Below are 56,408 nucleotides of genomic sequence, written 5' to 3'. Positions count from 1 at the left end.
AGGGGAACGTGCATTTCAAAACCTCCACGCACCAGGCCCCGCGTGAATTCGTTCCCGGCACCCCCGGCGAAGAAGGCGAATTTCACTTTGAGATGCGCTCCATCGCTGATGCCGGATTCGTCGGCGCGCCGAATGCAGGCAAATCCACGCTGCTCTCCAAACTCAGCGCTGCGAAGCCCAAGATCGCCAATTATCCTTTCACCACGCTGCAGCCGATGGTCGGCGTCATCGAGTTCGGTCCCAATCGCCGCGGCACTTTGGCGGACATTCCCGGCCTCATCGAAGGCGCGCACGAAAACATCGGCCTGGGCCATGATTTCCTGCGCCACATCATGCGCTGCCGTGTGCTGCTCTTCGTCGTCGATACCGCAGGCACCGAAGGCCGTGATCCTGTCTCGGATCTCGAAATCGTGCGCAAAGAGGTCTCACTCTACTCGGAAGAACTGGCCAAGCGCCCTTGGTGCATCATCGCCAACAAGATTGATTTGCCTGAAAGCCAGGAAAACCTTGTTCACTTCAAGGAGCGCTTCAAACGCATCAAAGTCCACCCCGTCTCCGCCGAAACCGGCGAAGGCCTCGACAAGCTCCGCAAGTGGCTCGACGAGAAAATCGGGCTGGACGTGGATTGGTGATCTGTCATGCGCCTGAACCGTTCCAATCTCTGCTGGCTGGTTCTGGCGTTGATCACGGCGGTTTATTTGGTCTTCTGGGCGCTGCTGCTCGGAGCCACAGCGATGTACAGCACGACAGACTCCTGGCTGCAGGTGCTGCGGTCGCCGGAGATCCGGCATGCGACTTTCTTGAGCTTGGTGACCTGCTCGCTCGCGGCGGGCTTTGCGCTGCTGCTGGCGGTGCCGGTGGGGTATTTGATGACACGGCTGGAGTTTCGCGGCAAGTCGTGGCTGGATGCTGCGCTGGATATTCCCATCATCCTGCCACCCCTGGTGGTCGGACTGTGCCTGCTGATCTTTTTCCAGACGAAGATCGGCAAGGTGATCGAGATGGCGATTCCCTTCACCTATCAAGTCAGTGGCGTGGTGCTCGCGCAATTCGTCGTGGCCGCGGCTTTCGCCATCCGCACCATGCGCGGCACATTTCAGCATCTTTCGGCGCGTCCTGAAGACGTGGCTCTGACCCTGGGCTGCACACGATTCCAGGCACTGTGGCATGTGGCGCTGCCGGCGGCACGGCGGGGCATGGTGGCGGCGTTTTGCATCGCCTGGGCTCGCAGTCTGGGGGAATTCGGGCCGATCCTCGTCTTTGCTGGTGCCACACGCATGAAGACGGAGGTGCTGCCGACGACGGTCTGGCTGGAACTCAGCGTGGGAAATCTCGAAGCCGCCGTGGCGGTAAGTTTGTTCATGGTGCTGCTGGCCGTGCTGGTGCTGGTGGCGGTGCGTGCCACGGGGGAAAAAGTATGATCCAGCTCGAACAACTCACTTGGAAAGTTTCTGGCCGCACCATCTTGGAGAACGTGACCGTGGCAATTCCCGCCAACACCTATGCGGTGCTGATGGGATCGACCGGCTGCGGCAAAACCACTCTGCTGGAAATCCTCTGCGGCCTGCGCAAGCCGACCTCCGGGCGCGTGCTGCTGGATGGCGTGGACGTGACCGATCTGGAACCGCGTGAGCGCGGCGTCGGCTACGTGCCTCAGGATCTGGCGCTGTTCCCGGGATTGCGAGTGCGGGAGCAGATCGGTTTCGCCCCAAAACTGCGCGGAATGGCCCCTGAGGAACTTAAGCTACGCGTGAACCGTCTCGCCGAGCAGTTTGGCATCGCCCCGTTGCTGGATCGCCTGCCAGACATGCTTTCCGGCGGCGAAAAGCAGCGCGTGGCCCTCGCTCGTGCTCTGGCGGCGCAGCCCAAGCTGCTCTTGCTCGACGAACCCCTCTCCGCGCTGGATGAAAGCATGCGGGCTGAGGCTGTTTCCTTGCTTCAGCGCTTGCAGTCTGAGCATGCGCTGACCGTTTTGCACGTCACCCACTCCAGCAGCGAGGCCGCCGCGCTCGGAACCCTGCACCTGCGCATGGTGGCAGGTCGGCTGGAGATGGAATCGCAGGGATGATTTTAACTGTGGGATTGGAATCCGGCCGAAGCTGCGCTTAGTGTGCCAAAAATCACCCCCCGAATGGATTGGAATGACTGGCAGCGCGTGCTGAAATGGCGCGCACTCGAAGAAGGCGACACCGATGGCGTTCTCGTCAATGCGGAGCGTCGTCGCGAAGCCACAGCCCACACGCGGGCCGGGCTGACCTCTGAGGAGATCACCGGGGATCTGCTGGAGGAGCGTTCGGAGTCGTTTCTGGACAAACGCGCCGAGTGGCTGGAACGCGAGGCCGTGGGCTGGCGTGGCGAATTGATCCGCGTGCTGGACCTGCTGTGTGTGCCGCAGGGGCGCTGGTCCTGGGCACTGGTCGGCTGGGCCTTGGCGCTGCTCACAGGCTACTGGTTTACAGACCTGGGGCAGGCGGGCGAATTCAATCTGCTGGCACTGCCGCTGGTGGGGTTGCTGGCATGGAATGCGGTGGTGATCGTCTTGGGCGTGCTCTACGAGCTGATCCCGACCTCCGCCGTGGCGGGACGCGGCGGCTGGGTGGCTGAGTTTCTCGCGCATGGCATCTCACGAATGGGCAAAGCCTCCAAAGAGGTCGGCAGCGGTGTGGCTGAAACAGTGCGGACGCGGTTTGAAGAACTTGCGTGGCCTCTGGCCTGGAGGCGCTTGCAGATGCGACTGCGGATGTGGCTGCATGTAGCGGCGGCATTGCTGGCCATCGGCGGCGCGGCGGCCCTGTACGCCCGTGGCTGGTCTCATGAGTACCGTGCGGTGTGGGAAAGTACGCTGCTGGGCGAGAGCGAGGCCAAGGCGTTTTTTGAGACCTTGTTCAAACCGGCCTCAAAGGTTCTGCGCGTGCCCGTGCCGCTGGACCAGATCGCGGGCATGCATCGGACTTCGGGCAAGGTGGAGAAACCGGCTCCTGCACTGCCATGGATTCATTTGTACGCAGGCACGCTGCTGGTCTTGATCGTGCTGCCGCGCCTCTTGCTGGCGGGACTGGGCGCGGCGCGCTGCTGCCGCGTCATCTCACAACCGGCCCGTGCGTTGCAGTGGGGCGGCTACCTGCGCACCCTGCTGCGTGCAGTGGAAGGCGGCAGCGAGCGCATCCAGGTGCTCGTGCATGCCATCGAGCCCACGGCCACGCATCGCGAGGTGTGGGATCGTGGCCTGAGGGAGCGTTTCGGCGGCATGGCGCGTGCGGAGTATCTGCGCATTCCGGCCGGGGAGGAGGACGAGTTTGCCGCCGGCTGGCAGCCCGTGTGCGCGAATCTGGTGATGCTCTTCAACATGGCCACCACCCCCGAGGCCGAGGTGCAGCGGCGCTTGGTGTCCGATGTACGCCAGCGTCTGCTCACGAAGCATGCCGAGCCGGAACTCATTGTGCTGCTGGACGGCACGAGTCTTGCGGGACGTTGGTCTCCGGAAAAAATCGCCGGCCGCGAGCAATTGTGGTCGCAGATGGTCGAAGGACTGGCCTCTGACGTGATTGTGGCCGTGCGCAAAGAATCCACACGCGTAAAGCCTCCTGTATCGTAATGTTCATGAAGTTTTCGTTTCTCGTGCCCGCTCTTTTCTCCAGAACCAAAACCGCCAGCCCGCCTGACAAACAGGCGGCGGAGCTGAACGTGCGCGATGCGTCAGACATCGTCACGCTGAGCCTCATTTCGCACACGAATGCGGGCAAGACGACGCTGGCCCGCACGCTGCTGCGCCGTGATGTAGGCGAGGTGCGGGATGCACCGCACGTCACGCTGTTCAATGAATCACACACCCTGCTGGAAACAGGAGGCTTCATGCTGCGGCTGTGGGATACCCCGGGCTTCGGCGACAGTGCGCGGCTGATGAAGCGCCTGCAGCGTGAGAGCAGTCCTGTGCTTTGGTTTCTCTCACAGACCTGGGACCGCATCACCGACCGCCCCTTGTGGTGCAGCCAGCAGGCGCTGAAAAATGTGCGCGATGAAGCGGACGTGGTGCTGTATCTCGTCAATGCCGCCGAACCGCCAGAGGCCGCCGCCTACATCCGACCTGAGATGGAAATCCTCGGCTGGGTGGAAAAACCCGTGGTCGTGCTGCTGAATCAAACCGGTCTGTCGGGCAGTCCAGCCATGGAGGCTGTGGAACTGGAAACCTGGCGGGCGCATCTACAGCAGTTTGAGATCGTTCGCGAAGTGCTGACGCTGGACGCCTTTGCCCGCTGCTGGGTGCAGGAGGACATCCTCATGGACTCGCTGGCCCCCCTGATGCAGGGCTCCAAGATCCCGACCTTCCAGCAGATCAAGCGTGCCTGGGCACAGCGCAATGTGGACGTGTTTCAATCCTCCGTGCGTCTGATCTCAGAACAGCTAACGGCAGCGCTGTTTGACGGCGTGGATGTGCGCTCGGAAACGCTGCTTGAGCGTGTTGGATGGCAGCGCGATGACCTGAACCGCGAGTACAACGAGGCGCGGCAAAAACTGGCCACCCAACTCGCGGACCGCACCGAACAGACAACCAACAACCTGATTGAAGCCCATGGCCTGAGAGGTCAGGCTGGTAACGAAATGAACGCGATAGCGCGCGAGCATTTTCATCTGCCACAGGCCGTCTCTGAAAACATCTGGGGCGTGCTTGGCAGCTTCGCCGGTGGTGCGATGGGTGGCCTCATCGCCGATCTCAAACTGGGCGGCATGACCTTCGGCGGCGGGGCGCTGCTCGGCGGCCTGGCCTCCGGCATTGGGGCCTATGCTTTGATCCGCAGCTACAACCTTGTGCGCGGCAGCGACCAACGCCTGCGCTGGTCACGCGAGCATTTCCGGGAGCAGGTCAAACTGGCATTTCTCACCTACCTGGCCATATGCCATTTTGGCCGTGGTCGTGGTGAGTGGAAGGAAAGCACGCAGCCGCAGCACTGGCAGGAGGTCGTGGATGAGGTGACTGATCTGTACTCGGATGCTCTGGATCATCTGTGGAAATCCGGCGTGCAAAAAGACACCCAGCCCGCAACGCTTTCCCGTCAGTCCCGTCAGCTTACCGGCGATTGCATGGTCGCGTTGCTGGAGCGGTTGTACCCGGGTGTTGAGCCAGACTCATGGCGGGCTTGAGATTTGTCTTCGTGCAGACGGTGTTCAAGCCGTGACTGGAAGCTCTGCCAGCAGCGCAGGGCGCGGGCGCGGAAGTCGGTGGGTGTGATGTTCAGACTGCGCAGGCAGTCGCGATGATCCCACGCTACGACGCAGGCGGTGGCGAAATGAATGGCCTGGAACTGCCAGCGCCAGAGACGTTGCACGGCAGGCGTGAACGTATTGAGGCGCTCAAACAGGAAATCGCGCTGGAAAGAGAGATGGCCCATTTCATCACGCAGGAGTTTTTTGGCGACGGTCTGGACGACGGGATCGCTGCAACGCAGTGAGAGAAGGCCGAAATAGACTTCGGCGATGAGTTCCGCAGTGAGGAGCACCTGGATGTTGAATTCGAGGTTCACTAGATCGCGCATCCAGCGGAAGATGGAGTTCGTCCATTGCTTCTGAAGCAGGGTGCCGCGCAGATGAGTGACCGCGCGTGCCAGCAGCGCGGCGTGGCTCTGCTCCTCGGCAACGAAGAGATCGACGGCACGCTGATAGCCTTTCAGGTTTTCCAATGAGGCGATGCTGCGCGTGTAGCGTCGCAAGCGCGTGCCACCACCACTTTCGCCAAGCTGGAAGATGGCGATGGAGCGGGCAAGCGCGGTGCGAACGTGTTCGGGCAAATCGCATGCGGTGTCCGGCAGTTGCAGCTCATGATTGAGGCGGGTGTTGGCTTCGAAGTGGCTGATCCAATGTTGAGTGTTCATAAGGGGGCTTGGTTAGTGGGTTAGGCGGCGTGGAGCATGGAGCGGAGGAATTCGTGGACAGGGTTGCTGCGCAGTTCGGCGGCGATCTGGCGGAGGCGTTGCATGACGGCATCCACCGTTTCATCCAGCGTGGAGGTGCCAGCGGTGACGCCGACGTTACGGGCCTTGCCAAACCAGGCGGGATCGAGTTCGTCGGCGTGTTCGATCTGGATCGTGGGCAGGCCGTGAGCGCTGGCTTTTTGTACGAGCTGTCGCGTGTTGTTGCTGTTGCGCCCCCCGATGACGATGATGTGATCACAATCGCGCAGCAGATCATCCATCGCTGTCTGGCGTTGTTTGGTGGGATGGCAGATCGTGTCGATGAACCGGACTTCAGAGCTGCGATGGCGGCGTTTGATGGCATCCACCAGACGGAGGGCGATTTCGACCGGCTGCGTGGTTTGTGAGACGATGCCGAGTCGCGGATGAGAGGGCACTCGGTCGAGGTCGGCCTCCTCAAGCACGACGACAGCCGAGGGGAAATCGCCAATGAGTCCGCGCACTTCGACGTGCTGATTCTGGCCGATGACAACCGGCTGGTAGCCTTCGTTCACCAACATGGCGAGAGCATGATGCGCCTTTTTAACAAGCGGGCAGGTGGTGTCGATGACCGTGTGGCCGGCGCTTTGCCAAGCTTGGCGATGGCGATCAGAGGCACCGTGGGCAGTGATGGCGACTTGCTGCGTGGTGGCGCTGTTTAAATCATCGAGGTCACCGCGCAATGCACCGAGGGTGGCGAGGTGACGGTCCACGAGTGGGTTGTGAACGAGTTGGCCGAGGATGGTGAGCGGGGCGCGTTGTGCGGCCGTATGAGTGGTGCGCAGGGCGTCGCGGACGCCGAAGCACATGCCGTGATGTTGAGCGAGGATGATGTTCATGGTGTTGTTAGCTTTGCGTGACAAAGTGAATGGATAAAAAACTGCCGCTTAGGTCTGCTGCGCGGCTTTGACGATCTCGCCGAGTACCTCGACGTAGTCTTTAAAAGCTTTGCGTCCTTCTGGCGTGAGTTCGTAGCTGGTGCGTGGGCGGGTGCCGGATTCATCGCGGGTTTCTTTGATGTAACCGGCGGTGCCGAGGGTGCGGAGATGGGAGATGAGGTTGCCGTCGCTCATGCTGAGTTCTGCCTTGAGATCCTGGAAGGCCCATTCGCCCCGGGTGGAGAGCAGCGTCATGATGGAGAGGCGGCCCTTTTCGTGAATGAGCTTGTCGATTTGATCGAAGTCGATCATTACGGCTGCACCTCCGCAGGTTGGGCACTGAAGAACACGGCCAGGGCATAAACCACATGCAGCAGGCCGAAGGTGAGGCCCATGACGAGAGACGCTGGGGCGAGGTCACTGGAGAGCAGGCGCACATCGCTGCAAGCAGCCCAGCCAAAGAAGGCCAGCAAACCGGTGATAACGAAGGCCCAGCCAAGACGGACCAGCGAGCGAGGGGAAAAGCTGGCGGTGCTGAGCAGGGCCAGACCGTAACACAGTGCCCAGATGAGCGCTGCCAGGGTGAGATTGTGCAGGAACACGATCAAACCAATGCCGACACAGCCGCCGACGAGAAGGGGAGGAAGAAAAGCTCGCAACGCCATGCGCATGCCGGCGGAGACGAAAGGCTGGTTGCGACGTTTGGCCTCTTTGGCAAGCAGGAAGACATTCAAGGCCGAGGCGATGCCGAGAATGATGAGCCAGATTTCCAGGAAGCATATATCACCCATCACGGCGTCACCTTGCATTTTCACGGCATACCACACTGGGCATACGGCGGCGATGAGCGCCAGCACACCGCCTGTGAGCGCCGCAGGAGCAGAAACGGCGCGGTAGATGTGCGCCTTCTCCATCAAAGAACGAATGATGCGGAGATTCTCCAAGGCGGCGTCGGTCGTGCTCATGTGATTCACTTTGTGCGCCAAAGTGAATGATGCAAGTAAAACTTTGTGGCGCAAAGTGACGATTCTCGATGGCTGTGGATGAATCAGGCTTGGCAGATGGATATAAATACCATAATTTAACAGAGGTGAATCATTCCGTGTCAGTTCTACGCAAAACGACCCAACGCCCTTGGCGAAGCTGGTGCGCAGGCGTGATGGGTGCTGCCACGCTCCTGTCTGGCATTGCAACTGCCGCAGATCCGACCATCGAGCAGCAGTACATGCTGGAACTGACCAACCGCTTCCGCAGTGATCCTCAGGGTGAACTGGCCGAACTGGTCAATTTTTCCTCTCCAGGGGTGTGGGCGGGAACCAAGTCGAACGATGCCAGCATTGCCTTTGCACTGAACTTTTTTGGCACCAGTGCTTCTGATCTCGCCACGCAATTTTCCAGTCTCACAGCAGCACCTCCTTTGGCATGGAACAGTGCATTGAATATCTCTGCCACCAACTACTCCAACCTGATGGTGACTTCCGACCAGCAGGCGCACTCCTTGGACGGCTTGAGCCTCAACCTGCGCCTGATTAATGGCGGCTACTCGGCCAACTGGTTGAACCTCGGTGAAAACCTATTTGCCTCGGCGCAGTCGCCCATTCATAACCATGCCGCCTTCGTGATCGACTGGGGGGATGGCAATGGTGCGACGGCAGGTTATGGCAATGGCATTCAGAATCCGGCCGGACATCGTGATCTCCTGATGAGTGCGGCCATGAAGGAAATCGGCATTGGCTTTCAAAGCATCGCTATTCCGGGCAGCAACGTCACCGCCATCGGGCCGTACATTGTCACCGAACATCTGGCCTCGCAGTTTCGGTATGATGGCATCAATTACATTTCAGATGCCATACTCACGGGATCCGTGTTTCAGGACACGATCTTGGCGGATGCCTTTTACACACCCGGAGAAGGGCTGGCTGGACAGGTGATCAATGTGTACAATGATACTAGCGGCATCCTCGTGGCCAGCGGATTCAGCAACAGCGCCGGGGGGTACAATATCACGCTCACGGGTCTCACGGACGACACGGTTTATCGTGTGGAAGCACTCGATAGCGGTCTTGCTGCCAGGACCTTCACTCTCACCGAACATACAGATTTCTACGGAGTTCCGGTGCTGGTTTATGACAATGTCTATGAGTCATTTTCGGTGGTTCCAGAGCCGGGAAGCCTGCTGCTGTGCCTGATCGCCGGTCTGCCGTTGCTGGGATTCCGCACCCGTCGTACTCTTTGCTGATTCACCATGAGATCCATCGTCCTCCTGCTGCTGTCCATCGTCTCCATCCTGGCCCAGACTCCCTCCTCCCCACTCAACACGGAGATCCGCACAATCATTGATGAATACGAAAACTCGGTGCGTGCCAACACCCAGAAGCTCATCGCAGCGGCCACCGAGGAGGAGAAAAACAAGTTTCGCGCCAGCATCCCCAGCGCCGGGCCTTATGCCAAAGTGATGATGGAGGTGCTGCAGGCGAACCTGGATCAGCCGGATGTGGTGAAAGGCGTGAACTGGCTGGTGATGGGCGCTGCGAGTTTTCCCGAAGGCCAGGAAGCGCTGAAGATGCTTGGCACCACCTTTGCAGATCGCCCGGGTATCGCCGAAGCGGTGAAGCAGCTCGAATACCACGGCCTGCCCGCCGAGCCGGTGCTCAAGGCCGTGATCGAGAAGAACTCCCACCGTGACGAAAAAGCGGCGGCTCTCTATGCCCTCGGTGCCATCCATTTCAAAAACTTCGACGCCTCTGCCGACCGCGTCTCCGCCGCTGCTTCGAAGGACAAGGCGCTCGAATGCTTTCAGCAGCTCAACGCCGACTACGCCGACGTCACCATCCAAGGCTTCAAGCTGTCTGACATCACCGCCAAAATGCTGTTTGAAATGACCAATCTTCAGGTCGGGTGTGAAGCACCGGAGATCGAGGGCAAGGATGCCGGCGGCGTGAACTTCAAGCTCAGCGACTACCGCGGTAAATACGTCATCGTCATCTTTTGGGGCGGCTGGTGCCATGCCTGCCACGGCACGCTGCCGCTGATGAACCAAGCCGCTGAACAGCTCAAAGACAAAAACGCCGTCGTGCTCGGGGTGAACACCGACATCGAGACCGAGGCCAAAAAAGCCCTCGCCGATTACCAGGTCAGCTTCCGCAACGTGCTCGACAACACCAGCAGCGGCCCCAACACCACGCTCTACAACTTGCGCAACTTCCCCACCCTCTATCTCATCGATCCCAAGGGAGTGATCGCGATCAAAAACGGGTCCTTAGATGCCATGGTGGCGCAAATCAGCGCCGCAAAATAGGCGTCGGGAGGGCCTAAAGGCAGTCAGGGGAAAACCGTGTCCAAGACCAGAGAGCTGAACTTTTCGGCTCTCCAAATGGTTCAGATGTATTAAAAACTTGCCATTTCTATGAAAAACCATAAATATAAGGTATTATAAGGCTGGATTTAGACAGTCAGTTCCCATGCTTCCACTCATCGATCAGATCCTCAAAGACTCGGGTTGTGCCGATCTTCCTGCCGTACGGCAGGCGGTGGAGGAAGCATGCTTCAATCAGACGTCATTCGTGGACGCGGTACTGGATTGCGAGGGCGTGCGCGAGCGCGATTTCCTGGCCGCCTTGGCCAAGACTCTCAACCTGCCGTGGTGGGAGCCGAAGGATGAAGATCAACCGACAGAGCAGGGTATGCGCCGTATGCTGCCGGCGGAGATCGCTCTGCGTCATCGCTTGCTGCCTGTTTTTACCGAAGAAACGAAAAACGAAGACGGCTCGGAGACAGAGCGCACGCTGCACATCGCCACCTTTGATCCGCTCAGTCTCATAGCCCACCAGCGTGTGGCAGCGAGTCTGACGATGCCGGTCGTCTGGCATGTCGGGCAGCGCACCCGCATTGTCGAAGGACTGCAAAAGCTCTACGGTCTGGGTGCGGACACGTTTGAAAAAATCCTGCGCGGTCGTGCCGACTGGGGCGCGGAAGATTTGCGTGATGAAGTCACCGTGCTCGATGAGCCCGAGGACGAAGAGGCCTCCGTGGTGCGCTTCGTGAATCAAATCATCCGCCGTGGTCTGGAGCAACGCGCCACGGACATCCACGTCGAGCCACAGCAGGATCGCCTGCGCATCCGCTACCGCATCGACGGTCGCCTCGAAGAACTGGCAGTGCCTGAAAACATCAAGTCGCTGCAAGCCTCCGTGATCGCCCGCCTCAAGATCATGGCGCGCCTCGACATCGCCGAAAAACGTCTGCCGCAGGATGGCCGCATCAATCTCGAGCTCGACGGCCTCGGCATCGACGTGCGCGTGGCCACCATTCCATCGGTCGAAGGCGAAAGCATCAGCTTGCGTCTTCTGGCCCAGCAGCAAGTCACGGTGAACCGTCTTGGCCTCACGGACAACATTCGCCCCATCGTCGATGAACTGCTGAAACTGCCCAACGGCATCATCCTCATTACCGGCCCCACCGGCAGCGGCAAATCGACCACGCTTTACGCTTTCCTCACGGATCTCAATCAGACGCATCGCCGCATCGTCACCATTGAAGACCCCGTGGAGTACAAGATGCCGGGCATCGTGCAAATCGCGGTGAAGCCCGAGATCGGCCTCACCTTCGGTACGGGACTGCGCAGCATTCTGCGCGGTGATCCCAACGTCGTGATGATCGGGGAAATGCGCGACCTCGAAACCACCGAAATCGCCGTGCGTGCTGCGCTCACAGGTCACCTCGTCTTCAGCACACTCCACACGAATGACGCCCTCGGCGGCATCACCCGTCTCATCGACATGGGCGTGGAGCCCTTCCTCGTCTCCAGTGCCGTCCGCGCCTTCTTCGCCCAGCGTCTCGTTCGCAAACTCTGCCCTGTGTGCAAAACACCCACAGAGGTGGAGGAGAGCTATCTCAAGTCCATCGGCTTCCCGTCCCACCTCTCCGGCAAGATCATGCGCTCAGTGGGCTGTGAAGCCTGCCGCGGCAGCGGCTTCCAAGGCCGTCTCTCCATCTACGAGGTCTGTCTCGTCACCCATGCGCTGCAGCATCTCATCAACAGCCGCGCCCATCCCGCCGAGTTTCACAAGCAGGCCATCAAGGACGGTTACATCCCCATGCGCGGCTACGGCTTCCAAAAAGTGCTCAGCGGCGAAACCACCATCGAGGAGGTCCTCAGCGTCACCGCCGCCAGTGATCGCGATCACGCTCCGCAGACGACCACCATGCCCCCCTCTCGGTTAGCCGCCTAATTCTATGCCAACCTTCGTTTACAGCGCCCAAGGTCCTTCCGGTCTCATCACCGGGGAGTTGGCTGCGTCGGATCGCAGCGAAGCGTTTGCACTGCTCGGGAAAAAGAAAATTCAGCCCATCAAACTGGAAGTTGCAGGTGATTTTAAAACGCCAGTCACCAAGGCCAGGCAGAGTGTGAAGACCACCGAAACGACCCCCGGTGGCGTCATCAAACTCAAGCTCCCGCAGGTCGTGCTCTTCATTGAAGAACTCTCCGACCTCGTCGGTGCGGGCATCCAGCTTGAGCCTGCACTCGCCACTATGGAGCGCCGCCGTGAACTCTCCGGCATCAAAACTCTCGCCACCGTGCTGCGTGGAAAAGTGCGTGATGGCATGGCCTTCTCCAAAGCCATCGCTGCCACCAGCCCCAGCTTCGGCAAACTCTTCTGCGCGCTTGTCTCAGCGGGTGAAGCCAGCGGTTCGCTGAGCACCATCTTGAAGCGTCAAGCGCAGTACATGCGTTCCTTGCAAGCGCTGAAATCCAAGGTGCTCTCCGCGCTGCTTTATCCCGCGTTCCTCATCGTCGCAGCAGTTGCTGTTACGTTGCTGTTCGTGGTCTATCTCATCCCGAAACTCACGGAGATGCTCGATTCCACCGGTGGCTCGTTGCCATTGGCCGCGCAGATCATCCTGAAAATCAGCGACACCTTCAAGGCCACCTGGTGGATGCTCATTCTCGGCGGCATCGTTGCCTACATTCTCGGCAAGGCGTGGATCTCGCGCCCTGAGTCGGCCATCCCTTGGGCGCGGTTCAAGCTGCGCATCCCGCTCTTCGGCGGCATCTTCCGCGCACGGTTCTACGTCCAGTTTTTGGAAACGATGGCCAACCTTCTCGGCAACGGCCTCACCATGGTGCAGGCCATGCAGCTCACGCATCAGGCCACGGACAATCCCTACCTGCAGCAGGAATTTGAAAGCGTCATGCGCAACGTAGGCGAAGGCGTTGCGCTTTCCCGCGCACTCGACCGTAGCGCTCAGTTCCCGCCGCTGCTCATCGACATGGTGAACGTGGGCGAGCAAACCGGCGACATGCCAGCCGCACTCGCACGCGCCGCCGAACGCTTCGACCGTGAGCTCAGCAAGAAGATCGACACGCTCGCCGCGCTCATCCAGCCCCTCATCGTCTGCCTCATGGCCGGCATGGTCGGCCTCATGGCCTACCTCATGATGACCACCATCTTCCAGACCATTTCCAGCATCAATAAATAGCCGCCCGGTCCCATTCACACACACATGAAACACACCCAAACCCAACCACGCCTCCCGACGTCCGGCTTCACCCTCGTCGAGATGATCCTCGTGCTCGCCATCGTGGCGCTCCTTGTGGGCGCGGCCATCGTCAATTTCGGCGGTGTGCTTGAAGGTGGAAAAAAAACCACCACCAAAGGCAACATCAGCAGCATCGGTTCAGCGCTGCGCGCCTACGAAGTGGACAACATGTTCCTGCCCACCACCGAACAGGGCCTTTCCGCTCTGGTTGAAAAACCCACGAGCCGCCCCGCTCCGCAAAGCTGGAGTCCGAAGCTCAAGAAACTGCCCATCGATCCATGGGGCAACCCCTATCACTACCGCCGTCCCGGTGTCAAAGACAAGACCGGCTTCGATCTCTATTCCTCCGGCCCTGACGGCGTGGCTGAGAATGCTGACGACATCGGAAGCTGGGATCAATAATGACGAAACCGGAATGACGAACTGCAAGTCCATTACAAAGACCATGCAAACCATGCTGAAAGCTCAGCATGGCTTTAGTCATTGTCGTTCAGCGGGCTTCACCCTGCTGGAGATCATCGTCGCGATGTCGCTCACCTTGCTGATCATAGGCATCGCCTCCGTCAGCATCTCCGGCGTGCGTGCAGAAGATAAACTTCGGCGTGCCGCAGCCATGATCGAAACCACGGCCCGGCAAAACATGCTGCAGGCACTCAACCGCCAGCAGACGGTGCGCATGGAACTTACCGCTGGCGCCTTTGGCACGAGTGATGAGTTCAGCGGCATGCTGCAGGTGCGCCGCGTGGGGGAGAAAGTTTTCCGCAAGCCGAGTCGCGGTGAAGCCTGGGAGTTCAGCCCCAGCGGTATCTGTGAGCCCATCGAGGTTCGCATCAGCGGTCCGGCTGGACTGATCGAGATCGGTTTCGATCCGCTCACCGCCTGTGCAAAACGTAAATCCATTCAGGTTAAAGGATGAAACACACACGCACATCCTCCTCCGCCTCGGGTTTCGCCTTGCTCGAAATCATCCTTGCCCTCGCGTTGTTTTCATTCGTGGCCGTCAGCATGACGCAGGCCATCGAGCAGATCGCAAAAGCCTCCACTTCCTCACGTCAGGAGGCGCAGGTGCTGCGTGTTCTGGAGTCCGTGCTCGCCGAAGTGGCGCACCAGCCCGAGTTCAAAGCCGCCAGCATCTCTTTCAATCCCACCGCTGATCACATTGATGCCAGCGCCACGATCGAGAAGGTCAAACTCATCAACAAAGACAAGGTCGAACTCGACCACATGTTTCGCATCCGCGCCGAAGCATGGATCAAAGACGGGCGCACGCGGCGCATGAAACGCAGCATGGAAACCTATGTGTATTCGCCCCACAGTCCGATCTAAGGCCGCATTCACACTGCTTGAAGTCATCATGGCCATGGCGCTCATCGGCTTCATCCTGAGCGCCGTTTATGGCGTTGCGAATGGTGCTCTGCAGTTGGGCAAATCCATGAGCACCGCACGTGTGGCAGAGACCCGCATCAGCAATTTTGTCATGCAGTGGCGTGATTACATGGAAACCATGGATCCGGGCATTCAGCTCAGTGCCGGACTCGAAAAGGTGGCGCGTGGTGCCTCGGGCAATCTGTTTATCGCAGGAGGCCACATGCCTTTCGCTTGGAAGCGTCAGTTGAAGCTCGCCGACGCCGTCGAGTTCGGCGTCGTGCGCAACCGGGAGACCAAAGACCTGGGCCTCGTGGTGCGTCACTTCAAACTCAATCCCAAGTCGCGTTCACAGGATGAATTCAATCTCATCGCCGAACTGCCAATCCTCGATGGACTCAAGGAGATGCAGTGGCAGTTCTATGAGCCCGTGGAAAAGAAATGGTTCACCAGTTGGGATCCGAAGAAGAACCCACAGCCGCCACTTTTCATGAAGCTCAAGTTCGCCTTCACCGCCGATCCCCGTGCGCACGAATACACCTTTTGGATCGCGAACGATCTGGCTCAGGTCAGTGTGCCGCAGGCACCTCCTCCGCAATGACGAATGAAATTCCAGTAACCGAAGCAATGGCGAGCCGATCAAGAAGATCCGGCGGTTTCGTCATTCCCTCGTCATTGGCCCTTCGTCATTCGTCATTGCAGCGCGGCTCGGCGCTCATCGTGGTCTTCTGGATGATCGCGATTCTGGGCATGGTCATTTTTGCGGGAACGAAGGCGCTGCAGGCAGACTCCCAATACACACGCATGATGCGCGGCCGCATTTTTGCCAAACGTTATGCGGAAATGGGCATCGAAGTGGCACGTCATCCGGTCATGCGGGAGGACGATCCGCTGCTGCACTTCAACGCGAACGACGGCGGCGGCTACAACGTCAAGCTGGTGGCCGAGGAGGCCCGGCTGAACGCCAATCATCTCATCCAGACCGGCGACAAAGTGCTGCTGCGCCGCTTGTTCACAAGTTGGGGTTTCAAGCCGGAGTTTGTCTCCGCTTTGTGCGATGCTATCAAGGACTGGGTCGATGCGGACGGCAATGTCAGCCTCAGCGGTGCCGAGAAACGCGACTACGAAAAGATGGGTTTCGAAGGCATGCCCTTCAACCGCCCGTTCAAAGAAGTCGAGGAGATGCTGCTGGTGCGCGGCATGGACATCGTCAATGTCGAGCGGCCCGACTGGCGCGAGTGGTTCACCGTTTTTGGCGATGGCCGTGTGGATATCAATGACGCACGTCCGGAACTCATCGCACTGCTGGTAGATTTGCCAATGGAGCGCGTGCAGCCGCTGCTCACGCTGCGTGCCGGTCGCGATGGCGCACTGCACACGCAGGATGACGTTCGACTCAGCAGCGTGCCGCAGGTGGCGCAGCTCCTGGGCGTGTTTCAGCCGCAGATCGTCGCGCAACTTCAGCAATGGATTCAATTTGCCGGTCCCATCCGCCGCATCGAGAGCATCGGCTCTCTAGGCCCTCTGCAACGCAAACTCATCCTCATCACGCAGGACGGCAAGGCCGTCTGGCGTGGTGAAATCCCCGCCCATGGCAAAGACACGTAAATCACCCTGCGAACTGCTGCTCCCCGGCGCACTAGTCTGGCAAAGCTGGATCGGTGCGGAGGGCGCTGCCTGCGTGCTCAATTCCGACCAAAGCGCCGCAGGCGCCAGATTTGGCAAAGTCGCCTATCGGCGGGTGCTCGCACTGCCTGCCGTTCATTTCTGGGCGCTGCCCGCCTGGCTCAAAGGGCAGCCCGAACATTTGCGCAGCATGGGTCTGCTGCATCTTGAACGCATGGGCATCAAGGCTGAGGACGACGAGGCTGGCGTGCAGGTGTGCAACATGCAGGGGAAGGAAGGTGCCTATCTCACGCGCATCCTCGCGCTCAAAGACTTGCCGACGCCTCTTACGGACACCGCACGCCTGCCGGATGAAGTCACGCTGCATGCACTGTGCTATCCGATGGTGCAAAACAGCCTCACGATTTTTCGTGAATTGGGCCGTCTCGTCGTCGCCATCACCAGCGGGGCGCAGTTGATTTACTGCACCCCATTGTCTGCGAACAAGCTGGACAACAACGCACTCGCGGAGCTCAACAACATCTGCCTCCAGCTCGGTTTTCAGGGCGTGCTTGGACGCCTCGAAAGCATCGTGTTGTGGATTGAGGAAGGCGACATCACGCAAATTCAGCGCGTCACCGGCTTGACCGCCTACCGCTGCGACATGCCAGCACCGACGATGCCTGAGCGGGGCTCCAGCCTGCTCATGCCGCAGGATGTCATCTCTGAGCGTCAAAGCCAGACCCGCAGGTCAAAGACACGCTTCATGGCGCTGGCGGCCGGAACGGTGATCGCTGCGGCCATTGCTCTCGTCGCCACGCTCACCTCACTGGCCTTGCAAGAGCGCAACTTGCTGCGTGAAAAAGTCGCCGTTCTCACGCCGCGTGCGTCACGGGTCATGGATCACAAAAAGGCGTGGCAGGAGGTCGCGCCTGCCTTGGATCCCGCCACCTGGCCGCAGCAGATTTTGCTGCACCTCATGGAGCCTGAATCATCCAAGGAAGTTTCCATCACGCATTGGGAATGGACGCCTGAGCGCATGAACCTGCGTGGTCGCATGCCCAACGCAACCCTGGCGTTCGAGTACACCCAGGCGCTCAAGTCCATCGAAGCGCTCACTCCTTTCGCATTGAACGGACCGCCGCCAGCCTTTGCCAGTGACGGCAGCGCCAGCTTTGAGATGAAGGGAGGGCCGGGCGAATGAAGAAGAGCGAGAAATTGCTGCTCGGCGTCTTTGCCTTCCTGTTCCTCGCCATCATCGGCGGCGGCGGACTCATGTATGCCTTCAACAACTACATGGCCATCCGTGAAGAGAACGACAGCCTGCGTGACCGCCTTGGTGAAATGAACCTCGCCGTCTCGCAGGGCTCGAACTGGGCGGACCGGTATGGGTGGATCGAGGAGCACTGCCCGAACTTCAACAGCCGGCAGGAGGCTTCGTCCAAGCTGTTGGAAATCATCACCGCCCAGGCGGAAAAAAGCGGACTCAGTATCGGCGGCAAGGAATTCATCGAAGCCGCACGCGTCCTAGGGCCGGATGGTCTGCCGCTGGAGGAAAATCTCGGCTACTTTGACCAAGCCACCGTGAAGATAACGCTCGCGGGTGTTCCTGAGCAGGCACTCTTCGGCTGGCTGCATGCGTTGCAGCAGCCTCACAGCTTCATCGGCATCACCCGCATGCAGATCAATCCCAGCGGAACGAACAAGACCATCAATGCCGAGGTCGAGTTTACCCAGTTCTATCGTGAGAAATCGGCCCCCAAGGTCAGCAAAGCAAACTAGCCATGAAACTTTCCACGTTATCATTCTCTCTGCTTGGGCTGGCGATAATCGTCACGCATGCATCTGCCCAGGAACCGAAGAAGCAGGACGAGACCCCTGTGCCCTTTCCGAAGCTGGAGCGCTTCGCCCCTTTGTGGCAGCGTTCCATCTTCACCACGAAGGATCTGCCTTCTCCCGATGCACCGACAGGGCCGAATTTTGCCGACAACCTCAGCCTCTCCGGCATCTACGAGATCGACGGCGCCCTCGTCGCCGTGCTGGTGGACCGCATCACTTCGCAGGTCATGGAGGCGCGCATTGGTTCGGAAAATGAGATGGGCATCAAGATTCGCGCGGTCAAACCGGGCGAGAGCGTGGACAAGACCCGCATTCAGTTGCAGAAGGGAGATCAGGCTGGCTGGATCAGCTTTGCCGATCTCTCCGCCGCTCCGCCAGTCGAGGTCAGAAGTGCCATTCCCTCGCAGCAGTCTGCAGCGCCGAATCAAGGCCGAGGCATGCCGCAGCGTCAAAATATGAACGCCCCGCCTGTCCAAATGGGGCTGCCGCCGAATCCGATTCTTCCCCCTCCTTCCACTCCGATCCCTGGAGGTGCAGCCAGCCCCGCAGCGCCACGGATCAATGATGTGCCGCTTCCTCCGCCGTGAGGAGTTCAAGAGTCCTTTGGTAGCAGGCATGTCATGGCTTACCAAACGGTTCTTCCATGGAGCAAAGTAGCTTTATGCCCTACGTCCCAGGTCTTCGCAGTTGTTACGCCAAGGTCGGCCGCTTCATCTATTTCGGCCGCATGCTCGACAAGATCCGTCTGCATGCTGCGGCCAAACTGCCCGATGATTATTTGGCGCAGTTGGGAGACACGCAGTTTTACACGCTGGACGGTCGTTGCTGCCGTTTTCTCGGCGTGCCGTATGCCGCGCTCCAAACGCGCGTCCTTGAAGGAGGCACCGATGAAGAAATCCTCACTTGGGTGCATGCCTGTGGCACGGCACGCACGGATGAGGAGTGCCACATGTGGAACCGCTTCATTGCCAAACTCGGCTGGCGCGACGAACGCTCTGCCGTGCTCCCCCAGCGCATTCAGGACAGCGGCCTCAGCGGAAAGCCCATCGAGACTCTAATCGACCACATCGAGTATGATGAAGGCCGCGATCCCGTGGACGAACGTGCCTGGGAATGGGTTTGACGAAGGCTATGCTGGGAGTCATGCACGAAAGATGCCGTGCTTTCCGCTGCTACATTGCTCGCTCAATTCCAGACACCAGACAAAGAAGACCTGAACATAGCGGGTCCGAAAAACCTCCTCGTCGGTGCGGTGATTGGAGGCCGGCCTTATGTCTATTTGCATGATGACAAAGGCAAGATGACCGGCCGTCTCCATCTGTCCGAGTTCTTGAAGAAGAATCGCAAGATTAAGCTTCCCATCAATACCCCCCAGTGGCTGCTCCTGGCGCTGAAGGAGCCGAATCGCCAGTAAAGGGGGGCACTAGGAAAGGCTGGGGGCGTGGTTTCACTCCCGCGTGATCGTCTCGTCCAGATTCAGCATCACGCGGGCAACGGCTTGCCAAGCTTGTGGTTCGGTGCCGTTTGATTGGCGTTCAGCAGCAAGCAGGTGAATGAGAGCTTGGCGTTCACGGTCAAGCGGCGGGCGGGAGAGACATAGCTGGTAGGCGTGGGTGATGCGGGCCTCGTCGGATTTGGCTTCCTTGATCAGGCGTGCAGCCAAAGCCTTTGCGAACTCGACATAAGCGCTGTCGTTGAGAAGGGTGAGTGCCTGCAGCGGGGTGTTGCTGCGGACGCGGCGGGTGCAGGTGCTGAAACCGTCGGGAGCATCGAAGACGCTGAGTGCCGGCGGTGGCGTGGCGCGGAAGATGAATGTGTAGATGCCGCGCCGGTAACGGTCGCTGCCTTTGCTGATGGGCCAGCCGCGCTTGACCTGCCCCAAAGACATGATGCCCTCGGGAATCGGCGGATACACCGGCGCCCCACCCATCTTGGAAGAGAGCAGGCCGCTGGTGGCAAGGCAGACATCGCGCACGATTTCGGCATCCAGACGAAGGCGGGTTTGCCGCCAGAGGAGGTAGTTGTTTGGATCAATTGATGCAGCATCTGGTCGAATGACGGAAGATTGCTGATACGTCGCGCTGGTGACGATGAGCTTGTGCAGATGCTTGAGGCTCCAGCCATGCTCCATGAAATCGACGGCAAGCCAGTCGAGCAGTTCCGGGTGGCTCGGCAGCCGACCCATGGTGCCGAAGTCGTTTTCAGTTTCGACGAGGCCCCGTCCGAAGTACTGCTGCCAGACGCGATTTACAATGACGCGGGCTGTTAGCGGGTTGGCTGGATCGATGAGCCAGCGTGCGAGTGCGAGGCGATCAGCCTTGGCACCTTCGGGCAGTGGCGGCAGCACGGCGAGTACACCGGGCTGCACTACATCTGCCGGACGGGTGAAATCGCCCTTGATAAAAAGCGTGGTTTTGCGCGGTTGCGGCAGCTCCTTCATCACGAGGGTGGTGGTGCCGGTCTTGAAAATGTTGTCGAGTTCGAGATGCCGGTCGTAAAGCGGATTGAAGACGCTGTCAGACGTGCCGGTCATGGCTTTGAAGAGAATGCGCTGATCGGCGGCACCCCGTTTGGCAGCGGACTTGGCCAGGGACTTGAGCGCTTCGGCATCGACCAATTTCTTGGACTGGTCCCCAAGGGTCTTTTCCCATTCCTGCAGCACGGCAAGGCGTTCCTTGATGCGAGCATCGATCTGCTTGAGCACCTGCCCGTGCTCAGCCTTCAGCTTGTCGAGATCTTGGCCGGGATCTGGAACGGGAAGAGTGGGTTCGTCCTGGTTGTTGAGGAAGGCAAAGAACTGATAGTACTCGTGATGGCTGATGGGATCAAACTTGTGATCGTGGCACTGCGCACAGCCGATGGTGAGTCCGAGCCACACGGTGCCAGTGGTGGCGACGCGATCAAAAATGCTCTCGGTGCGGAACTGTTCTTTGTCGATGCCGCCCTCCTGATTGATCTGCGTGTTGCGATGAAAACCGGTGGCGATGAGTTGATCGCGCGAAGGCTTGGGCAGCATGTCACCCGCGAGTTGTTCAAGGCTGAACCGATCAAAGGGCATGTCCTTGTTCAATGCATTGACGACGTAATCGCGATACGGCCAAATGCTGCGCGGGGCGTCGATGCTGTAGCCATTGCTGTCGCCGTAGCGTGCCTGATCAAGCCACCAGCGGCCCCAGCGTTCGCCATAGTGTTTGGAGGCGAGCAGTCTTGTAACGAGAGCCTCGATGCTAGAGGCTGGATTTTTGAGAAATGCAGCAACTTCAGCGGGCGTCGGCGGCAGTCCGGTGAGATCAAGATGAAGACGGCGTATGAACGTAGCTGGTGCAGCAGAGGGTGAAGGAGTGAGTTCCGCTTTGGCAAGACTGGTGCGAATGAATGCATCAATCGGATGCGTGCTGCCATTCTTCGGTAGCGGCGCTTTGACCGGCGCGATGAAGGCCCAGTGACGGTCATCGCTAGGAATTTCCTCGGCAGGAGAGTGAGCACCTTCAGCGACCCACTGCTTGAAGAGTGCGATCTGCGCAGAGTCCAGCGGGCCGCGCTTGTAGGGCATCTGCGGGACTTCAGCGTGGGAACCGGAGATGACCTGCACAAGGAGATCGGGCAGGGCAGCGCCGCGCTTGCCGCCGGCGCGTACGGCGGCGGCGGTATCGACCTTGAGCTGTGACTTCTGCGTGGTGGCACCGTGGCATTTCACACAATGCTGCTGCAACAGCGGCTTGATCTGCGTGGTGTAATCAACCGCCGCCTGACTGGTGGCGGCGAAGAGCAGGAGTGTGATAGAGGTGCTGCGGAGCATTCGGAAAAGAGAAGAGGGGCGGACAGTAGGTACGTTGGAGAGAAGGGGGCTTCTTCCGTGTTCTGGCCAATGCACTCACAAAAAAGCCGCACTCGCGCAAGGCGGGTGCGGCCAGGATGACTTGTAGGAAGTCAAAGAGTCAGAGGGCTCAGGCGTCCTTCTTTTTCTTCGGGGTCATTTCTTCCTTGGTGAGGAAGCCGTCGCTGTCCTTGTCCATCTTGCCGAAGCGTTCGGTGGCCTTGGCTTCGTCTTTCTTGGCGTTTGGAGAAGCCAGGAATTCCGCCTTGGACACTTTGCCATCTTTGTCGGTGTCGAGCTTCTCGATCATTTTTTCCGGGCTCATCTTTGGTTTGTCGCCAGCAGGCTTCTTGGGGGCATCACCTTCAGCGGCGAAGGACGTGACTGCGGACAGAGCCAGGATGGCGAGGAGAGAGGTGATAACTTTCATGTGGGTCAATGTTTGGTTGTTGATGTAGCGCGCGGAGTTCTGGAGGTTCCAGTCCGGCGCGTGCCGTGTTAAACGAGAAGCCGCCCATTTCGTTTCGATAAATGATCATGTTTTTTTGCGAAGAGCATCAGGGGGCCGCCTGATTCAGACATCATAACGCCGCACTCGCGCGAGGCGGGTGCGGCGTGGCAGACTTGCTGAAGGCTAAGAAACAGGGGGCTTAGGCGGCCTTCTTTTTCTTTGGAGCAGCGGTGAATTCTTCCTTGGAAAGAGATCCGTCCTTGTCCTTGTCCTTCGTGGTGAAGGAGGCTTCGGCCTTCGTTGCGTCCTTGGCACCCTTGAGGAACTCTTCTTTGCTGACTTTGCCGTCTTTGTCGGCGTCTTTCTTGGTGAACATTTCTTCCGGGCTCATCTTGGGCTTCTTGGGAGCATCAGCTCCGAAGGAGGTGACAGCGGAGACAGCCAGAATAGCGAGGAACGAGGTGATAACTTTCATGTGTGTCGAGTTTGGGTTGTGGATATTGCGCGCGGGATTTTGGGATGCCCAACCCCGCGTAGCGTCTTAAACGACGCGACACTCATTCCATTTCAAAAATAATCAGAGGAATTTTTTAAGCGCGATTTTCTGCAACGAATAGAGGTTACAGCAACCGTGCGGCCGCCTCCGCCAGCGGACTGCGTTCACCTTTGACCAAGGGAACGTGCGCAGCGAAAGTCTGGCCGCGCATGCGCTGGCGCGTGTACACAAGCCCGTTGCTGCGGCTGTCCACGTAGGGATTGTCGATCTGCGCCGGGTCACCGACGAGGACGAGCTTGGAGCCGCGAGACATGCGGGTGACGATGGTCTTGGCCTCCAGCGGCGTGAGCTGCTGTGCTTCATCCAGGATGAAAAAGCGATCAGGGATGCTGCGACCACGGATGTAGCATAGCGCTTCGATTTCGATGACGCCCTGCTGAATGAGCGTGTCATACGGCGCGGCTGGCGCGGCCATCTGCTGCTGCGGCTCGGGCATGAAGCGGTTCTTCTTCCGCGCCGGGCCCTGTTGCACGCCCTCCATGGGCCGCATCAGGAGATCAAGGGCGTCATACACCGGCTGCAGCCAAGGGCGCATTTTTTCCTGCAAGGATCCCGGCAGGAAGCCGACAGTCTGCCCCATCGCAACGATGGGGCGGCTCACGGTGACACCGTGGTAGGTACGGTTAAACACCTGCTGCAAAGCGGCTGCGACGGCGAGCAGGGTCTTGCCCGTTCCCGCCTGGCCGTAGCAGGTGACGAGGCTGATCTCGGGATCGAGCAGTGCATCCAGAAAGCAGGCCTGCCCGAGATTCATCGGCTTGATGGCGCGGCCCTGACCAACCTTGATCGACTCCGGCGTATGGTGCAGACGCACAAACTCGCCGTTTGCACTGAGCTTCGCGGGCATGGTGGCTTTGTCCCCGGCAGAGAGCAGGGCGTAGTCATTGACGACCATGCCAATGGTGCGGCTTTCCGGCATAGGGAGGAGGCCGCTGCTGGCAAAGCGCTGCAACTCATGCGGGCTCACCTCGACGCGGGCGATGTCAAAATTCGCGACCTCCCGCGGCTCCACTTTGTCATGGAGGTAATCTTCGCACTCAATGCCCACGGCACGCGCCTTGAGCTGCATGTTGAGGTCTTTGCTGACGAGGATGACCGGCGGCGAAACCTGCTCGCTCAGCCAGAGTGTGCAGGCCAGGATGCGGTGGTCGGCTTTGTCCAGATCGTGAAAAATACGCTCAAATCCCTGCACGCTGGGGTGCTTGCGGGCTTCTGCAGGATCATAGACTGCGACGCGGATGCTGCCGCCGCCGTCGGTCGGGACACCCGTGGTGACCGAGGCACCTTTGTTGGAGAAAATCTTCATCAGCGCCCGATGCACTTCGCGGGCATTGGCACCGCGCTCTGTCATCTCATTCTTAAAGCGGTCCAGTTCGCTCAGCACATCGACCGGAATGCAGATGTGATTTTCAGCAAAGCGGTGGATACAGGCTGGGTCGTGCAGCAGGACGTTGGTGTCGAGAACGAAGGTCTTGGTGGCAGTGACGGGACCCGTTTTGCGGCGGCGGGAGGGGGTGGCGGATGGAGATACAGGACCAAGGTCGGAAGCGCGGGTGGTGCTAACGGAGGAGATTACCGATGCTGAGTGGTCGTCACGGTCCATGGTAGTTTAGTGGGTGTAGTGGTTGCCTGCGTTGAAAAAGGCAGGGACAGTTTTTCGTTGGCGCCGGGGAGAGCCAAACGTACCGATCCCGAAATGTGATTAATAGAATGAATCACGGTAATTGCCGGAGAGTGTCAGAACGCGGAGTTAGTGGCAAGAAGTTATTCACAAAAGCGAAGCTTATTCACATTTCACCCCGATCAACTTGCAACGCACAGCTCAGGCCAAACGGACAGGTAATTGATGAATACCCTCAAAAAGGCACTTCAAAATACTCCAAGGCCCACTCACGCATGTAGCGCACCCGATTGGGAAGGAAGCGGTAGATGATCAACTCCGGATTGTCGATGCTGCCGAGGTAGGCGCGCAGCAAGGGATTCGAGTTCCAGATTTCTTCCAAGAGAGCGCGCTCGGTAACGATCTCGGCAGTGGCCGTGATGCGCACCTGATTATCCTGGTCGTCCTTGTAGCAAAGCTCGGCCTTGGGATTGACCTCCAGTTCGTGCGTCTTGCCATACCGGCGCAGATTGGCGACATAAACCGTGAAGCCATCCGTGCGCACCGGGGAGACTGGGCGCAACCGCGGCTGATCGCCATCCACCGTTGCCAGCATGGGAAACTTCGCAGCACGCATGGTGGCCTGCGCGAGTTGTGGGAGTTCGGCGGGATCAACAGGCTGGGGCAGAGGGCGGGACATGGTGGAAGACGATACCTCTTGAGTCCGGGCTGTCCAATTTGCGGGCATCTTTGCAGTACCCAAACTACGGCGACTGGCTAGGCTGCGCACCATTCTCCCGATGAAGAACTTTCCCACCGCCTTTCAGCGCAGTGCGTTATGGACTGCCATAACTGCCGTATCCATCACCGTCGTTGGCGCGCTGGCCATCGGGCTGATCTATCTGGCGACGCAGGTGATGGCCTTTCTGCAGCCCATTCTGGTGCCCTTTGCCGTGGCAGGTGTGCTGGCCTACCTGCTGGAGCCCGGGGTGCACTGGCTGGAGCGGCGAGGCCTGAACCGGCAGCGTTCCGTGCTGCTGGCGTTTGGGGTGTTTATAATGGCCATCAGTGGTCTGGGCTGGTGGATTGTGGTGAAGCTGGATGACCCTGCGCACCATCTGGCAGACCGCGTGCCGGTCTATTTTACGAAGGCGCAAAAGGCGGTGATCGGTTTCTCAGCAAAGATCGAAAAGGACTACGGCATCAAGCTGCCGCTCCAAGCAGAGCCACAGGCGGCTTCTGCGCCTTCATCTGAAACGCCGTCGCCAGCCCCAGTGGCAATCAAAGAGGTCGGCGAAGGACCCGACGCGGACTTTCAGGCCCTGCTCAGTGGTGAGTGGGTGAAGACGACGCTGCCCAAGGTTCCGGGCATCGTCTGGACGTTCCTCCGAACCAGTGTGGGCGGTTTCCTCGGTATCTTTGGTTTTTTGCTCTCCTTCATCATCGTGCCTTTGTACCTCTATTATTTCCTGATCGAGAGCTCCAATATTCAGGAGCGGTGGTCAGATTACCTGCCTCTGCGCGCCTCGGCCTTCAAAGACGAGTTGGTAAGCTGCCTGAACGAGATCAATAGCTACCTCGTGGCCTTCTTCCGTGGCCAGCTTTTTGTCAGTTTGATCAATGGCATCGCCACCGGCATCGGGCTGATGATCGTGGGGCTGGACTTTGGCCTGCTCATTGGTCTGGCGCTTTGCCTGGCGGGCATCATTCCGTATTTGGGCATCGTCCTGTGCTGGATTCCGGCAGTGATCATCGCCTCGGTGCAGGGGGGCAGTGCGTGGATTTCGGCGGATCCTTGGTGGGTCATGCCGCTGGTCGTCACCGGTGTCTTCGCCTTGGTGCAGCAGGTTGACGCCTTGTTTATTACCCCGCGCATCGTGGGTGAAGCCGTAGGGCTGCACCCAATGACGGTGATCGCCTCGGTCCTCGTCTGGGGGCTGCTGCTGGGCGGCCTGCTCGGTGCCATCTTGGCGGTGCCGCTCACAGCCTCGGTCAAAGTTTTGTTCCAGCGCTACGTGTGGCGTGCGCGCATCGCGCCGCAGACGATCGGTGGCTCCAGACGTGAGGAGGTGACGGCGTGATCACAAATTGCAATCCCGTATGAAAAATCTCCTGCTGGTCTTTCTAGGTGGGGGCTTCGGTTCGGTGATGCGGTATGGCACCGTACTCGGCATGGCGCGTCTGCTGCCGAAAGCCGTCTTTCCGTGGGGCGTGCTCGTCGCAAATATCCTCGGCAGTTTTATTCTGGGCTTCCTTTTTGCCTTGCCTGCCATGAAGGAAAAAAGCTCAGGGCCATGGCTGTTTGCCGCCACGGGTGTGCTGGGTGGCTACACGACTTTTTCCACGCTGGCGAATGACTCATGGCTGCTGCTTTTAAATCAGCATTCCTGGCTTGCTCTGTTCAATGCCATTGGCAGCATCCTGCTGGGTATCACCGCCGCAGCCATCGGCTGGTGGGCTGGCAGCAGAGTGGCGTGAGATTAGCTCACGCTTCATCTTGCGGCACCGCTGTGGCGGCTTCCGCATCCTCTTCTTGTGAGGACCCCACTTTGAGGGAAATTTTGATCCCGTGCTTTGCAGCCGCTGTGTTGAGCAGGGAGCGGATCGCGCTGATGGTCATGCCATTTTTGCCAATGACATGACGCACATCTTCCGGCGCTAGCTGTACACGATAAGCGACGGCACCATTGATATTGGTGCCGATCGCAATGGTCGCCTGCTGCGGGTGGTCGATCAGATTCGCCACCACGTAGGATAGGAACTCGCGGAGGGCTTCCGGCGCGTCCATGGCAGCTTATTATGCCGGAACGGCTGCTGCGGCGTGCTTGATGAGGCTCTTCACAGTGTCAGAGGGCTTGGCTCCTTGGGAGATCCAAGCATTGACGCGATCGAGTTTCACGGTTGCACCTTTGACGCCCTTTTGAGGATCATAGGTACCGAGGATTTCGAGGAAACGGCCTTCTTTTGGAAAGCGTTGGTCAGCCGCAACGATACGGAAGACTGGACGGCCTTTTTGGCCTTCTTGACGGAGACGGATGACAACTGCCATGATACGGGTACGGGAATGGGGTCAGGTTTTGGGGAGGCGCACGGTGGAGACTTTGAGAAGGAAATCAAACTCTTTTTCCCCCTCATTCTCAAGCGGGGTCACGACAGCACGTCTTTGAGCACGTGCCCGTGGACGTCCGTTAGCCTCCGTTCGATGCCGTTATTATAGTAGCTCAGACGCTCGTGGTCGATTCCCAGCAGGTGCAAAATCGTGGCATGCAGGTCATAAATGGTGCTCACTTGCTCAGCCGCTTTGTAGCCAAATTCGTCCGTCGCCCCGTAGCTGAAAGCCTTTTTCACCCCGGCCCCCGCCAGCCACACCGTGAAGCCCTTCGGATTGTGGTCACGGCCATTCGCCCCCTTCTGGAAGGTCGGCATGCGCCCAAACTCCGTCACAAAGGCCACCAGCGTGTCCTGCAGCAGTCCCCGGGCTTTCAGATCCTTCAGCATTCCCGCCACCGGCTGGTCGAGAATCGGAGCATGCACCGAATACTGCTTCTCAATCGTTTTGTGCCCGTCCCAGTTCCCCACGCCCTCGCCCATGGCGTAGGAGCCGTTGAAAAGCTGCACAAACCGCACCCCGCGCTCGATCAGCCGCCGCGCCAGCAGGCAGTTCTTCGCGAAGCCAGCCTTCGTCTCGTTGCTGTCATTCACGCCATAGAGATCCAGTGTTGCCTTGCTCTCGTCAGCCATGTTGCCGACCTCCGACGCCGCGATCTGCATCCGCGCCGCGAGTTCATAGGACGAAATCCGCGCCGCCAGATCGCTGTCCGCCGGATGCTCCTGTGCCTGCCTCTGATTGAGCAAATTCACAAAAGCACGCGTGTCACGGTCTGCCGCCTCACTCACACTGGCAGGGCGGATCAGATTGGGGATCGGCTTGCTCGCATTAAAGGCCGTGCCTTGAAAGGCCGCTGGCAAAAACGCCGAGTTCCAGTGTCGTGGGCCGATCTGCGGCACACCGCGCGGATCGGGAATCGCAACAAAGGCCGGCATGTCATCGCACTCCGAGCCCAGCGCATAAGTCACCCAGGAACCGATGCCGGGGAAGCCGTCTAGAATGAACCCCGTGCTCATCTGGTTCTCCGCCGGGCCGTGCGTGTTCGACTTGGCCGTCATCGAATGGATGAAGCACATGTCATCCGCCAGCTCGGCGATGTTTGGCAGCAGATCGCTGATCATCTTGCCGCTTTGTCCGCGTGGCTTGAACTCCCACAGCGGCTTCACCAGATTCCCCTGCGCCCCCTGGAAGGTGATCAAATCCGCCGCGCCCGGCAGCGGCATGCCATGCCGCTTCACCAGCTCCGGCTTGTAATCAAACGTATCCACATGGCTCATGGCCCCGGAGCAGAAAACCACGATCACATTCTTCGCACGCGGCTCAAAATGCGGCGCGCGTGGCGCGTACGGATGCGCAGGATCAATCAGCGGACGAATGGGGTCATTCGCCAGCAGGCCCTTCTGCGCCAGCAGCGAGCTCAAAGCAATGCTGCCCAGTCCGCTGACGCCTTGATTGAGAAAATTCCGACGGGAAAGAAGATGGTTTTGCATAACAGAATCAATACAGGGTCATGAACTCGCTCGTGTTGAACAGCGCGCGGCAGAACATCGCCAGCCCGTGCTGTGAAATGAGCTGCGTGGAAGCAGCCATTTCGTCCGCATTCGGATCGCGCTGGTAGGCCAGTTGAAACGCGCGTTTCACCTGTGCCGCAGCAGTCTTGCCTGCCTCCTTTTCAAGCCGTGCGGCCAGCAGCTCGCTCTGCTGCATCGCAAACGTGCTGTTCAGAAAATTAAGCGCCTGCAACGGCGTCGTGCTCGAGGTGCGGCGTGGGGCGATCTGCCCCGCATCCGGCACATCGAACGCCCCAAACGTGTCATCAAGCTGCACGCGTGGCTTGCTTTGGTAAACCATGCGTCGGAAAGTGTCAGGCCCAAATTCCTGCTTCGATTGATACACCTTCACGTAGTTGTCATTTGCTACAAACAGATCGAATCCCGGTCCGCCCATCGTCAGATCCAACACGCCGCTCACAGCGAGGATCGTGTCCCGCAATGGCTCCGCTTCGAGCCGCCGCGTGGGGAAGCGCCACAGAAACCGCGCCCCCGAATCCGCCAGCATGCCGGTGTCATTGGCCGTGCTCGACTGCCTGTAAGCCGCTGAGTTCATGATGAGCCGGTGCATCTCCTTCATGCTCCACCCGTGCTGCATGAACTGCGCAGCCAGCCAGTCGAGCAGTTCAGGGTGCGACGGCTTGCCACCATTGAAGCCAAGATCGCTCGGCGTATCGACGATGCCCGTGCCGAAATGATAATGCCAGAGGCGGTTCACCATCACCCGTGCCGTGAGCGGATTCTGCGGATCGGCCAGCCACTTCGCCAAAGCCATGCGCCGTTCGGCTTCCGGAGTGTCTTTGGGCAGGTCCAGTTTCACACCGAACTGAGCCAGCGCCCCCGGAGTGATTTCCTCCTGCGGCGTCAGCGGGTCACCGCGTTGCAGTCGGAAGGTCGGCCCCGGCTGCTCAAACCTGCCGAGATAGGCCATTGGGAAGGTGGTCAGCTCCTTCAGCCTACGCTGCAACACGGCACGGCTTTCGCTTTGCCGCTTCACATCAGCGGCATTCTCAGCCGAGACACCGCTCAAGGTTGGAATGTCGCGAATACGATCCCGATACTCCACGACCAGCCTGTCCACTGATGCCGCCACCGCTTGCCACACCTTTCCATCAAGCGAAGTCTCAATCACGTAATCCGTGGCGAGACGATCTTCATAGACCTTGCCCTTCTTTTCACCGCGATCCCGGCTCCACACCACGCTGCTAATGCTTTCCTCACGCGGCAATTCGATCTGCAGCCAGCCCTTGCCTGCATTCTTTGAAATCCAGCTTTTCGCATTGCCATACAGACCGTCGTTCGCATGCGCGATCTGATGAATCGGAATCGTGCCGTCGCTGAAAACATCCGAAGCCGTCACCTTCGCGCCGTTCTTCGCCAGCGCCACATTGTGTGGCTGCTTCCCATTCGAAAACACCTCCAACTCATCGATGCACGGCTGCCCGCCAATCGTCGCATGGATCGTGAAGCGGACAAACCGAGCCTTCACCGCGTCAAAGCTCTCGCGGTTCGCCAGATGCGTCACTGGTGCTCTCAAATGAGGCTGTGATGAAGGTTGAGCGCCGTCTGCCTCTTCAAACAATACCGCATCCGCAACAGTAGGTCCGCCGAGTTTGCCGCTGCGCAGGATAAGGATGGAATCCTTCGTCAGCGCATACGTTCCAGCATACTTGAAACCGCTCCAGCGCTTCTGCCCGGGAATCGCACCGCTGCCATCGGCAAATTGGCTCTGATTCACACTGGTAATCTCCTGCTGGTCGCCCTTCGTATTCGCATCGCCATCCACATCGAGAATGTAGCGCGCATCCTTCGCATGCGTGGTCCACGCCGCCCAAGACAGCCAGATACGCTGTTTGCCCGAAACACGCGGATTCCACGAAAAGAAATCCTGTGCCGCCGCATCCTTCTCCGCCTTCCAGTATCGATAGCTTTCGCCAAAATTGGGCAGGCGTGTCGAATCACCCGGATCTGCCGCCTGTCCCAATTCGGTGCCCGGAGAGTATTCGATCGGCTTGCCATTCGTGGGCTGTTCGATCTGCACGCAGCCAATGGCATCGGGCTTCGTCGGCGGAGGCAAATCATCATCCACCAGCACACGCCGTGTAAGTTGGGCACGTGGTTGGAAGCGTGCGAGTGCTGCATCCATCGCCGCGATCTCCGTCCGCACGCCTTCTGCCTGCTTCTGGCGTTGTTCAACATCCGCCGGACGCAGTTCACGCTCTGCATGCTGCACGCCTTCAAAGATGGCTCTCACGCGATAGTAGTCCGTCTGCAAAATGGGATCAAACTTGTGATCATGGCAGCGCGCGCAGCCAATCGTGAGCCCGAGAAAGGTGCTGCCCGTGGTGCTGACGAGATCATGCATTTCATCCGCCCGTTGGTTCGCCCGCAGCACCGGGTCCTGGCCCTTTACCTGATCCCAAGAGCCCGCGACGAGAAACCCCGTCCCTTCATCCGCTCCAAGCAGATCGCCCGCGATCTGCTCACGCACAAATTGGTCATACGGCTTGTCCTCATTAAACGCATGAATGACGTAGTCACGGTACGGCCACGCATTCGGCCTTGTGCGGTTCATTTCAAATCCATGGCTTTCCGCAAACCGCACCACATCCAGCCAGTGCCGCGCCCAGCGCTCGCCGTAGCGTGGCGATGCCATCAGGCGGTCCACTAGATGCTTGATGCTGGATGCCGGATCCTGGACGAATTCTTTTTCGAAGGCTGCGGCTTCTTCAGGGGTCGGGGGGAGGCCGATCAGATCAAAACTGGCGCGGCGGATGAATGTGCGGGCATCCGCAGGTGGATTCATCGCGAGGCTTTTCTCCTTCAGCTTCGCGCTGATAAACGTATCAATCGAACCATGCGGCGCGGCCTTCAGTGGCAGCAGCGACCAGTGAGTGACATCGCCCTTCGATTTCTCCTTGAGGACGATCTCCTGCGGCCACGCCGCGCCCATTTCGATCCAGCGCTTAATCAGATCGGTTTCGGCCGTGGAAAGAGATGGCTTCTTCTTCGGCATCTCTGCCTTATCACCCGCCGCTTCCGGCACGATCATCGTATAGAGCGATGACTCGGCTGCATTGCCCGGAACTAGCGCCGGGCCGTCGTCACCGCCTTTGAGCACATCGGCCAGCGTGCCCATGTTTAGACCGCCCTTCGTCGTCACGTCGTTATGGCATTCCACGCAGTTCTTCACCAGGATCGGCGCCACCTGCTCATGAAACAGCTTGGCCGCATCAGGTTCGGCAGCGAGGGCGCTGCTACTCGCGAGAGCAAATAAAAAATAGAAGAGTGATTTCATGCTGATTTCTTGGCTTTCGGCAGGGCCAGATCGGCCTCTGCGGTGATCAGGTGCTCGCGCATCGCTTTCGCTGCGGCGGCGGGGTCTCGTTTCTCAATGGCGTTCAGCACCGCAGCATGCTGTCGCGCCGCATTGTCCGTCGAGGTCCGGCTATAACCATGCTTCAGACTCGTTTGTATCAATTCGGAAAGAGAATGCAGCAGCAGCGAGGCAATCTGGTTCCCCGAAGCCGCCGCGAGTTGGCGATGAAACATCATGTCTGCCTCTACCGCAGTCTCAAAATCCTGCGTCTCCGCCAGCTCCTGCAAAGCCGCGCGCAGCCTGCGAATCTGCACGGGCGTGGCGTTTTCAGCAGCGAGCCTTGCATTCTCCGGCTCCAGCATGAACCGCACCTGAATGAGCTGCCGCAGCCGCTCTTTGTCATCCGGAATCAGCAGCGCCAGCGACCCGTTCAGCGGCTTGTGCAGCTTGTCCACGACCTTCGTGCCGACGCCATGCTTCACTTCCAGCAGCCCTTGCAACTCCAGCCGCTTCGTCGCCTCCCGCACGACGGGACGGCTCACACCGAGTTTCAGCGCCAGATCACGCTCCGGCGGCAGCCAGCCATCGCCGTCACTAGTTTCGTCACGGATTTCGGCGGCGATACGTGCGCAAACCTCTTCGACGAGGCTGCGCTGCGGTTTGATGGATGAAAAAGCCATGTGGTTAGAGGTCTTACCACTGGCCTAAACGCGTCGAATTTTGCGATTCTATCGCGAGGGTTTCAAATCTCAGATCGTCTGCGACGAATACCCACCATCCACCACCATCTCATGGCCGGTGATGAATGAGCTGCCATCACCCGCGAGCAGCAGGGCTGCGGCGACGAGTTCCTTGGCCTCACCAAAGCGGTTCATCGGCGTGTGGCCCATGATCTTGGCAACGCGGTCAGGCGTGAGCACTTTCTTGTTCTGCTCCGCAGGGAAGAAGCCGGGAACCAAGGTATTCACACGGATTCCAAGAGGTGCCCATTCGCGGGCGAGATTTTTGCTGAGATTGTGCACCGCGCCCTTGGACATGGAATAGGTGAACACGCGGCTCAACGGCAGCAGGCCGGACATGGAGCCGAGATTGATGATGGAGGCCGGGATTTTGTTATCCACGAAGTATTTGCCAAACACCTGGCAGGCGAGGAACACGCCCTTGGTGTTGATGTTCATGATCCTGTCGTATTCATCTTCTGGAATATCGAGGAACGGCGTTGCAGAATTCACGCCCGCACCATTGATCAGGATGTCGCAACCGCCGGAACGTTCGAGAACCTGATCAAGCAGGATTTGCAGGTCGGCTTTGCGGCTGGCGTCTGCGGAAACAAAGTAGGCCTGTCCGCCTGCGGCTTGAATGGTCTCCAGGCGCTTGTCAGCCTTGGTCTGATCGCGCCCGACGAGCACGACTTCCGCACCCGCAGATGCATAGCCTTCGGCGATGGCGCCGCAGAGTTCGCCGGTGCCGCCGATCACGACGGCGGTTTTGCCTTGAAGAGAGAAGAGTTCGAAGATGGAGGACATGGTGAGAAGCGCATCTATGGCGTGTCATCCCGCCGCCGCAAGCAGGCTGTCTCATCACTTTCGTCATCTTGACACCCTGCCTGCGGTGCTCTTCCGTACACACATGCCTTGGGGCCACATTCTCACCTTCCTTGCCGGCGTCCTAATCGGCGCGGCGTCGATTGTGATCTGGAAGCTGCTGCGCTTCGCCGCCGATCTGCGCGCCGCACGGCATGCGCTCGCCAGTTATGTGTACCCTGAGTGCGGTCTGGCGGACGAAAAAGCCCAGGAAGCCGTCGAAGCCTGCAAAAACCGCCTGCGCTGGCAAAAAAATCTCAATCCCGAGTGGCTGCCACCTCTCGTGGACGAAGTGCCGAAGCTCGTGCGCGAGATTGCAGCCATCTACCACCCCGGCAAACAGGAGGCCATGCTCGCCCCCGGCCTCAGCCAGTTCTCCCGCGCCGTGCATCTCGCCGCGATGGATGTGGCGGATTTTTTGCAAACTCGCTCCATTGGCCGTCTTGTGGATGTCAGTGCTAGCACCGCGTTGAAAACCTGGGAAATGACCCACAAGATCGCCAATCATGAGAGAATGCAGACGGCGAACAAATGGTACAAACGCCTGCTGCCCTACTGGCAGGTGCTGAGGTTCAAATCGCCCATCATGTGGGCGGGTATGGCCGTCTCCAATGTCGCCGCCCGCACGCTCCAGCCCGCAGTGATAGACATCATCGCGAAGCGTGCAATCGACCTGTACAGTGGACGCCTGGGCAAGGGTAGCAACCCTCCGCCCGCAGCCGTCCTCATCCCCGCTGAACGTGAACTGCCGCCAGGGCCGATGTGATTACTTCTTCTTGCCTTTCAATGCAGCCAGATACGCTACCACGTCACGAATTTGCGGCTTGGTGAGGATGCCGAGCATGGGGGGCATGATGGTCATGGGCGGGGTGATGGTGGCGATTTGAGCGCGAGGGAAGGTTTGGGTTTTGCCATCAGGGAGTCGCAAAGTGACTTGTTTTGCGTCTTCTTTCTCTAAAACGGCGGATATTGCCTTGCCGTCTTTGGTGGTGAGAGAGACGAGGCCGAAGCCGGGGGCGATCTGGGCGAGGGGATTGAGGAGGGATTCGAGGATGTATTTGCGGTCTTTTTGGCTGCCGATGGTTTTGAGGTTGGGGCCGACCTGGCTGCCTTCCTTGGCTTCGATGGTGTGGCAGGCGATGCAGTTGGCGGCGATGTTGTTGGTGACGATGTCTTTGCCACGGGTGGCGTCTCCACCTTCGAGGAGCTCAGTGGAATTGAGCTGCAAGGTGGCGAGTTTGGGTTTCAAAGCTTCCCGAGTTGAGGCGGCTTCGAGGATGTCGAGTTGGATGGAGGCGGGGGCTTTGTTTTCGATGAGAAGATCGAGCCAGTGGGTGATGACGGTGTCGTCTTTGGACGTGGCGAGGAGTGAAAGTGCAAGCTGCTGCGTGGTTGTGTCACTTTTTGCAAGAAGGGCGGCTGCTTCGGTGATGGCGCGGTCGGGCTGGTGGGTGAAGAGCTGGTGCAGGGCTTCGCGGCGGAGCTCGGGGGGGGAGGTTTTGGCGAGGGAGAGATCGAGGGTGGCGGCGAACTCGGGGGTGGCAGCGTGCTGCGATGCCATGAGTTTCAGTGCTTCGGCGCGCAGGGTGCTGCGTGCGGATGTATCGGAGATGATCTGCTGCAGTACGCTTGCAGGGACTTGCAACTGAAGCTGAGTGAGGAGTTCGACGGCTTTGGCTTTGAGTTCGCCGTCTTGGATGGCGAGGAGGGCGTCGAGGTTCGGTTGTAGCAAATCGGCGAAGGCTTTGGCATCGCGTGGCGAGTTTTCGTGGGCCGTGCCGTCAATGCGATCGAGACGTGGGGGATGGGTGAAGGTGAGGAGGGTGTCGAGTGCTTCTGCTTGCAACGGGGTGCGCTGCAATGCGGCTTTGATGATGGGTTCGGCGATGCCGAGGCGGAGGCAGGCGTTTAGGCCGCGGCTGGTGGGGCGCTGGGTGAGGGCGGGGAGGGCTGCTGGGATGCCGACGTCGTCGTAGATGGCGCGTTCGGCTTCGGGGGCGAGGGTTGGATTTGTGAGGAAATTGGCAACGAGTGGCGAATTTTGGCGGGCGAGCGCAAGGAGGCAGCAGAGGGACTGTTTGTCGTTCAGGTGCTTGGCGAGGGTGGCTTCGTCGGCGCAGCCGGCGAGGCCGGTGACGATGGCGTGGCGCATGTAGGGATCGGCGCTTTCCTTGGTGGCAAGCTTGAGCAAGGCTTGGACTGCGGTGGGTTCTTCGAGCTTGCCGAGGGCTATGGCGGCGTGGAAGCGGACGCGCTGGGAGGGATGGGTGAGGAGGGGGACGAGAGGGGTGCCGGAGGTCTTGATATCGCCGAGTATTTTGAGGACATTTGTGACGATCTCTGTGTCGGATTCGGCAAGAAGCGGGGTCAGAGAGGTGGCTTCGACCTTTTTTGCGCGCATGCCCTGGCCGAGACCCCAGATGGCGTGGATGCGGGCGAGTTGGTTTGCCTTTTTGTCGTGTGCTGTTTTTTGCAGCAGGGTGTAATCACCTTTTTTGACAAGGGTGAATTGGGCGTGGAGGCGGACGCGTTGGTCGGGATTGGCGAGGTGGGTGGCGTCGAGGTTGTCGGAGTTGAGGAGTTTTTGGGTTTCCTGGCGCTCGGTGCTGTTTTTGCCGGTGGGGTCGTCGGCGAACCAGATGGCGCCTTTTTGATCGAGGGGGTAGCCGCCGTCCCAGTCGGCGATGATGAGCTCGCCGGTGGGGGCCATGGCGAGGCCGATGCCCATGAGACCGCTGTGGATGAGGCGCTCGTTTTGCATCTTGAAGGTGCTGCCGGAGGGGACGATCTGGAAGGCAGTCATCTGGCCGGAGGGGAACTGGTCGAGGATGAAGTGGCCGCGCAATGATGCGCCGAGGGCGGTGCCGGGTTCGTGGATGAATCCGGCGGGGCCGTTGGAGTAGTTGGCGAGCGGTGGTGTGATGAAGAGGGGCTGGCCGGGATGGGCGGGCTGCCAGATGCCGTCGCGCATCCAGCGGCTGGCGGATTTTTGATACTGATGGCTGCAGCGCCAGCCGGAGTCGCTGCGCTCGGTGATGTAAACGAAACGTTCGCGCTCGCCGGGCATGTCGGCGTCGTTGTCCACGCCGAACATGTTGCCGTAGTTGTCGAAGGCGATTTCCTGCACGTTGCGGAGGCCGTGGGCGAAGACTTCGAACTGGGTGCCGTCGGGCTCGCAGCGGAGGACGCAGCCTTCGTGGGGGTAGTCGAAGTGTTTGCCTTCCTTGCTGGTGACGTTGACGCCTTTGTCGCCGATGCTCCAGTAGATGCGGCCGTCGGGGCCGATGCGGGGGCCGTGCATGTCGTGGCCGGCGTAGGCGATGTGGATGCCGAAGCCGTGGGCGACGATTTCGCGTTCGTCGGCGACGCCGTCGTCGTTGGTGTCGCGGAGGCGGATGAGGTCGGGGGCGACAGTGACGTAGACCCAGCCGTCGTGATAGAGGATGCCGGCGGCGATGCCGGTGACGACGCTGTTGAAGCCTTCGGCGAAGACGGTGAGTTTGTCGGCGGTGCCGTCGTGGTCGGTGTCGCGGAGCTGGTAGATGCGCTCGCTGTGTACGGTGAGGTCTTTCCAGTCGATGGAGCCGTCTTTGTTGTGGTCGGCGAGGGAGCCGCGTGGGAGGCGGGTTTTGCCGGGGGCGAGCTCGCGTTTGAGGAAGGCTTCTTTTTCTTCGACGCTGGTGAGGGCGACGTCATCGGGGATCCACTGGGTGTGCTCGCGGATGTCGAGGTCGGCGACTTTGCGGCGGGTGGTGGCGGAGATGTAGATGCGGCCCTGGGGATCTGCGGTGACAGCGACGGGATCGGGGACGTTGAGGGTGCCGGACCAGCGGTGGAGTTCGAGGGGGGATTTGATGGGCGCGGACTTGGGCGCCTTGACTGGTTTTTCCTCAGCGGCGGCGCAGGGGAGGGCGAGCAGTGCGGCGAGGGCGAGGTGACAGAGGTTTTTCATGAAAGGGGCCTGAGGAGAAAGTTTCAGGTTTAAAGTTTGAAGTTTGAAGTTGGGCTTCGTCTGCCTTGCAAGATTGGATCGAGTGGCCGGGGTGGTGAAGGCTGAGAAACTGGGGCGTCGGTGGGGGATGGGACGTTCGATTTTGCCGCAGAGGGGCGGTGAGGCAGAGGGAGCAGAGGTGGGGAGTTTACGGTGGTTTACGATTGTTGACGGTGGTTTGGCCGGAGTTCCAGAAGGGAATGGCCGAAAGAGAGGAAAGAGGGTGAAAAAATTTCAGGGCCGAAGAGTTTGAAAACCGCTGAGGATGGACGGACGCAGAGGTGTGATTCAGATGTTTTTTTTGTGGGGCTCCTTGCTCGTTTCGTGGAGGTGCACTGATAGAAGTGGATGGATGCATTTGTTCTTGCTGCTGCGCGGGGCAGCCATCAAAGTCGGGTGTGTTCGCTGTTGCGAGTGCTTGTCCCGAAAATCCAACCTACATTCTTATCATGAGTCAGATTGTTCCTCTTATCAGTTCCGGCATTGCCGGTCCTCTCGGTGTTCTTCATCTTCCGCGTCTGTGGCAGAAGGCTTCTTTGGCTGCTGCTGGCAAACTGCATGCTGATTATCCGGGCATCGGCTGCGGGTATGACCAGATGACGCTGGATGCGCTGGGCATCAACATTGAGACGTTCAAGACGTTCATCGCGACGAAGCCGAGCTATCCGCAGCTTGAGAGCTGGGTGAAGGCGCAGCCGGGAGTGAAGCTGACGAAGGGTGATTTGTACAAGCACAATCAGGCGATCTTGGGGTACATCCATGATGATGCGACGCGGAAGACGATTCTGGATGCGGATGGTGTGGCTGATGACGGTAGCGTGAGCCCGGGTGCGGTGGATCTGAACAACTTGGACGACTGGCACATTTTCTGGGCGCAGGAGATCAAGTAACCGCGAAGCGGTGAAGTGAGTTTGAGAACCCCGTTTGCCGTGAGGCAGGCGGGGTTTTTTTGTGTGGAATGATGAATGAAAAATTAAGAAGGATGAACTGAGGCGAAGGGATGGCCGAAAGAAGGGAAAAGGGTGAAAAAATGGTGAGGGTTCGTGTTTGCCTGTGAGTGAGGGGTTGTGGTGTTGCGGAGGTGTTGAGATAGGCAAGGGAATGGATTGGCAGAGGAATGGCCTGAAGTCTGATATCCGAAAGGCGGTGATCTTGGCAGGGATTGCGTGAGGTGGTTTGCGTGGAAAAAGATGCGGGGGCTTTGGGTTGGGATTTTTTGGTGGTGTTTCGACCCGGCCAATTTTTGCTGAAACGCGATGAGAGACTGATGCTGAATCCTGACGGTCGGCTGCTTGTGATTCGAACCTCTCACTCCCATGAATTCTTCTCTTCCCATGATCCAGGCTCTTCAGGTTTTTGCAGCGCGTGCGGCTGGTGGTGTGCAGGCTGAGTCGCAGTCGTCTTTCCGGAACTTCCTCATCGTTGCGCCGGGTTCGGTGGGAGTCGCCACGGCGCCGGATGAGAAGGTGATGGAGCTGGCACGGCATCTGAACCAAGAGGGGTATGCTTATGTGGCGCGGCCGAACCAGAAGCAAATGGAGGACGATCCGTCTGGGGTGCGCTATCTGCCGTTGAGCCATCAGCTGCCGGCGTTTGGGGTGATGACGGCGGTTATTGTGATCGGTGATCCGCTCTGGGCTGCACTGGCGGCGGCTACTTATCCGGAGGCGGATATTTTTTTGATGTAGGACGAGGGAGGGGAGCCGGAGGGATGGCCGCAAAGAGACGCAAAAAGAGGTGAGAAAAAATGTGACCGCGACTGCTTGATGAGTGCTGGTGCCGGGTCGTGAATGGAACGGGACTTTTTTAACCGCTGATTTGACGCTGATAAGAGGCTGATCAAGGCATTCAGAAAATGCCGGATTCAGCGATGAGATTATTGTAAGCGTTTTTTGTTTCTACCCCAGAGGCCATGCCGAGGGCACAGAGGGGCCAATTCATCCATTTTTTTTTCGGGTTCATTCCTTGGTGTTTTTCTGTGCGCTCTGTGGTGAAATGTTTGGAGGACCGGTCATGGGCGATGGCGCTGGGTGGTTTGTTTTTGCCGCAGAGGGGCTGAGAGGCGGAGGTGGCAGAGATTGAATGGGATGGTGAGGTCCTCTTTGTGGGGAAATGAATGGGGCGGAGAGAAGAGTTTTTAACCGCTGATTTGACGCTGATTTGACGCTAATGAAGGCATGCAGAAAATGCCGGATACAAGATTGTGATCCGATTCTTAAACAGCGGCTAAGGCTGTGATTGTGGGGGCATGGACGATGGCGCTGGGGGCGTTCGTTTTTGCCGCAGAGGGGCTGAGAGGCGGAGGGGGCAGAGATTGAATTGACGGTGAGGTCTTCTATTCGTTGCGGGAAATACGCGGGGCTTCAACTCAAGGAGCCAAGTTGAAAAGAGAGGCGGCCCGGCTTCCCCTGAAAGTCAACCGGACCTACGACGCAGATGAGAACAGGGCTGGAATTCCACTGGCTCTACACATGCCCGCCAACTGTTTGCCGAGACGGACGCGGGTGCCGCGAAGGAGAGTATTCTGGACGTTCAGGATTGTTTTTCAATCCCACATCGTTTCTACCCCGTTCTCGGCTACTTTGAGAATGGCCTGGCCGCAGCGGGGGCAGTTCTCGCTACGGTTCCAGATCTTGATAGGGTGAGACTTGCTTTGTTCACACCTGGGCTTGTACCGGCGGGGTGGAGTTGAAAGGAGGTTTTTTACCACCAACGCATCTTGCAGTGTCTCGCAGGTTTCACAGTAGATCGTCGTCGTGGCCGCGAGCATGCCGCAGTCCTCGCCACCGGAGACATGCCCCTCCAGCCCACAGGCAGGGCAGATGAAGTCTTGTAGCATTCCCATGGTGCGTTAGTTGGTGAGAGGTTTGGATGGATCATGCGAATCAGCTTCATCCAGGCTGCGGCAGATTCACTTTTTACGGTTCAGTAAACGGCATCCGTGGCGGTGCGGTGTTCCACATGAGCTGCACTTCTTCGGGAGTGAGGCCGTAGGCTTGATTGATGAGGTCGCTGAGGGTGCGTTCGAGCTGGAGCATTTCGGCGGCGAGAGTGCGGGCGGGGTCGATGCTGCGGAGGTACTCGGCACGCAAGGCTGCGAGACTGGCGGCGGTGAGCGGCTGGCTTTTGCCACGGAGCTTTTTCACTTCGGCGATGAAGGCATCGGAATCGAGCTCGGTCAGGGCTGCGAGTTTCTGACTGGGCTTCTCGATGGCGTATTCCACGCGCAGCCAGTCGAGCACGGTGTGCTGAGTCTGCTGCTGGCTGGCGGTGATGTCGATGAGGCGGCTCACGGCGGTCTCGACGGCGGTACGCAATGCATCCGAAGGCAGTGCAATCGGAATGGATTCGAGTACTGTGGGATTTGGTGCGAGCGCTTCGTCTTTCATGTGCGGCAAATGCCGCCAGTTGTGCCACCACATGAGCGGTGAGTTCAAGACGGCCAGAAGATACAAGTCTCCAGTTGGGATAAACCCAGTCTTGTTGTTTCCGTAAGTAGCGACTCGGTCCAAAGAGTAACACGGATGGAACTGTATAAGTTGAAAGTAGATTTTCGGTTGCTCAAAGAGTGCGTAATAGGCGCAAGGACGCAGTTCCCACCAGTTACGACCTTGGTCCTGACGCTTCCGCAAGCCCTCCTCGAAGGATTTAAGATGTGCATGGATCGCCGGATATTCAGAGGCGAAAACATTCTCTGCATTTTGGCCAGCGTTCCTCCATGGCCATGCTTCATCGGCACTCGATTTGAGAACCAACATCCAAACCGGACTCGGTTCACTAACCCATCTTCCGACATCACTCCCACGGAAAAACGGCTTGATGAGTTCAGCCGAGCGTGGGTCTTCATTTATCAAACGGTTCTTAATCTCAGTCGAAAATAGATACGCCTCATTGAGTCCAGTCTTGATTCCTGTGATTGGCTTGCTGCCGACATATTTCGTTAGCGAAACTGCAGTGCTTCGGATTTTCTTGAGCAGTCCTATTACTCCTCCTGATTCAAGCTGCCATTCCGCTGCGCCAAGTGAGGACACATCCATCTCCGCGCCTTCTTTTTCGATCTGGACGCTGAGATCGTCGATGCGAAGCTGCTCGCGGGGGATGGTGCAGAGGCGGGCGGTTTTGGGCTTCTCTTCGCTGGTGGGTTTTTCGGCGACGATGATGCAGGGGAAGACATCGGCCTCTTCGAAGATTTGCTTGGCATGGCCGAAGTCCACGACGCTGCGAATCCAGGTCTGATCGCGGAAAAAGCGGCGCAAAGGCTCGCCGTATCCGGCTTTCATCCATTTGTTGGTGACGATGTAGGAGAGCTGGCCGCCGGGCTTGAGCAGACGCTGGCCGAGTTCGTAGAAGTACACGTACAGATCCGCCATGCCGTGGTAGCTGGCGTAGTGCGCTTCGAGCCAGGGCTTGTAGGGTGTGAGGAGTTCCTGCCGCACGTACGGCGGATTGCCCACGACGACATCGAAGCCGCCCTGGGCGAAGACTTCGGGGAAGGCGGACTGCCAGTCGAAGGCCTTGGGATGCACGGAGGAGTCGCTGACGACGCTGTTGCCTTCGCGGATGCTGTGATCGAGGCTGGTTAGGCGCTTGCCATGGGCGGCGGTTTTGATCCAGAGGCTGAGCTGGCAGATCTGAATGGCCTCGGCGTTGAGATCGACGCCGTAGATGTTGTGCTGGAGGATCTGGCGGTCGAGATCGAAGAGGGTGCGGTGGCCGCGCAGTTCTTCCAGTCGTGCATTGGACACTTCGTAGTGGGCGTGAAGCTGGTCGAAGGCTTCGATGAGGAAGGCACCGCTGCCGCAGGCGGGATCGAGAATGCGTAGGGTCTTCAGGACCTCCTGCCACTGCTCCCAGAAGCGGATGAGCGCTTTGCGCTGAGGTTCATTGAGAGCGGGAAGATCGTAGGCGTTGGGATCGGTGAGCGTCTTTTTGGCCGTGCCTGTGGCGGCGGCTTCTTCGGTGATGCGCAACACCTCAAAGCGAGCACGCAGCACGGCACCGAGTGTTTGCTCAACGATGTAGCGGGTGATAAAGGCGGGGGTATAGAACGCGCCTTCCTTTTTTCGGCGTGTCTTGGCCTGCTTGTCATCGACGATGACGCTGTCATCACGCTCCAGGTCCTGGCGGAGGCGTTCGAGGTCGGTGATGGACTGCTCGAAGATGTGGCCGAGGATGTCCACGTCGATGACGGGACGGATTTCCTGGCTGTCTGAGGCCTCCGCCATCTCGCGGGCCGGACGGTAATCGTAGTCGGCGAGATCGCGGAAGAGCGCGCAGACTTCATCCGGCACGGTGAGGGTGTCGAGGCCCGCGTCATGCGCGAAGAGGCCACCGTTGTAGGCGGGGATTTTCAGTCCGGCATTGCCGACATCGACGGAGCGGAAGAGGCCGCGAAAGTTTTCCCAGATGGGCCGGGGATTGTAGGGATCGCTGTGCTCGAAGGCGTGGCGTACGGTGTTGGGCGGGAGCAGGACGCGGTCTTCGCAGAAGGAGCAGAAGAGAATGCGGTCGAGCAGCTTCTGGGTGCAGCGCAGGATTTCATGTGGCTCCACCTGAGCATTGGCGATGCGGAGACGGCCGAAAACTTCCTGGCGGATGTCGGCGTAGAGGGCGTAGAATTTGTTGGTGAGTTCACGCCCGGCGGACTCGGACGTACGGAGCAAGGCATTGAGATGGCTCTCGCCCAGCGCAGGCACGACGCGTTCCGCGCCGAGGAGGAAGACGAAGCGCTTCAACAATGCTGCATCGCTGGCGAGGCGTGTGGTCTCAAAGCGCTCGTAGGTGTGCTGGTTGGAGCCTTTGTGATACAGCCGCGTCTCCCGCATGGAGGTGACGATGATCCAGTCACAGGGAAGATTGATGGCGTAGCGATAGGCCTGCTCCACGGCGGACAAGCGACGGCCAGAAAAGGGGCGATCCAACGGATCGCGCGTGCCTTTGCCCTCGACGGCGACGATGAATTTTTTTGTCTCGGTGGTGAAGCGTCCGAGAGCGGCATCTGCGAACTGGCCGTCCACCTCGACATGGGTTTCACGCAGCAAGGTGAAGCTGTCTCCAGGACCGGCAGGGCTGGTGTAACCGAGGAGCTGGCCGAAGATGTCGGAGAGGAACTCAGGGAGGAGGGCGGTTTCCTTGAAGGTGTCCGCCTTGCCGGATGAGATGAGGTCAGCCCAATGCTGGAGGCGTGGCCGTGCTGCGTCGATGGACTCCGGCAGGGTGAAGATGTGCACCTGCTGACGGATGAGCTCGGGATTGAAAAGGGGCTTGGTTTCGACGGCCATGGGTTGTTTTGCTTACCAAAGGTGGGGATGATTCGGATGGCAAGGGAAACGGAGGATGAGGGGAGGCTGGCGGAGTGGTGGCTGGGATTTTTTTGGATGATCAGTGCATGAAGGTGACGGCTGGGTGGCTGGACGGATTGTGTCACCGCTACGCGGTTCCACGGAGTGGAAACTAGCACGCATGCGTGGTCCGTGGGTTGGCACCCACGGCTACGATGATGCCAGCCCTACGGGCTTTCCGATCTGCTGATGGTGAAGCGTGGCGATTGGAGGTTCTTGGCTCCAGCGTGAGCTAGCTCGCCCTTTCAGGGCTCACGGCTTTTTGTTCGCGTCCCCAGGGCGTTGTCCTGGGCTGCGGTAAGTCGCGCCGTTGGCGCTGATGAGCCCAAGACGTCGCTGCTGGAATGCGGAAGGAAGTGGAACTGGGAGACGTTCGGCGGCGGTTGGAGGCCCAACTGGCCCTACCTTCGCGTTATGGATGGCCGCATGCCTAGGGCAAGTAGCGAAGTGCTTGCAACGCGAATGGCGAGGGTATTTGCGAGCCTGGGGCGATGGGGGGGGCGCTGATCGACAGACAGGAGTGTCTGTCGTACTTCAGATGCCGGCGGATAATGCGGGAGGAATCACTGATTCCAACGCGAATGGTTGGGAATGGCCGTGAATTGACTTGAATGGCGAGGGGTATTTGGGGGCCGAGAAGGATGGGGGGGCGCTGATCGACAGACAGGAGTGTCTGTCGTACTTCAGATGACGGCGGTTAATGATGGAGGAATCACTGATTCCAACGCGAATGGTTGGGAGTGGCCGTGAATTGACTCGAATGGCGAGGGGTATTTGCGGGCCGGGGAGGATGGGGCGCGCTGATCGACGGACAGGAGTGTCTGTCGTACTTTAGATGCCGGCGGCCATGACTTTCATCCAGCGCATGCGGAAGGAGGAGTTTTCTTCCATGAGCTGGGCGGCGATGGTGGTGGAGAGCTGGGTGAGGCCGGTGAGGCGGGCGAAGGCGGCGGTGTTTTCCTGACGACGGTAGTAGTCGGTGGAGTCGGTGACTTGGGTGCCGAGGGACTGGGCGATCTCGACGAGGGACTCGGGGGTGAGGCTGTCGAGGGGGAGGGAGAGGGTGCCGCGATCGAGGCTGACGCTGATGGTGGTGCCGACGGCGTTGCAGGTGATGCGGCCGGTGAGCTGGCCGCCTTCGCGGCGGGTGATGGTGCCGGTCCAGGCTGTGCGGGCGAGGTCGTTGGTGAGCTGGCGGATGAAGTCGCGGGACTGGGTGTAGAGGTAGAGGCGGCCGTCGAGGGCGGTGCGGACGTCTGCGGTTTCGAGGCGGGTGCTGGTGAGGAGGTCGATGGCGCGGGTGTAGTCGTAGCCCTGGACGAGGGAGGGGACGAGGGCGTTGACTTCGGCGAGGAGCTCGAGATCGGACTGGCGACGTTTTTTGTCGTCTTCCAGCTGTTGCTGCTGGTTTTCGAGGGTCATGCGGGAGATCTCGCGCTGGAGGCCGGATTCCATGTCTTTGATGAAGCTGAGGAAGGCGCCGCTGGTTTTAAGTTTTTTGCGGGTCTGCTGGACTTCGGTGAGGGCGGTGCGGAGCTCAGAGATGGTGCCGGAATTCTTGGGCTGCAGGGCGGTGCGGACGAGGGCGAAGTCGGGCGTGTACCGGGCTACGAGGGTGCTGTAGAGGGAGAGCCAGTCGAGGGAGGCGGCGGGGGTGCTGGCGGGGGCCTGCTTGGTGTCGGGGAGATGCTGCTGGAAGTATTCGAGTTCCTGGGCTCCGAGGAGGGCATCGCCAAAGTGCCATTCGGCGAGGCCGTGGACGAGGTAGCCGAGGATTTCTTCGTTGGTGGTCTTGTAGCCGAGGGAACTGAGTGGGGTGCCGAGGCCTAAATTCTTGGACATGCGCTCTTTGAGCTTGGCGAAGAAGGGGGCGAGGCCGTTGAGGTCTGGGGTGGTGGCGAGCTGGGCGAAATGGGCGGCGGCTTCTTTTTTACTGCCGAGGATGATGCTGCACAGGGAGGCATTGAAGTGAGCCCAGTTTGCGGTGGGCTGGAGCATGTCCTTGGATTCGACGAGCTTGGTGAATTTGTGTTCGGCAGTGGCGTACTGCCGGTCTTCGAGCATGGCCTGACGGGCTTCGGTGAAGCGTTCGGAGACGGTTTTTTTGTTGGCTTTGTCGGCGGTGAGGGTGATGCCGGTGCCGTCGAGTTCGCTCTCATTGGCGGTGGCGAGCTGGATGGCTGCGCGGACGTTGCGGCGCTCGCCGCCTTCGCGGAGGAGCCAGCCGATGCCGTAGGCGACGATGATGGCGGCGGCGGTGAGGCCGATGAGGCGGGTGCGACGGGTGACGAGGCGGCGGCGGACGCTGCCGCGATCAAGGAGGCCTTCGGCGAGGCGCATTTCATCGACGACTTCGGCGTAGTTGGCGAAGCGGTCTTCGGGGTTGAAGGAGAGCATGCCGTTGATGACGTGCTCGGTGCGGGGGGAGAAGCGGAGGCCGGATTCGCCGAGGGTGACGCGCTTGGACTTGATGCGGCGGAGGTCTTCGATGGCGCTGGTGTCCGCCTTGTGGGGCGGATTGCCGGTCATGGCATGGTAGAGGGTGGCGCCGAGGGAGAAGATGTCGCTGCGGTAGTCTTCTTTGTTTTCGATGACTTTTTCGGGGGCGACGTAGTAGGGGGTGGCCCACATTTCGCCGGACTGGTCGCCGCCACGGTCAACGAAGAGGGCGAGGCCGAAGTCCACGACTTTGGCGGTGCCGGTCTCGGTGAAGAGGATGTTGGCGGGTTTGACGTCGCGGTGGATGAGGGTGAGCTGCTGGGCGGCGCGGAGGCCTTCGGCGACTTCGCGACCGATGCGGAGGGCTTCGTCTTCTTTGAGGTGGCCTTCGCGGCGGATGCGCTGCTCGAGGGAGCCGCCGCCGACGAGCTCCATGGCGATGTAGAAGTAGCCCTGGTCATAGCCGACGGAGTAGAGCTTGATGACGTTGGGGTGGGTGACGTTGGCGGTGATGTGGGCCTCGCGGCGGAACTGCTCGAGCCGGATGGAGTCGCGGGAGTACTGGCGGTTGAGGATTTTGAGGGCGACGCGGCGGCCGAGGGTTTCGTCTTCGGCTTCGAACACGCGGCTCATGCCGCCTTCGCCGATCTGGCGGACGATCATGAACTGATCGAAGCGGCGGCGGACGCGGACCATCTGACCGCAGAAGGGGCACTTCAATTTGGTGAAGGGCTCGAGGGAGGTGACATCGATCTGCCGCTGACACACCGGGCAGGTGCTGAGGAAGGACTGTTCTGGAGGGGCTAGAATCAAAGTGACGGCTATTGGCAGTAGCAGGGACGCATTGGATATGCCAGAAATTACAGTTTGCCTTATTAATTTGAATCTTGAGTTTGTCGGGTGGATTGGCTCATCAGTGAAACAGTGGATATTGGAGATCGTTTCGACAAACACCTTGCGAGGCGTTTGCCGGATATGTCGCGGTCGCGTTTGCAGGACTTGATCAAGGAGGGGCATGCGACGCTGAATGGGAAAGCCGTGAAGGCGGGGGCCACGGTGCGGAGCGGGGATGCGGTGAGTCTCACGGTGCCGGATGTAGCGGAGGTGGAGATCAAGGCCCAGAACATTCCTTTGACGATTTTGTATGAGGACAGCGACATTGTGGTGCTGGACAAGGCGTCGGGGCTGGTGGTGCATCCGGCGGAGGGGAATCCGGACGGGACGCTGGTGAATGCGCTGCTGCACCACATTGAGGACCTGAGCGGGATCGGTGGGGAGATGCGGCCGGGGATTGTGCACCGGCTGGATAAGGACACGAGCGGCTGCATGGTGGTGGCGAAGAATGACATCGCGCATCGGCGGCTGACGGAGGCGTTTTCGGAGCGGCGGATTTCGAAGATCTATCTGGCGGTGGTGAACGGGGTGCCGAAGGAGGAGGGGGGGCGGCTTCAGACTTCCATCGGGAGGCATCCGGTGGACAGGAAACGGATGAGCAATTTGCTGGATGGGGCGGGGAAGGATGCGGTGACGGAGTGGACGAAGCTGGCGGTGGACCAGGGGTGTGCGCTGATCCAGTGCCGACTGCTGACGGGGAGGACGCACCAGATCCGTGTGCACATGCGGGAGTCTTTGCAGTGTGCGATTTTGGGGGATCCGATTTATGCGAATCCAGCGAAGCAGCGGGTGCAGGTGCCGCGGCTGATGCTGCATGCGTGGAAGCTTTCGTTTAACCATCCGATCCATGATCAGCCGCTGGCTTTTATGGCGAAGCTGCCGGCGGAGTTTGAAGGGTGGACGAACCTCATGCAAAGCTAGCGGCCACCTCTTTTACACCATGCTCAAAGTTTACGCTTACTCCGGATGTTCCACCTGCAAGAATGCGATCAAGTGGCTGAAGCAGCGCTCGATTGATTTTGAGGAGGTGGCGATTCGGGAGACGCCGCCGTCGGTGGGGGAGCTGAAGGTGATGCTGGGGGCGTATGAGGGGGAGCTGCGGCGGCTGTTTAATGTGTCGGGGATGGATTACCGGAGTCTGGGGCTGAAGGATACGCTGCCGGGGATGAGCACGGAGGAGGCGCTGGGGATGCTGGCGGGGAATGGGAATCTGGTGAAGCGGCCGTTTGCAGTGGATGCTGGGAGGCAGATTTTTCTGGTGGGGTTTAAGGAGGGGGAGTGGGAGAAGGCGCTGGTGGGTGAGTGAGCCGATGGACGTTCGAGAGCGGCGCTGAAGCGCCGCACTCCGGGGACGCTGGCGCGTGGTCTGAGAAGGCTGGTGATGGCGGAGCGCTGATCGACGGACAGGAGGGGCTATATCGAGAGCGGCGCTGAAGCGCCGCAGTCCGGGGACGCTGGCGCGTGGTCTGAGAAGGCTGGTGATTGCGGAGCGCTGATCGACAGGCAGGAGTGCCTGTCGTACTTTCCGGAAAGGGCGCGTTCTTTGGATGAGCCGCGTTAGTTTGCGGAGGCGGCTTGTTCTTTGAAGAACTTGGCGATCAAGGCGGGGGCTTCTTCGGGGAATTTGTGGGTGCCTTGATGGATGAAGGCGATGAAGGGGGCACCGACTTTGGAAGGGAAGAGGGTGCTGTCTTTGGCCCAGGGGGTGCCTTCGGGGGCGCATTGATTGATCTGTTTGACCTTGGCCATGGCGAGCTCCTGCCATGCGTATTTTACCAAAGGGTCCTGGGTGCCGGCGATGTGCATGCAGGGTTTGGGTTTGAAGGGGGTGTCTTTGAGGCGGACGGAGGTGGCGGCGGATGGGGCGACGGCGCAGAGGACATCTGGGCGGGTCTGCCAGAGGAGGTAGGTGAAGCCGCCGCCGTTGGAGTGGCCGGTGGAGAAGATGCGTTTGGGGTCGATTTTGTAGTGATCTTTGAGGTGGGCGAGGACGGCGTCGAAGAGTTTTAGATCGCGATCTTCCTGAGCGCCTGCGCTGTGCTGCCAGCCGGGTCTCTTGCCTTCGGGGTCGGTGAGCTGGCCGGGGGTGTTGAGGCCTTGGAGATAGATTGAGATGGCCTCGGGCCAGAGTTTGTACATGGGAATACTGCGGCCAATCTGCATGGCGTTGCCGCCGTGGCCGTGCCAGACGAAGACGACGGATGTGGGCGTTTCCTTGGCGGTGGGCGGTGTGTAGATGAAGCCGCTGCGTGGGACGCCGTCCACGGTGAGGTTCAGGGCTTGCATGCCCTGAGGTAGCTGAACCTGGGCGGAGCAGGTGGTGAATACGGCCAGGAGGGCGAAGAGAAAGTAGCAGAGGCGGTTCATGAGGTGTTGAGGCTGGCTGTTCAACGCGATGGCTTCGTGAAAGTTGCAGGGGGCTTGTGTTGAGCTAGAATCTCAGATCATGAGTTTCGCAGCCGTCGCTATTCCTGTCATCACCCCGCCTGGTCAGGGGCGGATCGTTCGTGCGTTTGGTGAGGAGGTGGAGTTTGTGCTGACTGGCGAGCAAACGGGAGAGCGCTTTACGCAGTGGATCGAGACGACACCGCCCGGGGTGGGGCCACCGCCGCACTACCACACGCTGGAGGATGAGAATTTCTATGTGATGGAGGGTTCTCCGGAGTTCTTCCATGATGGGCGCTGGACGGCGGTGACGGCGGGGAGCGTGGTGTTTATGCCGAAGGGGGAGGTGCATGCGTTTCGCAATGCGGGGACGACGACGCTGAAAATGCTGATCACCACGGTGCCGTCGGGCTTTGAGACGTTTTTCACGCGATGTGCTGAGGAATTTGCCAAGGAGGGCGGGCCTGATATGGCGCAGATCACCGACATTGCCGCGAAGCACGGCATTCATTTCGTTCATCCGTAGACTTTTCGCCCAGGGCCGTGTCCATCATCGCCTCTCCGACCGGTTCGGCTGCTGGTGTACCCTTGCAATATAATCTGGCGGCAGTTCCTCGACTGGAATCCAAATCACCGCCCAGCCATAAAAGAGGCCCATTTCCCAGATTTCTTTGTAAGCTTTGCCGGATTTGCTGGAGGGCGTTATTGGCTTGGTGATGCCGATGAAGCGGTCTGAGGCGATGCCTTTGAACGTGTGGGGTCGCATGAACTCCTGCGCACTCACTTTGCGGCACGGCGGATTGTCATTGGTGGCACAACTGCCGAGAAAGGATGATGCGATCAAGGATGCTGCAATTTGAATGAACGTTTTCATGGTCTGGAAATGTGGCCGCCGAAGGATACAATGGGACCAGCCTGCTCTGTCAATCTCTTGCCATCGTGCATCGCAGCGCTATATCGCGTGCGTATGTTCAAAACCGGCCAGCAAGTTGTCTGCATTGACGATCAGTTCGAACCCTGGGTCTTCGACCTCTACAAGTCCCTGCCCAAGAAGGATACGATCTACACGGTGCGTGCGCTGCGTGCCGGGCGGTCGAATCCGCAGTTTGTGGTGAACGATGATGCGGAGATCAAGCTGGCGGGGGCGGAGTTTGATCTGCTGCTGCTGCTGCAGGAGTTGAATAATCCGGATGATCCGCATTCGAGCGTGAAGCAGGAGCTGGGGTTTCGGTCTGAGCGGTTTGCGCCGCTGCTGGAGGCGACCGAGGAAGAGGAGGATGCGGAGCTGATTGGGGTGGGGCATGGGGAGAAGACGTGGGAGCCGGAGCCTGCTTGGTCGAGGTAGGGGGCTGGATGCTGGATGCTGGATGCTGGATGCTGGATGCTGGATGACGAGGTGTGAGTGTCCTGGGGCTGCTGAGAAGGAAGTAGAGGGCAGGGACGCTCGAAAGCGGCGCTGAAGCGCCGCACTCCGGGGACGCTGTCGCGCACTTGAACGATCAATCTTGTGTTCCTGCGTGGTGGATGAAAACTTGGCACCGTGGGCGCTGTTTGATACAACACTTATCTCATGAGCGCTCCTTCTGACCTTCCGCCGTCTTCCGCCCCGCTTACTGAACGTCAGATCGTCGAACTGCTCTCCACCGCCCGGCAGCGGCTTTTTGCGGAGGTGGGCAAGGTGATCGTGGGGCAGAAGCATGTGATTGATGAGATGCTGATTGCGCTGCTGAGCGGGGGACATTGTTTGATCACGGGGGCACCGGGGCTGGCGAAGACGCTGCTGATTAAGACGGTGGCGGATGTGTGCCATCTGAGCTTTCAACGGATTCAGTTCACGCCGGATTTGATGCCGTCAGATATTACGGGGACGGAAATTTTGGAGGACAGTCCGGAGGGGCGGAAGCTGGTGTTCAGTCGGGGGCCGGTGTTTGCGAACATGATTCTGGCGGATGAAATCAACCGCACGCCGCCGAAGACGCAGGCGGCGCTGCTGGAGGCGATGCAGGAGCATCAGGTGACGGTGAACGGGAAGACGATGCATCTGCCGGAGCCGTTCTTTGTGCTGGCGACGCAGAATCCGATTGAGCAGGAGGGGACGTATCCGCTGCCTGAGGCGCAGCTTGACCGGTTCATGCTGAACATTGTGATCGACTACCTGAGCGAGGATGATGAGGTGGCGGTGGTGACGAAGACGACCTCGGGCAAGGGGGAGCCGGTGCAGAGGCTTTTTACTGGGGAGGAGTTGCTGGCGTTTCAGCAGGTGGTGCGGAAGGTGCCGATCGCGGAAGATGTGGCGCGGTATGCGGTGAGGCTTTCGGCGGCTTCACGGCCGGGACGTGAGGGCGTGCCTGATTTCGTGAACCAGTGGATTAGCTGGGGCGCGGGGACGCGTGCGAGCCAGAATCTGGTGCTGGGGGCGAAGACGCGGGTGCTGCTGCATAACCGGACGCATGTGACGGTGGAAGATATTCGTGCGATGGCGCTACCGGTTTTTCGTCACCGTATTCTCGTGAACTACAAGGCGGAGGCCGAGGGTGTGACGGTGGAGAAGGTGATCGGGAAGTTGCTGGAGACGGTGAAGGTGTAGCAATGACCAATGAGTAAATTCGAATGACGATCCCTCAGGCACTTAAATGACTACTACGAACGGCACTCTGATAAAGGCGGTCAGCGAGAGCTGTGTTGATGTCGGAGCGCTGCGTGACCGCGTAGCCAATGTGTGGCGGAGCTTGTTGCAGACGCTGCTGGTGGAGGCTGGGTGCGGCGGAGTGCTGGGTTTGCTTCCCGGTCGTTTTTATCGATACCCAGGGTCGCCTCGCCTAGGCTCGGCTGACCCTGGGCTATATTACGCAGCCCCTTTGGGGCTGGTGTGTGGCGGGACGGAGTGGCGTAAGGGTGCACGAAGGGAACGAGAAGATCTCGGGCGCTGCGCGCATCTGGCAGATGACGGCTGTTCTTACCACGGCTTTTGCAGAAAGCATACTTGTGCCATGACTATCACCGCTCAGGTTCAAAATCACAGCATCAAGCTGCCTGCTGATGTGGTCATCGCGGACGGGACGATGGTGACGATTCAAACGCTGGATGAGGCATCTGCCGGGCAACCTGCGGGTGTCTGGATGCTCAACTACGCAGGGATTGCCGACGATCTGCCGCCGGATGCAGCTGCGCAGCACGATCACGACCTTTACCGCACCCCCCAACGCTGATGTAATGCGCTAAACCATTCGCATGAACCTTCAATCCAGAATCCCCAAGGTTCCGAATATTGCAGCGAAAGCATGTTTGGGCGTTGTCTGCTACCTCTGGCTGGGAGAAGTGGTCCGTAGCGGAATGCTGTACCCAGGAGAGCGTCTTAAACTTTATCTGGCTCAAGTGATTTTGTGTGGAATAGCGGTTGCCGCTGCTTCAAGGCACATCGCGATCCTTGCCGGAGTATCCGGGTGTGTTTCTCTGTTTTTGTTTGTTCGTGAGTATTCGGACGTTCTCTTTTACTTGAAACTCCAGCGAGAACTCGATGCGTTTTATCAAGCTGGACGCTGAGCGGCGAAAACAATACATTTCTAATCATCTCGTCACCCTGTGAATCCTGTCCAATTACCCTCACGCAATTCACAGGGATCCTTCCTCGATCCTGCGGCTCTTATGCGCATCAAGTCGCTTGAGCTGAGGGCGAAGGTGGTGGTGGAGGGGTTGTGGAAGGGGATGCACAGGAGTCCGTATCATGGGTTCTCGGTCGAGTTCTCGGAGTACCGGGCGTACGTGCAGGGGGATGATCCGCGCTATATTGACTGGAAGGTGCTGGCGCGGAGTGACCGGACGTACATCAAAAAGTTTGAGGATGAGACGAACCTGAGATGCCAGCTGGTGATTGATCACAGCAAGTCGATGGGTTTTGGGTCACTGGGATTTACGAAGGCGGATTATGCGGCGACGCTGGGTGCGACGCTGGCGTCGTTTTTGATGAAGCAGGGGGATGCGGCGGGGCTGACGACTTTTGCGGATGGGATTGAGGAGCACATGCCGCCGAGGAATCGGCCGGGGCATCTGCGGCGGATCATTGCGGAGCTGGAGCGTCCGGCGAAGGCTGCGGGGACGTCGCTGGCGCTTTCGGTGGGGCAGTTGGCGGAGCTGCTGCGGAAGCGGGGGATGATCTGTCTGATTACGGATTTGCTGGCGCCGGTGGAGCATTTGGAGAAGCAACTGGCTCTGCTGAGCGCGATGGGGCATGACCTTGTGCTGTTTCATGTCATGGATCGTGCGGAGATTGATTTCACCTTTGAGAAGTCCGCGCACTTTCGGGATGCTGAGACGGGGGTGGAGCGGTTTGTTGATCCGCAGCTTGTGCGTGAAACTTATTTGAAGCGGCTGCAGGCGCACAGGGAGACGATTCAGGCGGCGACGGATCGGCATAATGTGGAGTATCACTTTTGTCCGACGGATCAGCCGTTGGAAGAGGTGCTGTTCAATTTCCTGAGCGCGCGTCAACGCAAGAAGGCTTCGAAATCTGCGGCGGCACGTTTTGCGACATGAATGGTTTTTAATTGATACCCCATGACTTTCCAAACCAAGCCAACACATCTGTTTTTGAATCGTCGCTTTTTATTGCCTGCGAAGGCATGTGATCGAGTAGGAGGACGAGGACGAGTTCTGCTGAGATTACCTTTTGTGTTTCGAACATTTTAATCTGCATGTCCTGGCTCTTTCCAATATACCTTGCGGGTGCTGCGGCGATCATCGCGCCGATTCTGCTGCATCTGCGACGCAGGCCACCGCAGGACCGTGTGGAGTTCAGCACGTTGATGTTTCTGGATGTGAGCACGCCGGTGCCGGTGAGCAAGCGGAGGCTGGAAAATTGGCTGCTGCTGTTGCTGCGCTGTCTTGCGCTGATCCTGCTGGCGCTGATGTTTGCACGGCCGTTTTTGCAGAGTGAAAGCGCCACGGCTTCTTCTGCGAATCAAGCGACGCTGATCTTGCTTGATCGCAGTGCTTCGATGCGGCGTGATGATTTGTGGAAGCGTGGTCTGGCTGAGGCGGAGCGTTTGTTTAAAGCGGCGAAAATTACTGACCGCATGGCGCTGGCGGTGTTTGATCGGGGACTCACGACGGTGTGGAGTTTTGAGGAGGATCGCAATACACCGGCGAATCGCGGTGCTGCGCTGCAAAGCAGGCTGGCGGCGCTGGCACCGAGTTGGAACGGTACGGGGTTGGATCGCGCGCTCATTGATGCTGTGCCGTCATTTGATGCCAGCACGGCGAAGCTCAAAAAGCGCATTCATCTGATCACTGATTTGCAGGAGGGAACGCACTTGGATGCGTTGCGGACGATTGCATGGCCTGCGGAACTTACGCTGAACGTTCACCGACTTGATCCCGCTACGAATGACAATTTTTCCATGGCTCTCGCGGCGCGTGATGAGGAGGGGAATGCGGATGCGCTCATTCGCATTCGTTTGAGCAATACGCGGGATTCGGCTTTGCGGGACTTTACCCTGGTGTGGGACAAGGCTCCGCTGAGCGACAGCATCACGGCGCAGATTCCGCCGGGGGCCTCGCGCATTCTCAATGCGCCGCCGAATTCCACCCACGCCACGACGCTCGCGCTCAGCGGCGACAAGTACGACTTCGACAACCGGCTGTTCATCGCTCCGCCGCAGCCGCGTGCGGTGCGCATTCACTTTCTGGGGGATGAGGCGACGCGAGATGAAGCCGCTGCGCCGCTGTATTATCTGGCGCGGGCTTTGCAGCCGACTGCCACGCTGGCTCCGGTGCTGACTGCGGGCAAGGCGCTGCCTGCGCAGAAGCCGGATCTGGTCGTCATCTCGGGTGCAACTCCGCCTGTGGGGATGTACGCAGGCTTGCGCGACTTTGTGAGAGCGGGCGGGTTTCTGGTGGAGGTCGCCACTTCCCCTGCGGATGCAGCTCTGCTGCAAACGCTCACTGGAATTCCTGGCATCACTGTCAGGGAAGGGGATGCCAATGATGACTATCGCATGCTGGCCGATGTCAAAGTGGAGCATCCGCTGCTCAAGCCTTTCGGTGATCCGAAACTGCGTGATTTTACCAAGCTGCGGTTTTGGAAGCATCGGCAGATTGAGATCAAAGACGCGGGCGACAAGATCGAAACCTTGGCTGGTTTTGACAATGGGCAGCCTGCTATTCTCAGCGCCCGCATCGGGAAGGGGACGCTCATTGTGCTGG

General features: G+C 59.2%; 54 protein-coding genes (1 of these 54 running past the window's edge). 33 read left to right on the top strand and 21 right to left on the bottom strand.

Annotated features, from left to right (window positions below):
* The 5 genes from obgE to PSV43_RS25545 form a co-directional block, all read left to right on the top strand.
* A protein-coding gene (gene obgE, locus PSV43_RS25565) for a GTPase ObgE (RefSeq protein ID WP_300204495.1) crosses the window boundary here: on the top strand, window positions 1-632 show its 3' portion. Its footprint begins 406 nt before the window's first position; only the last 632 of its 1,038 coding nucleotides appear in the window; the start codon falls outside the window, past its left edge; it ends in the stop codon at window positions 630-632.
* Between the two features lie 6 nt (window positions 633-638).
* Window positions 639-1,421: an ABC transporter permease gene (locus tag PSV43_RS25560; protein WP_300204491.1), complete on the top strand. Its 783-nt coding sequence runs from the start codon at window positions 639-641 to the stop codon at window positions 1,419-1,421.
* Window positions 1,418-2,068 carry an ATP-binding cassette domain-containing protein gene (locus PSV43_RS25555; protein WP_300204488.1) on the top strand — a complete coding sequence of 217 codons (651 nt, stop codon included), beginning with the start codon at window positions 1,418-1,420 and terminating at the stop codon, window positions 2,066-2,068. The genes PSV43_RS25560 and PSV43_RS25555 overlap by 4 nt, the downstream gene beginning before the upstream one ends.
* 63 nt (window positions 2,069-2,131) lie before the next feature.
* Window positions 2,132-3,595: a DUF2868 domain-containing protein gene (locus PSV43_RS25550; protein WP_300204484.1), complete on the top strand. Its 1,464-nt coding sequence runs from the start codon at window positions 2,132-2,134 to the stop codon at window positions 3,593-3,595.
* Between the two features lie 23 nt (window positions 3,596-3,618).
* Entirely contained in the window at window positions 3,619-5,139 is a 1,521-nt protein-coding gene (locus PSV43_RS25545) for a GTPase domain-containing protein (RefSeq protein ID WP_300204481.1), read from the top strand.
* Here the strand turns inward: PSV43_RS25545 and PSV43_RS25540 are convergent.
* Genes PSV43_RS25540 through PSV43_RS25525 form a run of 4 tightly spaced genes read right to left on the bottom strand, consistent with a single transcriptional unit; the run spans window position 5,061 to window position 7,788 of the window.
* Window positions 5,061-5,867, bottom strand: a complete 807-nt coding sequence (locus PSV43_RS25540) for a hypothetical protein (protein ID WP_300204478.1) — start codon at window positions 5,865-5,867, stop codon at window positions 5,061-5,063. The genes PSV43_RS25545 and PSV43_RS25540 overlap by 79 nt on opposite strands.
* Before the next feature lie 20 nt (window positions 5,868-5,887).
* Window positions 5,888-6,784: a 4-hydroxy-3-methylbut-2-enyl diphosphate reductase gene (gene ispH / locus PSV43_RS25535; RefSeq protein WP_300204475.1), complete on the bottom strand. Its 897-nt coding sequence runs from the start codon at window positions 6,782-6,784 to the stop codon at window positions 5,888-5,890.
* 48 nt (window positions 6,785-6,832) lie between these two features.
* Entirely contained in the window at window positions 6,833-7,135 is a 303-nt protein-coding gene (locus tag PSV43_RS25530) for a transcriptional regulator (protein WP_300204473.1), read from the bottom strand.
* Complete coding sequence (locus PSV43_RS25525; RefSeq protein ID WP_300204471.1) at window positions 7,135-7,788, bottom strand: hypothetical protein; 654 nt, start codon at window positions 7,786-7,788, stop codon at window positions 7,135-7,137. Before PSV43_RS25525 ends, PSV43_RS25530 begins: the two co-directional genes overlap by 1 nt.
* Window positions 7,789-7,925: 137 nt before the next feature.
* Here PSV43_RS25525 and PSV43_RS25520 point away from each other — a divergent pair, with 137 nt between their 5' ends.
* The 14 genes from PSV43_RS25520 to PSV43_RS25455 all read left to right on the top strand — a co-directional run bounded on the left by PSV43_RS25520 (window position 7,926) and on the right by PSV43_RS25455 (window position 19,586).
* Window positions 7,926-9,062, top strand: coding sequence for a CAP domain-containing protein (locus PSV43_RS25520; protein WP_300204469.1), 1,137 nt, complete (start codon window positions 7,926-7,928; stop codon window positions 9,060-9,062).
* A 6-nt stretch (window positions 9,063-9,068) separates the two neighbouring features.
* On the top strand, window positions 9,069-10,121 hold the full coding sequence (locus PSV43_RS25515; protein ID WP_300204466.1) for a TlpA disulfide reductase family protein: 1,053 nt from the start codon (window positions 9,069-9,071) through the stop codon (window positions 10,119-10,121).
* A gap of 163 nt (window positions 10,122-10,284) precedes the next feature.
* Window positions 10,285-12,054 carry a GspE/PulE family protein gene (locus PSV43_RS25510; protein ID WP_300204463.1) on the top strand — a complete coding sequence of 590 codons (1,770 nt, stop codon included), beginning with the start codon at window positions 10,285-10,287 and terminating at the stop codon, window positions 12,052-12,054.
* 4 nt (window positions 12,055-12,058) lie between these two features.
* A complete protein-coding gene (locus PSV43_RS25505) occupies window positions 12,059-13,303 on the top strand; it encodes a type II secretion system F family protein (protein ID WP_300204460.1) in 1,245 nt (414 codons plus the stop codon).
* Between the two features lie 24 nt (window positions 13,304-13,327).
* Window positions 13,328-13,765: a type II secretion system major pseudopilin GspG gene (gene gspG, locus PSV43_RS25500; protein WP_300204458.1), complete on the top strand. Its 438-nt coding sequence runs from the start codon at window positions 13,328-13,330 to the stop codon at window positions 13,763-13,765.
* A gap of 43 nt (window positions 13,766-13,808) precedes the next feature.
* Window positions 13,809-14,279 (top strand): prepilin-type N-terminal cleavage/methylation domain-containing protein, encoded by a 471-nt coding sequence (locus tag PSV43_RS25495; protein WP_300204455.1) that lies wholly within the window; start codon window positions 13,809-13,811, stop codon window positions 14,277-14,279.
* Complete coding sequence (locus PSV43_RS25490) at window positions 14,276-14,689, top strand: hypothetical protein (RefSeq protein ID WP_300204452.1); 414 nt, start codon at window positions 14,276-14,278, stop codon at window positions 14,687-14,689. The genes PSV43_RS25495 and PSV43_RS25490 overlap by 4 nt, the downstream gene beginning before the upstream one ends.
* A gap of 28 nt (window positions 14,690-14,717) precedes the next feature.
* Window positions 14,718-15,329: a hypothetical protein gene (locus tag PSV43_RS25485; RefSeq protein ID WP_300204450.1), complete on the top strand. Its 612-nt coding sequence runs from the start codon at window positions 14,718-14,720 to the stop codon at window positions 15,327-15,329.
* A 74-nt stretch (window positions 15,330-15,403) separates the two neighbouring features.
* A complete protein-coding gene (locus PSV43_RS25480) occupies window positions 15,404-16,336 on the top strand; it encodes a type II secretion system protein GspK (protein ID WP_300204447.1) in 933 nt (310 codons plus the stop codon).
* Window positions 16,320-17,537 carry a hypothetical protein gene (locus tag PSV43_RS25475; protein WP_300204444.1) on the top strand — a complete coding sequence of 406 codons (1,218 nt, stop codon included), beginning with the start codon at window positions 16,320-16,322 and terminating at the stop codon, window positions 17,535-17,537. The genes PSV43_RS25480 and PSV43_RS25475 overlap by 17 nt, the downstream gene beginning before the upstream one ends.
* A complete protein-coding gene (locus tag PSV43_RS25470) occupies window positions 17,534-18,115 on the top strand; it encodes a hypothetical protein (protein WP_300204441.1) in 582 nt (193 codons plus the stop codon). The genes PSV43_RS25475 and PSV43_RS25470 overlap by 4 nt, the downstream gene beginning before the upstream one ends.
* 2 nt (window positions 18,116-18,117) lie before the next feature.
* Complete coding sequence (locus PSV43_RS25465; RefSeq protein ID WP_300204439.1) at window positions 18,118-18,759, top strand: hypothetical protein; 642 nt, start codon at window positions 18,118-18,120, stop codon at window positions 18,757-18,759.
* 74 nt (window positions 18,760-18,833) lie between these two features.
* Window positions 18,834-19,295, top strand: coding sequence for a DUF5069 domain-containing protein (locus tag PSV43_RS25460; RefSeq protein WP_300204436.1), 462 nt, complete (start codon window positions 18,834-18,836; stop codon window positions 19,293-19,295).
* Between the two features lie 36 nt (window positions 19,296-19,331).
* Window positions 19,332-19,586 carry a hypothetical protein gene (locus PSV43_RS25455; protein WP_300204434.1) on the top strand — a complete coding sequence of 85 codons (255 nt, stop codon included), beginning with the start codon at window positions 19,332-19,334 and terminating at the stop codon, window positions 19,584-19,586.
* Window positions 19,587-19,619: 33 nt separating this feature from the next.
* On the opposite strand, the gene PSV43_RS25450 is transcribed toward PSV43_RS25455, so the two are convergent.
* The 5 genes from PSV43_RS25450 to PSV43_RS25430 form a co-directional block, all read right to left on the bottom strand.
* On the bottom strand, window positions 19,620-21,971 hold the full coding sequence (locus PSV43_RS25450; protein ID WP_300204431.1) for a DUF1553 domain-containing protein: 2,352 nt from the start codon (window positions 21,969-21,971) through the stop codon (window positions 19,620-19,622).
* Window positions 21,972-22,119: 148 nt separating this feature from the next.
* Entirely contained in the window at window positions 22,120-22,419 is a 300-nt protein-coding gene (locus PSV43_RS25445; protein WP_300204428.1) for a hypothetical protein, read from the bottom strand.
* A gap of 220 nt (window positions 22,420-22,639) precedes the next feature.
* Entirely contained in the window at window positions 22,640-22,915 is a 276-nt protein-coding gene (locus PSV43_RS25440) for an EF-hand domain-containing protein (RefSeq protein WP_300204425.1), read from the bottom strand.
* A gap of 145 nt (window positions 22,916-23,060) precedes the next feature.
* Window positions 23,061-24,599: a PhoH family protein gene (locus tag PSV43_RS25435; RefSeq protein WP_300204423.1), complete on the bottom strand. Its 1,539-nt coding sequence runs from the start codon at window positions 24,597-24,599 to the stop codon at window positions 23,061-23,063.
* 253 nt (window positions 24,600-24,852) lie between these two features.
* A complete protein-coding gene (locus PSV43_RS25430; RefSeq protein WP_300204420.1) occupies window positions 24,853-25,296 on the bottom strand; it encodes a pyridoxamine 5'-phosphate oxidase family protein in 444 nt (147 codons plus the stop codon).
* A gap of 100 nt (window positions 25,297-25,396) precedes the next feature.
* Between PSV43_RS25430 and PSV43_RS25425 the strand changes: the two genes are divergently transcribed.
* A complete protein-coding gene (locus tag PSV43_RS25425) occupies window positions 25,397-26,677 on the top strand; it encodes an AI-2E family transporter (protein WP_300204417.1) in 1,281 nt (426 codons plus the stop codon).
* Window positions 26,678-26,696: 19 nt separating this feature from the next.
* Window positions 26,697-27,074, top strand: a complete 378-nt coding sequence (locus tag PSV43_RS25420; protein ID WP_300204414.1) for a CrcB family protein — start codon at window positions 26,697-26,699, stop codon at window positions 27,072-27,074.
* Window positions 27,075-27,081: 7 nt separating this feature from the next.
* Here the strand turns inward: PSV43_RS25420 and PSV43_RS25415 are convergent, their stop codons facing one another.
* The 6 genes from PSV43_RS25415 to PSV43_RS25390 form a co-directional block, all read right to left on the bottom strand.
* Window positions 27,082-27,384, bottom strand: a complete 303-nt coding sequence (locus tag PSV43_RS25415) for a KH domain-containing protein (protein WP_300204411.1) — start codon at window positions 27,382-27,384, stop codon at window positions 27,082-27,084.
* A gap of 9 nt (window positions 27,385-27,393) precedes the next feature.
* On the bottom strand, window positions 27,394-27,645 hold the full coding sequence (gene rpsP, locus PSV43_RS25410; RefSeq protein WP_300204408.1) for a 30S ribosomal protein S16: 252 nt from the start codon (window positions 27,643-27,645) through the stop codon (window positions 27,394-27,396).
* 98 nt (window positions 27,646-27,743) lie between these two features.
* Window positions 27,744-29,195, bottom strand: a complete 1,452-nt coding sequence (locus PSV43_RS25405) for a DUF1501 domain-containing protein (RefSeq protein WP_300204404.1) — start codon at window positions 29,193-29,195, stop codon at window positions 27,744-27,746.
* Window positions 29,196-29,202: 7 nt separating this feature from the next.
* The gene (locus PSV43_RS25400) at window positions 29,203-32,553 is read right to left on the bottom strand and encodes a DUF1553 domain-containing protein (protein ID WP_300204400.1); all 3,351 of its coding nucleotides are present in this window, start codon (window positions 32,551-32,553) and stop codon (window positions 29,203-29,205) included.
* A complete protein-coding gene (locus PSV43_RS25395; RefSeq protein ID WP_300204397.1) occupies window positions 32,550-33,254 on the bottom strand; it encodes a FadR/GntR family transcriptional regulator in 705 nt (234 codons plus the stop codon). Before PSV43_RS25395 ends, PSV43_RS25400 begins: the two co-directional genes overlap by 4 nt.
* Before the next feature lie 69 nt (window positions 33,255-33,323).
* Window positions 33,324-34,100, bottom strand: coding sequence for an SDR family oxidoreductase (locus PSV43_RS25390; RefSeq protein WP_300204395.1), 777 nt, complete (start codon window positions 34,098-34,100; stop codon window positions 33,324-33,326).
* Window positions 34,101-34,203: 103 nt separating this feature from the next.
* On the opposite strand from PSV43_RS25390, the gene PSV43_RS25385 reads away from it, so the two are divergent.
* Window positions 34,204-34,923: a hypothetical protein gene (locus tag PSV43_RS25385; RefSeq protein WP_300204392.1), complete on the top strand. Its 720-nt coding sequence runs from the start codon at window positions 34,204-34,206 to the stop codon at window positions 34,921-34,923.
* On the opposite strand, the gene PSV43_RS25380 is transcribed toward PSV43_RS25385, so the two are convergent.
* A complete protein-coding gene (locus tag PSV43_RS25380; RefSeq protein ID WP_300204389.1) occupies window positions 34,924-38,109 on the bottom strand; it encodes a PVC-type heme-binding CxxCH protein in 3,186 nt (1,061 codons plus the stop codon).
* Window positions 38,110-38,597: 488 nt separating this feature from the next.
* On the opposite strand from PSV43_RS25380, the gene PSV43_RS25375 reads away from it, so the two are divergent.
* Together PSV43_RS25375 and PSV43_RS25370 are read left to right on the top strand one after the other, a co-directional pair.
* Entirely contained in the window at window positions 38,598-39,038 is a 441-nt protein-coding gene (locus tag PSV43_RS25375; protein WP_300204387.1) for a DUF5069 domain-containing protein, read from the top strand.
* 444 nt (window positions 39,039-39,482) lie between these two features.
* On the top strand, window positions 39,483-39,836 hold the full coding sequence (locus PSV43_RS25370; RefSeq protein ID WP_300204384.1) for a hypothetical protein: 354 nt from the start codon (window positions 39,483-39,485) through the stop codon (window positions 39,834-39,836).
* Between the two features lie 857 nt (window positions 39,837-40,693).
* Here PSV43_RS25370 and PSV43_RS25365 read toward each other — a convergent pair.
* The 3 genes from PSV43_RS25365 to PSV43_RS25355 all read right to left on the bottom strand — a co-directional run bounded on the left by PSV43_RS25365 (window position 40,694) and on the right by PSV43_RS25355 (window position 47,741).
* Entirely contained in the window at window positions 40,694-40,993 is a 300-nt protein-coding gene (locus PSV43_RS25365; protein ID WP_300204381.1) for a hypothetical protein, read from the bottom strand.
* Window positions 40,994-41,066: 73 nt separating this feature from the next.
* A complete protein-coding gene (locus tag PSV43_RS25360; RefSeq protein ID WP_300204378.1) occupies window positions 41,067-44,429 on the bottom strand; it encodes an N-6 DNA methylase in 3,363 nt (1,120 codons plus the stop codon).
* Window positions 44,430-45,320: 891 nt separating this feature from the next.
* Complete coding sequence (locus PSV43_RS25355; protein WP_300204375.1) at window positions 45,321-47,741, bottom strand: serine/threonine-protein kinase; 2,421 nt, start codon at window positions 47,739-47,741, stop codon at window positions 45,321-45,323.
* An 87-nt stretch (window positions 47,742-47,828) separates the two neighbouring features.
* Between PSV43_RS25355 and PSV43_RS25350 the strand changes: the two genes are divergently transcribed.
* Entirely contained in the window at window positions 47,829-48,743 is a 915-nt protein-coding gene (locus tag PSV43_RS25350) for an RluA family pseudouridine synthase (RefSeq protein WP_300204373.1), read from the top strand.
* A 19-nt stretch (window positions 48,744-48,762) separates the two neighbouring features.
* On the top strand, window positions 48,763-49,128 hold the full coding sequence (locus PSV43_RS25345) for a Spx/MgsR family RNA polymerase-binding regulatory protein (RefSeq protein WP_300204370.1): 366 nt from the start codon (window positions 48,763-48,765) through the stop codon (window positions 49,126-49,128).
* A 251-nt stretch (window positions 49,129-49,379) separates the two neighbouring features.
* Here the strand turns inward: PSV43_RS25345 and PSV43_RS25340 are convergent, their stop codons facing one another.
* Window positions 49,380-50,189 (bottom strand): hypothetical protein, encoded by an 810-nt coding sequence (locus tag PSV43_RS25340; protein WP_300204367.1) that lies wholly within the window; start codon window positions 50,187-50,189, stop codon window positions 49,380-49,382.
* 79 nt (window positions 50,190-50,268) lie between these two features.
* Between PSV43_RS25340 and PSV43_RS25335 the strand changes: the two genes are divergently transcribed.
* Window positions 50,269-50,733, top strand: coding sequence for a cupin domain-containing protein (locus tag PSV43_RS25335; protein ID WP_300204365.1), 465 nt, complete (start codon window positions 50,269-50,271; stop codon window positions 50,731-50,733).
* A gap of 24 nt (window positions 50,734-50,757) precedes the next feature.
* Here PSV43_RS25335 and PSV43_RS25330 read toward each other — a convergent pair whose 3' ends face one another.
* A complete protein-coding gene (locus PSV43_RS25330; RefSeq protein WP_300204362.1) occupies window positions 50,758-51,081 on the bottom strand; it encodes a hypothetical protein in 324 nt (107 codons plus the stop codon).
* Between the two features lie 57 nt (window positions 51,082-51,138).
* Here PSV43_RS25330 and PSV43_RS25325 point away from each other — a divergent pair, with 57 nt between their 5' ends.
* The 6 genes from PSV43_RS25325 to PSV43_RS25300 form a co-directional block, all read left to right on the top strand.
* Window positions 51,139-51,552, top strand: a complete 414-nt coding sequence (locus PSV43_RS25325) for a hypothetical protein (RefSeq protein WP_300204360.1) — start codon at window positions 51,139-51,141, stop codon at window positions 51,550-51,552.
* A 225-nt stretch (window positions 51,553-51,777) separates the two neighbouring features.
* Window positions 51,778-52,794, top strand: a complete 1,017-nt coding sequence (locus PSV43_RS25320) for a MoxR family ATPase (RefSeq protein WP_300204357.1) — start codon at window positions 51,778-51,780, stop codon at window positions 52,792-52,794.
* Window positions 52,795-53,197: 403 nt separating this feature from the next.
* Window positions 53,198-53,416, top strand: a complete 219-nt coding sequence (locus PSV43_RS25315) for a hypothetical protein (protein WP_300204353.1) — start codon at window positions 53,198-53,200, stop codon at window positions 53,414-53,416.
* Window positions 53,417-53,438: 22 nt separating this feature from the next.
* Window positions 53,439-53,750: a hypothetical protein gene (locus tag PSV43_RS25310; protein WP_300204351.1), complete on the top strand. Its 312-nt coding sequence runs from the start codon at window positions 53,439-53,441 to the stop codon at window positions 53,748-53,750.
* Window positions 53,751-53,789: 39 nt separating this feature from the next.
* The gene (locus PSV43_RS25305; RefSeq protein ID WP_300204348.1) at window positions 53,790-54,740 is read left to right on the top strand and encodes a DUF58 domain-containing protein; all 951 of its coding nucleotides are present in this window, start codon (window positions 53,790-53,792) and stop codon (window positions 54,738-54,740) included.
* A gap of 158 nt (window positions 54,741-54,898) precedes the next feature.
* Window positions 54,899-56,408, top strand: a 1,510-nt coding sequence (locus tag PSV43_RS25300; RefSeq protein WP_300204345.1) for a vWA domain-containing protein, incomplete at its 3' end; no start/stop codon positions are given.

The sequence above is a fragment of the Prosthecobacter sp. genome (assembly GCF_029946185.1).
In the GTDB taxonomy this organism is placed as follows: Bacteria; Verrucomicrobiota; Verrucomicrobiia; order Verrucomicrobiales; family Verrucomicrobiaceae; genus Prosthecobacter.
Note: the sequence above shows the minus strand (reverse complement) of the source record. Positions and strands in the feature narration are given on the sequence as shown.

What these genes read in the sequence shown, in the direction of transcription:
- PSV43_RS25560 (WP_300204491.1), top strand. Translation starts at nt 639, where the DNA reads ATGCGCCTGAACCGTTCCAATCTCTGCTGGCTGGTTCTGGCGTTGATC.
- PSV43_RS25555 (WP_300204488.1), top strand. Translation starts at nt 1,418, where the DNA reads ATGATCCAGCTCGAACAACTCACTTGGAAAGTTTCTGGCCGCACCATC.
- PSV43_RS25550 (WP_300204484.1), top strand. Translation starts at nt 2,132, where the DNA reads ATGGATTGGAATGACTGGCAGCGCGTGCTGAAATGGCGCGCACTCGAA.
- PSV43_RS25540 (WP_300204478.1), bottom strand. Translation starts at nt 5,867, where the DNA reads ATGAACACTCAACATTGGATCAGCCACTTCGAAGCCAACACCCGCCTC.
- ispH (WP_300204475.1), bottom strand. Translation starts at nt 6,784, where the DNA reads ATGAACATCATCCTCGCTCAACATCACGGCATGTGCTTCGGCGTCCGC.
- PSV43_RS25530 (WP_300204473.1), bottom strand. Translation starts at nt 7,135, where the DNA reads ATGATCGACTTCGATCAAATCGACAAGCTCATTCACGAAAAGGGCCGC.
- PSV43_RS25525 (WP_300204471.1), bottom strand. Translation starts at nt 7,788, where the DNA reads ATGAGCACGACCGACGCCGCCTTGGAGAATCTCCGCATCATTCGTTCT.
- PSV43_RS25515 (WP_300204466.1), top strand. Translation starts at nt 9,069, where the DNA reads ATGAGATCCATCGTCCTCCTGCTGCTGTCCATCGTCTCCATCCTGGCC.
- PSV43_RS25510 (WP_300204463.1), top strand. Translation starts at nt 10,285, where the DNA reads ATGCTTCCACTCATCGATCAGATCCTCAAAGACTCGGGTTGTGCCGAT.
- PSV43_RS25505 (WP_300204460.1), top strand. Translation starts at nt 12,059, where the DNA reads ATGCCAACCTTCGTTTACAGCGCCCAAGGTCCTTCCGGTCTCATCACC.
- gspG (WP_300204458.1), top strand. Translation starts at nt 13,328, where the DNA reads ATGAAACACACCCAAACCCAACCACGCCTCCCGACGTCCGGCTTCACC.
- PSV43_RS25495 (WP_300204455.1), top strand. Translation starts at nt 13,809, where the DNA reads ATGCAAACCATGCTGAAAGCTCAGCATGGCTTTAGTCATTGTCGTTCA.
- PSV43_RS25490 (WP_300204452.1), top strand. Translation starts at nt 14,276, where the DNA reads ATGAAACACACACGCACATCCTCCTCCGCCTCGGGTTTCGCCTTGCTC.
- PSV43_RS25485 (WP_300204450.1), top strand. Translation starts at nt 14,718, where the DNA reads ATGGCCATGGCGCTCATCGGCTTCATCCTGAGCGCCGTTTATGGCGTT.
- PSV43_RS25475 (WP_300204444.1), top strand. Translation starts at nt 16,320, where the DNA reads ATGGCAAAGACACGTAAATCACCCTGCGAACTGCTGCTCCCCGGCGCA.
- PSV43_RS25470 (WP_300204441.1), top strand. Translation starts at nt 17,534, where the DNA reads ATGAAGAAGAGCGAGAAATTGCTGCTCGGCGTCTTTGCCTTCCTGTTC.
- PSV43_RS25465 (WP_300204439.1), top strand. Translation starts at nt 18,118, where the DNA reads ATGAAACTTTCCACGTTATCATTCTCTCTGCTTGGGCTGGCGATAATC.
- PSV43_RS25460 (WP_300204436.1), top strand. Translation starts at nt 18,834, where the DNA reads ATGCCCTACGTCCCAGGTCTTCGCAGTTGTTACGCCAAGGTCGGCCGC.
- PSV43_RS25450 (WP_300204431.1), bottom strand. Translation starts at nt 21,971, where the DNA reads ATGCTCCGCAGCACCTCTATCACACTCCTGCTCTTCGCCGCCACCAGT.
- PSV43_RS25445 (WP_300204428.1), bottom strand. Translation starts at nt 22,419, where the DNA reads ATGAAAGTTATCACCTCTCTCCTCGCCATCCTGGCTCTGTCCGCAGTC.
- PSV43_RS25440 (WP_300204425.1), bottom strand. Translation starts at nt 22,915, where the DNA reads ATGAAAGTTATCACCTCGTTCCTCGCTATTCTGGCTGTCTCCGCTGTC.
- PSV43_RS25435 (WP_300204423.1), bottom strand. Translation starts at nt 24,599, where the DNA reads ATGGACCGTGACGACCACTCAGCATCGGTAATCTCCTCCGTTAGCACC.
- PSV43_RS25430 (WP_300204420.1), bottom strand. Translation starts at nt 25,296, where the DNA reads ATGTCCCGCCCTCTGCCCCAGCCTGTTGATCCCGCCGAACTCCCACAA.
- PSV43_RS25425 (WP_300204417.1), top strand. Translation starts at nt 25,397, where the DNA reads ATGAAGAACTTTCCCACCGCCTTTCAGCGCAGTGCGTTATGGACTGCC.
- PSV43_RS25420 (WP_300204414.1), top strand. Translation starts at nt 26,697, where the DNA reads ATGAAAAATCTCCTGCTGGTCTTTCTAGGTGGGGGCTTCGGTTCGGTG.
- PSV43_RS25415 (WP_300204411.1), bottom strand. Translation starts at nt 27,384, where the DNA reads ATGGACGCGCCGGAAGCCCTCCGCGAGTTCCTATCCTACGTGGTGGCG.
- rpsP (WP_300204408.1), bottom strand. Translation starts at nt 27,645, where the DNA reads ATGGCAGTTGTCATCCGTCTCCGTCAAGAAGGCCAAAAAGGCCGTCCA.
- PSV43_RS25405 (WP_300204404.1), bottom strand. Translation starts at nt 29,195, where the DNA reads ATGCAAAACCATCTTCTTTCCCGTCGGAATTTTCTCAATCAAGGCGTC.
- PSV43_RS25400 (WP_300204400.1), bottom strand. Translation starts at nt 32,553, where the DNA reads ATGAAATCACTCTTCTATTTTTTATTTGCTCTCGCGAGTAGCAGCGCC.
- PSV43_RS25395 (WP_300204397.1), bottom strand. Translation starts at nt 33,254, where the DNA reads ATGGCTTTTTCATCCATCAAACCGCAGCGCAGCCTCGTCGAAGAGGTT.
- PSV43_RS25390 (WP_300204395.1), bottom strand. Translation starts at nt 34,100, where the DNA reads ATGTCCTCCATCTTCGAACTCTTCTCTCTTCAAGGCAAAACCGCCGTC.
- PSV43_RS25385 (WP_300204392.1), top strand. Translation starts at nt 34,204, where the DNA reads ATGCCTTGGGGCCACATTCTCACCTTCCTTGCCGGCGTCCTAATCGGC.
- PSV43_RS25380 (WP_300204389.1), bottom strand. Translation starts at nt 38,109, where the DNA reads ATGAAAAACCTCTGTCACCTCGCCCTCGCCGCACTGCTCGCCCTCCCC.
- PSV43_RS25375 (WP_300204387.1), top strand. Translation starts at nt 38,598, where the DNA reads ATGAGTCAGATTGTTCCTCTTATCAGTTCCGGCATTGCCGGTCCTCTC.
- PSV43_RS25370 (WP_300204384.1), top strand. Translation starts at nt 39,483, where the DNA reads ATGATCCAGGCTCTTCAGGTTTTTGCAGCGCGTGCGGCTGGTGGTGTG.
- PSV43_RS25365 (WP_300204381.1), bottom strand. Translation starts at nt 40,993, where the DNA reads ATGGGAATGCTACAAGACTTCATCTGCCCTGCCTGTGGGCTGGAGGGG.
- PSV43_RS25360 (WP_300204378.1), bottom strand. Translation starts at nt 44,429, where the DNA reads ATGGCCGTCGAAACCAAGCCCCTTTTCAATCCCGAGCTCATCCGTCAG.
- PSV43_RS25345 (WP_300204370.1), top strand. Translation starts at nt 48,763, where the DNA reads ATGCTCAAAGTTTACGCTTACTCCGGATGTTCCACCTGCAAGAATGCG.
- PSV43_RS25340 (WP_300204367.1), bottom strand. Translation starts at nt 50,189, where the DNA reads ATGAACCGCCTCTGCTACTTTCTCTTCGCCCTCCTGGCCGTATTCACC.
- PSV43_RS25335 (WP_300204365.1), top strand. Translation starts at nt 50,269, where the DNA reads ATGAGTTTCGCAGCCGTCGCTATTCCTGTCATCACCCCGCCTGGTCAG.
- PSV43_RS25330 (WP_300204362.1), bottom strand. Translation starts at nt 51,081, where the DNA reads ATGAAAACGTTCATTCAAATTGCAGCATCCTTGATCGCATCATCCTTT.
- PSV43_RS25320 (WP_300204357.1), top strand. Translation starts at nt 51,778, where the DNA reads ATGAGCGCTCCTTCTGACCTTCCGCCGTCTTCCGCCCCGCTTACTGAA.
- PSV43_RS25315 (WP_300204353.1), top strand. Translation starts at nt 53,198, where the DNA reads ATGACTATCACCGCTCAGGTTCAAAATCACAGCATCAAGCTGCCTGCT.
- PSV43_RS25310 (WP_300204351.1), top strand. Translation starts at nt 53,439, where the DNA reads ATGAACCTTCAATCCAGAATCCCCAAGGTTCCGAATATTGCAGCGAAA.